General features: G+C 40.8%; 29 protein-coding genes and 1 riboswitch (1 of these 30 cut by a window edge). Of the genes, 15 read left to right on the top strand and 14 right to left on the bottom strand.

Annotated elements, in window-relative coordinates; all coding sequences use genetic code 11:
• The 3 genes from ahpF to LMH66_RS03195 form a co-directional block, all read left to right on the top strand.
• Positions 1–367: the 3' end of an alkyl hydroperoxide reductase subunit F gene (ahpF, locus tag LMH66_RS03185; RefSeq protein WP_229368503.1), read on the top strand. It extends 1,211 nt beyond the left edge of the window; only the last 367 of its 1,578 coding nucleotides appear in the window; its start codon lies beyond the left edge, outside the window; its stop codon occupies positions 365–367.
• Between the two features lie 215 nt (positions 368–582).
• A complete protein-coding gene (locus LMH66_RS03190) occupies positions 583–1,692 on the top strand; it encodes a GGDEF domain-containing protein (protein WP_229368505.1) in 1,110 nt (369 codons plus the stop codon).
• 200 nt (positions 1,693–1,892) lie between these two features.
• Positions 1,893–3,512, top strand: a complete 1,620-nt coding sequence (locus LMH66_RS03195) for a methyl-accepting chemotaxis protein (protein WP_229368507.1) — start codon at positions 1,893–1,895, stop codon at positions 3,510–3,512.
• A gap of 161 nt (positions 3,513–3,673) precedes the next feature.
• Here LMH66_RS03195 and LMH66_RS03200 read toward each other — a convergent pair whose 3' ends face one another.
• Entirely contained in the window at positions 3,674–4,369 is a 696-nt protein-coding gene (locus LMH66_RS03200) for a hypothetical protein (protein WP_229368508.1), read from the bottom strand.
• A 330-nt stretch (positions 4,370–4,699) separates the two neighbouring features.
• Here LMH66_RS03200 and LMH66_RS03205 point away from each other — a divergent pair, with 330 nt between their 5' ends.
• The 5 genes from LMH66_RS03205 to LMH66_RS03225 all read left to right on the top strand — a co-directional run bounded on the left by LMH66_RS03205 (position 4,700) and on the right by LMH66_RS03225 (position 13,004).
• Positions 4,700–8,374 (top strand): ATP-binding protein, encoded by a 3,675-nt coding sequence (locus tag LMH66_RS03205; RefSeq protein WP_229368509.1) that lies wholly within the window; start codon positions 4,700–4,702, stop codon positions 8,372–8,374.
• Positions 8,374–9,063: a condensin complex protein MksE gene (locus LMH66_RS03210; protein WP_229368511.1), complete on the top strand. Its 690-nt coding sequence runs from the start codon at positions 8,374–8,376 to the stop codon at positions 9,061–9,063. Before LMH66_RS03205 ends, LMH66_RS03210 begins: the two co-directional genes overlap by 1 nt.
• Complete coding sequence (locus LMH66_RS03215) at positions 9,060–10,280, top strand: phosphoenolpyruvate carboxylase (RefSeq protein WP_229368512.1); 1,221 nt, start codon at positions 9,060–9,062, stop codon at positions 10,278–10,280. Before LMH66_RS03210 ends, LMH66_RS03215 begins: the two co-directional genes overlap by 4 nt.
• Positions 10,281–10,859: 579 nt before the next feature.
• Entirely contained in the window at positions 10,860–12,104 is a 1,245-nt protein-coding gene (locus LMH66_RS03220) for a dicarboxylate/amino acid:cation symporter (protein WP_102526584.1), read from the top strand.
• Between the two features lie 144 nt (positions 12,105–12,248).
• Positions 12,249–13,004 carry a thioredoxin family protein gene (locus LMH66_RS03225; protein ID WP_229368513.1) on the top strand — a complete coding sequence of 252 codons (756 nt, stop codon included), beginning with the start codon at positions 12,249–12,251 and terminating at the stop codon, positions 13,002–13,004.
• Between the two features lie 91 nt (positions 13,005–13,095).
• Here the strand turns inward: LMH66_RS03225 and LMH66_RS03230 are convergent, their stop codons facing one another.
• Positions 13,096–14,088, bottom strand: coding sequence for a class 1 fructose-bisphosphatase (locus LMH66_RS03230; RefSeq protein ID WP_229368514.1), 993 nt, complete (start codon positions 14,086–14,088; stop codon positions 13,096–13,098).
• On the opposite strand from LMH66_RS03230, the gene LMH66_RS20390 reads away from it, so the two are divergent.
• Entirely contained in the window at positions 14,087–14,221 is a 135-nt protein-coding gene (locus LMH66_RS20390; protein ID WP_267869067.1) for a hypothetical protein, read from the top strand. The genes LMH66_RS03230 and LMH66_RS20390 overlap by 2 nt on opposite strands.
• A 162-nt stretch (positions 14,222–14,383) precedes the next feature.
• Positions 14,384–16,603, top strand: coding sequence for a S9 family peptidase (locus LMH66_RS03235; RefSeq protein WP_420709398.1), 2,220 nt, complete (start codon positions 14,384–14,386; stop codon positions 16,601–16,603).
• A 284-nt stretch (positions 16,604–16,887) separates the two neighbouring features.
• On the opposite strand, the gene arcA is transcribed toward LMH66_RS03235, so the two are convergent.
• Entirely contained in the window at positions 16,888–17,604 is a 717-nt protein-coding gene (gene arcA / locus LMH66_RS03240; protein ID WP_102526580.1) for a two-component system response regulator ArcA, read from the bottom strand.
• A 680-nt stretch (positions 17,605–18,284) separates the two neighbouring features.
• On the opposite strand from arcA, the gene LMH66_RS03245 reads away from it, so the two are divergent.
• The 3 genes from LMH66_RS03245 (at position 18,285) to LMH66_RS03255 (ending at position 22,050) form a co-directional block, all read left to right on the top strand.
• Positions 18,285–18,719 (top strand): DUF3293 domain-containing protein, encoded by a 435-nt coding sequence (locus LMH66_RS03245; protein ID WP_229368516.1) that lies wholly within the window; start codon positions 18,285–18,287, stop codon positions 18,717–18,719.
• A gap of 502 nt (positions 18,720–19,221) precedes the next feature.
• A riboswitch (Lysine riboswitch) is annotated at positions 19,222–19,398 on the top strand.
• 141 nt (positions 19,399–19,539) lie between these two features.
• The gene (lysC, locus tag LMH66_RS03250; RefSeq protein ID WP_229368517.1) at positions 19,540–20,889 is read left to right on the top strand and encodes a lysine-sensitive aspartokinase 3; all 1,350 of its coding nucleotides are present in this window, start codon (positions 19,540–19,542) and stop codon (positions 20,887–20,889) included.
• A gap of 21 nt (positions 20,890–20,910) precedes the next feature.
• Positions 20,911–22,050 (top strand): succinylglutamate desuccinylase/aspartoacylase family protein, encoded by a 1,140-nt coding sequence (locus LMH66_RS03255; protein WP_229368518.1) that lies wholly within the window; start codon positions 20,911–20,913, stop codon positions 22,048–22,050.
• Positions 22,051–22,231: 181 nt separating this feature from the next.
• Here LMH66_RS03255 and LMH66_RS03260 read toward each other — a convergent pair whose 3' ends face one another.
• The 11 genes from LMH66_RS03260 to LMH66_RS03310 form a co-directional block, all read right to left on the bottom strand.
• Positions 22,232–23,362: a site-2 protease family protein gene (locus LMH66_RS03260; RefSeq protein WP_229368519.1), complete on the bottom strand. Its 1,131-nt coding sequence runs from the start codon at positions 23,360–23,362 to the stop codon at positions 22,232–22,234.
• A 125-nt stretch (positions 23,363–23,487) separates the two neighbouring features.
• Entirely contained in the window at positions 23,488–23,868 is a 381-nt protein-coding gene (locus tag LMH66_RS03265; protein WP_229368520.1) for a DUF4144 domain-containing protein, read from the bottom strand.
• Positions 23,869–23,888: 20 nt separating this feature from the next.
• The gene (locus LMH66_RS03270) at positions 23,889–25,556 is read right to left on the bottom strand and encodes a DUF342 domain-containing protein (RefSeq protein WP_229368521.1); all 1,668 of its coding nucleotides are present in this window, start codon (positions 25,554–25,556) and stop codon (positions 23,889–23,891) included.
• Between the two features lie 176 nt (positions 25,557–25,732).
• Positions 25,733–26,767, bottom strand: coding sequence for a methyltransferase (locus tag LMH66_RS03275; protein WP_229368522.1), 1,035 nt, complete (start codon positions 26,765–26,767; stop codon positions 25,733–25,735).
• A gap of 232 nt (positions 26,768–26,999) precedes the next feature.
• Entirely contained in the window at positions 27,000–28,502 is a 1,503-nt protein-coding gene (locus LMH66_RS03280; protein ID WP_229368523.1) for an alkaline phosphatase, read from the bottom strand.
• Positions 28,503–28,578: 76 nt separating this feature from the next.
• Positions 28,579–29,532 carry a glutathione synthase gene (gene gshB / locus LMH66_RS03285; RefSeq protein WP_229368524.1) on the bottom strand — a complete coding sequence of 318 codons (954 nt, stop codon included), beginning with the start codon at positions 29,530–29,532 and terminating at the stop codon, positions 28,579–28,581.
• Positions 29,533–29,569: 37 nt separating this feature from the next.
• Positions 29,570–30,304: a 16S rRNA (uracil(1498)-N(3))-methyltransferase gene (gene rsmE / locus LMH66_RS03290; RefSeq protein ID WP_229368525.1), complete on the bottom strand. Its 735-nt coding sequence runs from the start codon at positions 30,302–30,304 to the stop codon at positions 29,570–29,572.
• Between the two features lie 9 nt (positions 30,305–30,313).
• Entirely contained in the window at positions 30,314–31,024 is a 711-nt protein-coding gene (locus LMH66_RS03295; protein WP_229368575.1) for an endonuclease, read from the bottom strand.
• Positions 31,025–31,191: 167 nt separating this feature from the next.
• Positions 31,192–31,776: a SprT family zinc-dependent metalloprotease gene (locus LMH66_RS03300; protein ID WP_229368526.1), complete on the bottom strand. Its 585-nt coding sequence runs from the start codon at positions 31,774–31,776 to the stop codon at positions 31,192–31,194.
• Between the two features lie 162 nt (positions 31,777–31,938).
• On the bottom strand, positions 31,939–33,108 hold the full coding sequence (locus LMH66_RS03305; RefSeq protein ID WP_229368527.1) for a hypothetical protein: 1,170 nt from the start codon (positions 33,106–33,108) through the stop codon (positions 31,939–31,941).
• A gap of 58 nt (positions 33,109–33,166) precedes the next feature.
• Positions 33,167–34,078, bottom strand: coding sequence for a LysR family transcriptional regulator (locus tag LMH66_RS03310; RefSeq protein ID WP_102526567.1), 912 nt, complete (start codon positions 34,076–34,078; stop codon positions 33,167–33,169).
• A 124-nt stretch (positions 34,079–34,202) separates the two neighbouring features.
• Between LMH66_RS03310 and LMH66_RS03315 the strand changes: the two genes are divergently transcribed.
• Both LMH66_RS03315 and fusA read left to right on the top strand, forming a co-directional pair.
• Entirely contained in the window at positions 34,203–38,759 is a 4,557-nt protein-coding gene (locus LMH66_RS03315; protein WP_102526566.1) for a biotin carboxylase N-terminal domain-containing protein, read from the top strand.
• 453 nt (positions 38,760–39,212) lie between these two features.
• Complete coding sequence (gene fusA / locus LMH66_RS03320) at positions 39,213–41,297, top strand: elongation factor G (protein WP_229368528.1); 2,085 nt, start codon at positions 39,213–39,215, stop codon at positions 41,295–41,297.
• Positions 41,298–41,598: the final 301 nt, after the last annotated feature.

Genomic DNA, 41,598 nt, shown 5'->3' on the forward strand with positions numbered 1-41,598 from the left:
TCAGGCTATGACTACCGAAGTTATAGGTGACGGTAAACGTGTAACGGGTCTTAAATATACCGACCGCAAAACGAATCAATCACATGATGTTGAGCTAGCGGGTATTTTTGTACAAATAGGTTTAGTGCCAAACACTGAATGGCTAACAGATATTGTGGAATTGACTGGTCGCGGAGAAATCATCGTCGATGGCAAGGGTCAAACTTCAATACCTGGTGTGTTTGCTGCTGGTGATGTAACTAACTCAGCGTATAAGCAAATTATTATTGCGATGGGCAGTGGGGCGACAGCTTCACTTGGTGCATTCGATTACCTTATTCGACACAGTGAAGATGAGCAGACTAAAGCAGCTGAAATCGCTGCTTAAATAAATCAAATTTTGGAAATGTTAAAAGCTAACTTAGGTTAGCTTTTTTTATGTCTGTGAGTTAATTCGGCTGATAAAATGCTGCAAGGAGTTGCTGTTTTTGGGTTTGTAAAAACTCTCAATTTAAAATCAGTGTTTAATCTTACACTTAATGTCGCAAGTGATTAAAAAATGGCTATAATCAAATCATAATAACTCAAAAAATAATCAGATACATGCAAACGAAGACACCAACTTTTGAATTCCAGTTGCATATAGAGACGCAACAATACTTAGCAAAAAGTTGCCGATGGCTTAGTGTTTTATCATTCATTCTAACTATTGTGATTTTTGTTTCTATTGTCATCAATAATCCAGATAAAGACATCGTTTTTACTTCACTCAGCCTCATTCCAATTACGTTAATTTCACTGTTCGGCCTTATTCACAATTTCGCATTATCAGAAAACCTTCAAGTAAATAATTACAAAAGATTTTATGCCTTCATTTTCGCCTTGGTTCTCTGTTGGGTATTAGTGTGTAATTTGTTTTTATTTCAAGCATTGTCTCCTCAAACAGCCGTTGAATCATTGATCCACTTGATTTTTATTTCATTTGTGGTGGCGCTATTCCCGTCACGAGGATTACTGATTATCCCAGTTTTAATTATTGGTGCTTATGTAGTGATTGCGAGAGTCTTTTTCTTTTCTTTCGACTTATTTATTCCAGTGATTAATATGCTGAGCTTTTTTACTGTGATTATTTCTGGTCAACAAGTAGTAGAAAAGTGGTTCAGAAAAGCGGTGTTTAAAGATGTTGAGAATCAGCGTTTGGTAAGCGAATTAAATCAGTTGGCACTAACGGATAGCTTAACCAAGCTGAGTAATCGACGCCATTTTGACTCAATGTTGAATAAAGAAATTCAACACTCTGAACGCACGGGCTTACCTCTGTCGATTATCTTAATGGATATCGATTACTTTAAAAAACTCAACGACTATCTAGGTCACCAACGAGGTGACGAATGTTTAGTCGAACTGGCTAAGTTATTGACCAAACAAATTAAAAGACCAAGAGACGTTTGCGCCCGTTATGGTGGCGAAGAGTTTATCGTTTTATTACCTGAAACAGACCTTTCTGGTGCGATAGATGTCGCTAACAATATCAAAATACAATTAAGCCAAATGGCGTTTAAACATCCTGATTCATTAGCAAGTGAGTTTGTGACCCTATCTCAAGGCGTCGTCCAATGGCATTCGGGCATGACACTTGAGCGATTAGTTAAGCATGCCGACGATAAACTGTATGAAGTTAAAGACAGTTCAAGAAATAATATTGCTCATTAGCTTTAGATTTACTCTGTAAAGCCGATATATACAATTGTAACAATTCCATAGTCAACAGTTGCTTGTTTTCTTTATTCTTTGTCGTTACATCACATAATCACTATTACACAATGTACTAATTTAAATTCAATGTGTTGTAGTCAATTTGAATGACTTTGTTAAGTCATAAATTTACTTTTTTAGTGCTTTGGGGGCAATAAATGAATTGGTTTAGCAATATGTCTATTTTTAAAAAAATCGGTTTAATTTTTGTATTATCAGTGATTATTTTCGCTGTTAATTTAACGATCAGTATCGTAGCAATTAATAAAAACAACGATACGATGACCTTCATGCAAGATAAGGTTTCTCAACGAGTTGAACTCGCCAATCAAAACGTAATATATGTGCAAAGACTTGATGAGCTTTATACTCAGGCTGTGTCTTTTGCCGATGAAGACCTGATTGATAATGCTAACAAGACCTTTGAATCATTAAAGAAGAACATTAATAGCTTAACAGGGCTTGATAATGAACAAGCTTCACGATTATCAACACTGAATCGAGAACTCTCCCAATATAATGACATAACTTATGATCTTGCTAAGGGGATGATAGATAACACTCTTGATATGAGTAAAGTCGGCGAAATTATTGCCAATAAAACTCAAGTTTACGACAAGCTTATCAATGGTGTTCAGCAATATAAAACCGATAAAGTGTCTGAATTTAATAACACCATTCAAGAGTCAGTCAGTCGTTCTGAAAGCAGCTTGGCACTGACATTATCAATTGGCTTAGTGCTGTTATTAATTATGGCTATTGCGACAATATCAATTGCAAAATCATTAAGTGGTTCAGCAGGTAATCTAGCTAACTCTTTGGGTGAATTAGCTGACGGTAAAGGTGATTTACGCCATCAGTTAGATGTCACTGGTCGTGATGAACTAGGGCAGGTATCTTCTAACTTCAATCGTTTTTTACGTCTTCTTGCTGATGCGATTCAACAAGTCGTCAGTGTGACAGCGCCATTACTGCAAAGCGCAGAGTCTTTAAAAGAGCGTATGGGAACAGCCACGCAAGCCACAGAAAAACAAAGCTTAGATGCAAAAGCAGTGCAACACTCAATGGAAGAAATGGGTATTTCTGTTAATGAAATTTCCCAAAGCGCTCAACAGGCAGCAGAAGCTGCAGATAGCGCAGAGCAAGAAGCGACAAACGGTTTAGCTGTGGTGGCCAGTACAATTAATATCTCTCAAGAGCTTAATGCTGAAATTGAAGTGGCTTCAGACTCGATAAATGAATTAGCCAAAGATACCGAAAGCGTTAATTCAATTTTGAATGTCATTACCTCAATTGCCGAACAAACTAACCTTTTAGCATTGAACGCTGCTATTGAAGCAGCAAGAGCGGGTGAGCAAGGGCGCGGCTTCGCGGTTGTTGCTGATGAAGTCCGCGCATTAGCGTCGAAAACTGCTGATGCAACTAAAGAGATTCGTGAAGTGCTATCGCGTTTAAAAGTGGCGGCTGAATCTTCGGTTAGCACCATGGATGTCGCTATTGGTAAAGCATCAGATAATGAGAAACATGCCCGTGAAACTGGCGATGTGCTTAAGTCAATTCAAGAACAGATTGTCAGTATTAATACCATGAACACCCATATTGCGGCGGCGACAGAACAGCAATCAGCGGTTGCGGCGCAAGTGAGTAATAACGTGGTTGAAATGAATGCTTCATTTGTTCAAACTTTAGATATCCTTGCTGAAGTACAAGATGTATCAGAAGGCTTATTAGGTTTCTCTGACGAGCTTCAAAGTGCGACCTCTCAGTTTAAGCTCTAACGAAATATAAGCAGTAGGATAAATTCACAGTTACTAAAAATTAGTCATAAAAAACAGCCTTTAAAAATAGTAGCAAAAAACAGTCACTAAAAAGCCACCGTCAGGTGGCTTTTTTGATCATAGGTTTTGAGATAAAAGTAAACAAAACCTCAGAAGACATTTTACTCAAATTGATAAGTATAAGAAATCCCGATTTTATTGGTTTTTCCGTAGTCACTCTCAGAGATAAAGCCATAAAAGTTAAATGATTGCTGCTGATTAATTTTATAACTCGCACCGCCGCCAGCCCAATAGCTAGAATAACTGTCACTACCGGCAGCGCCACCGCCAAATGCCATTAAGGTCCAACTTTCTCCGAGAGGCTTCATAGCAAAAGCGCCAAGATATGCACCATGGCTGGTTTTAGGAACTAAAATAAAGCCGTTATCATCAATGACGTCTTCTTCGGCAATGTCGCCATCGGTATAGTTGTAGCCGGCCATAGGAAATATTTGCCAGCCACCAGGGGTAAAACCGAAATAACTCAATGGAATAAATGTACCCACACTATAACCGTTAGAGCTCGCATCATTGTCGTATTCATTGCGATTAAAGTTAAAGTTCACAATACCAAAATCAAATAACCAAGAACCGCCAATGCGCCATTCACTGCCATCATCATTAATGCGTGCGTTTACCATTCGCGTAGCATCAAGGCCAATAGATCCCGAAAAGGTAAATTGATCGTTATAGCCGACACCCGCTTTAGTGACAATTTTAGTCGGATCTTCATGGTGCTTTTCGTCAGCGGTAGCTAGCAAAGAAGCAGGTAGCGTACACAAAATTGAAAATGATGTGAGTAAATGAGATTTTGCCATACGAAAAGGGAAACCTATTGATTGATGAGCAATGTACAGAGATAAATATCCCCCATTCTATCAAAGCTGGTTGCGCTATTTGGAATATCGCTTATTCCATTAGGAATAAATGAATTAAACATCACTGTTTGCTGCTTTGTTAGGCGCCACTTTTCGTCTTGTTAGCGTATTATCTCAAACATTATAATCGGCGAAATTGCTTCATTCATCGCTTTGATTTAACTTATTACCAATAGGTAAAAAATCATAAGCCAAGCTCATAAGAAAAGCGCTTAAAAAGTGCCTTAAAATCTAGTTTGTAGCTTTAGCTGACTGCGCAAAAGGACTCCAATGCCAAGCTTGATCAGAATCGTGTTAATTAATACTCACCTCCCAGGTGTAGTAGAACTTCAATTAGATGGACACACTAATATTTGTGGTACCAATGCGTCGGGTAAAACCACGTTACAGCGACTGGTTCCCGTGTTTTATGGCGAATACCCAAGCCGCGTTGTTCCTTCTACCCGTGACAGTTTCGAGCGTTGGTACTTACCTCACGATTCAAGCTATATCATTTATGAGTATCAAAAGAGTGATGGCAAGTTGTATCAAGCGGTTATGGCGTCAGCTGGTGACGGCAAAGGCGTTAACTATCGCTTTATTGCTAAAGGCTTCGAGTTAGATGATTACGTTAAAAACCGTAATGGCGATACAATTATTTGTCATACCATGGCTGAACTTGGCCGAGAAATGAAACGTGCTCAAGTCACTCATACTAATCTACTGAACACCCGTGAATATCGTGCGATTATCCAACACGATCGCAGTTTATTAACTACAGGTGGTAATAAAGGTGAGTTACGCACCTATGCGCATCACTTTTCATTGTGTGACAGTGAATATTCATTACGTCATATAGAGAAACTTGCTAAAGCGGTCCATTCCAAAGAAGGAAAAATGGAAACCGTTAAGTCGATGGTTGCGGCTATTTTAGAAGAAGACGGAGTTAATCCGCCAACGTCTCGCCTTAATCCGCAGCGTGTCGAGAATTGGATCCGTGAAAGCCAATTGGTACAAGGCTTTGAACAAATTCGCCCAGAGTTTGAGAAATTAGAACAAGAATTTAACCAGTTACTGAGCGCTGAATTGCGTTTAGGGACATTGGCTAAAGGTTATCGCGCAGATGAAACCTTTGAAGCTGAGAGACAAGATATCAATCAAAATGAATCTAAAGATGCCAGTTTACAGCTGAGATTATTAGATGAAGAGTGGAAAGAAGCACGTGATGAGATCAGTCAGGAGTTATCTTTTGCGCAAGGTGACACACGTAAGTATGAAGCTGAACTGGATGCCATTGAAGATCAATACGAAGGCTTTTTAAATGCCAATATTGAGCAAGCTAAAGCTGATTTAGACAGTTTGGATAATTGGCGCAGTGATTTAGAAAACCTCACAGAGCGCCATAAGCTACAAACTGAAAAGCACCAAGATATTGAAGCAGCTTACAGTTCTCGTCGCAGCAAAATTGCAGAGCAACTGCACCGTGAGCTGGAATCTCTTCATGAAGAGCAAGATGAAGCGCGTGAAAACCGCGATAGTCAGCGTGAAGCGTCGTCAGAAGATTTAGCGGCATTAGAGAATTTATGGCGTGATAAAACCGATGCTGGTAAAGCGGCATTTGCTGAACAAGAGTACCAACTCAAATTAACTCGCGGTGAGTTAAGTCATCAGATTGATGGCGTAACGTATACCGAAGAAGAAAAAATGACGCTGGCGGTATTCGATGAACGAATTAGTCGCGCCGATGAAGAGCAAGAAATTTGTAATCAAAAAGTCGATCGTTTATCGAGTGATGAACGCAAACTCAGAGCAAAGCGCGATCAAGTCAGCGAAGCATTACGTATCGCCAGTGTTCGAGTAAATGAGCGGCTAAGCGATGTGGATGATGTTAAAGAGGTTTTATTTCCTCAGTCACATACTTTACTTGAGTTTCTACGCAAAGAATCACCGGGCTGGGAGCAAAGTTTTGGAAAAGTGATTGCGCCAGAATTACTCCATCGAACAGACTTACATCCAAGTGTTTCAGGAAATAATGACGAGTCGTTATTTGGTATTGGCTTAGATCTTAAAGCGATTGAGGTGCCAGATTATGCCGCCTCTGAACAGGACTTACGTTTAAGGCTCAATAAAGCTGAAGATGCTTTAACCCAAGCTGAAGAGCTTAAAGCTGAGCACGAAGATCAGCTGGTTGCCATCAACGATGAGCTCGATAATCTTAATAAAGAGCTTACCTTTGCCCGCACAGCTTATAAAAATAGTCGTGAAGATGTTAGGCGTTTATTTGATGAAAAACGCAGTACTCAAGAGCAAATCAATCAAGCTTTGGCTGATAGAAAAGCCCATGCAAGCAAGCGTCTTATTCAGTTAGATAACGAACTTAAGCAACAACATAATCACCATTTAGCTTGGTTATCTGAGCAAAAAGAGCAAGCGCTTGAAGCGCGAATGGAAAAAAATGCTTACTGGCAAGATGTGGTTGGCGCACTGGATAACCAACTAGGGCAAATCAAAGCCAATATTGAGACTCGCCGCAGTAACGCCAAACAAGAACAGAAAGCTTGTGATACTTGGTATAAGAATGAGCTTAAATCTCGCGGTGTCGATGAAGCAGCGATTGTTGCGCTTAAAGGAAACATCCGTGAATTAGAAAGCCAAATCAGTAACGCTGAAAAACGTCGAAGTGATGTGTTGCGTTATGACCATTGGTATCAAAATGCATGGATGATCACTAAACCTAAACTGCAAACCGACTTATCTAAAGTCAAACAAGCCGCACTAGAGTTAGAGCAGCAGCTTGCAAATAAAACAGCAGATGTGAAGCAACGTAAACAGCAGCTTGAAACCAAGAAAAAAGCTTCGGATGCTGCGCAAGTCGATGCATCAGAAAACTTAACTAAATTACGTGCAGTGATGCGCAAATTAGCGGAATTGAAACTACCACCTAGTAAAGATGAAGCTGATGGCAGTATTGGCGAACGCTTAAGACAAGGTGAAGAGTTACTTCTGCAACGCGACTATTTATTGGGTTCAGTTAAGCAATATGTTGAACACTTTGACTCGGTGATTGTCAGTAAATCCGGTTCGAGTTTAGCTGAGTTTTGGGAGCGTGCTCGGGATGAGTCGAGCTTTACTAACGATAAAGGGATCCGTTTACTGGATTACCGTAAGTTAGTGCCGCAACTTGAGCAATTACTGAATGTGATGGTGCCGCAATCACTGATGGCTATTCGTGAGCAAGGGCGTATTTTTGGTATCGATTTAACCGCTTATTATGATGTGCTCGCCGATATCGATCGCCGTATTGCCTCACAAAGCGCGCGGATTACTCGCGAAGTCGGCGAAGAGTTATTCCTTGATGGTGTTTCAGAGTCGGCAGTGAGAATTCGTTCACGTATTAGTGAGTTAGAGTTCTGGCCAGAATTAGAAGTGTTCGTGAAAGCCTTTAAACAATGGAAAGCGGATGGTTTTAGCCAATTGCCTGATGAGCATTACACCTCAAGTATGCGCCGAGCATTAGACATCATTGGTCGCTCCGCATTATCTGGTGGTATTGCTAAATTACTGGAAATTGAATTGCGCCTAAAAGAAGGCAATAGCGATTTGATTATCCGCACCGATAGACAGCTTAATGAGTCATCAAGTCATGGTATGGCTTACTTAATCTTGTGTAAGTTCTTATTGGCATTTACGCGCTTATTACGCGGTAAAGCAGATGTCACTATTCATTGGCCAATTGATGAATTAGGCACTTTGCATCACACCAATGTGAAGAAGATTTTTGATGCTTGTGTGAATAACAATATCAGTGTTTTGGGCGCCTTCCCTAACCCAGAATCTGAAGTGCTTAACTTGTTTGCTAACCGCTATATTATCAATAAACAAACCCGAAAACTGCAAGTGGTTAAGCCTAAAAGTAATCCTCTGGCAGAACGATTAAGCCAACGAGCTAACAAGGAGGCTGTGTAATGTCTGAGTCTATAACGTCTATTTCAAACTCATTAAACTCTGTCTCTTCAGACACGCCTTTGGTCGGCACAGGGGTATTGATTGAACAGTTGTTACGCGGCGAGTTTATTTGCCGCACAACCAATGAAGATGGTTGGCGCGCGCTTAAAAATAGCACTACCTTTGAAAAGGTTGAGCAATATCTTAATCAAATTAATCGCACGATTTCATCGGCTGCTGAAGGCGATGTATTTTTTTGTGGTTACCAGCAACTAGGTGATCAAGAAAAGAAGGTTATCTCGAGTCAGTTTAAAGACATTTGTTCAGCGTTAATTCCGCTGGTGGAATGGTTAGTACTGGTGCAAGAGAGCAGTGGCCAAGATGCACCTTTAAGTGAAGGCGCACCAATAAGATTAACTGAGCTGCAGGCCCGTATCGAAGATACGCCAGCCTTTATGGAGCAATTGGCTAAATTAAGCCAGTATCGACTATTTGGCTCAACCAGTAGCAATGTCGATAACCAAATTAAATTGGTATTTAAGCGGTTAGTTGAACTGGGTTACTTGATTAAGCCAAACAGCGAAAAGCAGATTTACATCGCCACGGGTAAGCTTGATTACCTGTATGAGGTTATTCGCTTTATTGATGAAACCGAAGGACTAAGTCTTGAAGCTCAAGCTGAAACGGCCACGCAACGGGATTTAGTATGAGTAATAATTTACATCAAGCCGGGGTTAAGCTGCTCAAACAGCTCAGTCGTCATGCTGATGTGGTTATGGATGCCTATTTAGCAGGCTCGGTCAGTGAATCTACTCATGATGTTGCGGTGATTGAGAAACTGAAAAAGAGCGGTATTTTATGGCGACCAGAACCAGACGAAGAGCTGCGACTAAAACGCTCGGTGCGAGCTTTACTAGAAGAAGCCTTAAGTGATGAACGTAATCGGCAGATTGATTCTAATGTGGGATCCGCATTTAGCACCATCAAGACTTTGGCTGATCATTATAAAGAAGCCCGTCATAATATCGATTACAGTGCCGCTGAAGCGTATTTAGCTGACCTAAGTGAACATGTTTATAGCTTTACCGATAGCCTAAGGTACTCCATCAGGGTGTTATGGGGCCGGATCAATAATGAGTTTGGCTATGTGGGAAGTATTAACGCTAAAATTCGCGAAAATGAATTAGCCCAAAGTCAGGTCTCTGAGCTACTTAACGGTCTGGAGATGTTCCAGTTCAGCGAATTAAGTGAGATTGCCGGTGATATTCGTGAGTTACGACGTTTGCTGGTCACTAACTTGCAAGAAACTTTAAGTCAGTGTACTCAAGAAATAAGTGCGGTGCAGGGCAGGTTATTGGAACTTTTAGGGCGATTTAGACAAATCCAAGGCCGAACTCGATTGTTGAAAGGTTTTTTACTGCACACAGATTTACACCCTGATTATCAACCAGAAAATCATGTTGGACATAAGCATGTTCCTAGGTTGTTTAATTGCGCTGAAGCGATCATCAAGCCTGCCAGTGTTGATGTGCATAACAGTCAGCATGAGTTAACCTTGCTTGATACGGTATCAAAAATTAAAGCCATTAGTCGGGACTTGTTACCAAGCAAAGTGCGTGAGCATAATGTTGAAACCATAATGACTGCAGTGGAAGATTTTGATATCCCAGATAATCCATTGAAGCTAGCTGTCGATGAGTATTTCTGTGAAGTCATTGATTCAGGTCTTCGCCAATCGGCGCTTGAGTATTTACAAGCGAATAAGCTTGAGTGGGAATCCGAAAACTGGCTGTATCAAGTTATTGGTGGCTATGAAGGCTTACCCGACGAGCATAAAGCCTATTTTGAGTTGGAACCAATAGGTGAACCTGATCCTGTTTATAATGGTAACTTTATGATCCACGATGTTGAGCTATGGCTAGCATAAAAAGACGAGCTTTGAATTTGCGTTAAAGGCGCTCAAAACGTAAATAAGCTTGTTAGCGGGTAAAGCAGTTAAGGCAACTTAACTGCTTTTTTATTGGCTGGAATTTAGCCAACTGAAATTACTGTGATGATTTAACAGTAGCGACTCATATGGTTTTATATTGATACATTTATCGACCTTACTGATAACATTATGATTAATTTCATTTAGTAACAAATGTTATTGCTTACGAGTGTTATGGCATCAAGGCAAAAAATATTGCAGTAAGCCAGTGTATCTAACTTAATTTGGTAATTTAACTAACTGATCTCGCTGTTATGGAGTTGTGTTTTGGTTTTGAAAACTGGCATAACAGTCAATTTTATTGAATTTCATGATTTAATTGTTTTAAAACAGTCAATTATACCTCACTGTAAATATCTAGTTTCATTCCTTATAACAACTTATTGATCTCTAACATTGAATTATGTTGCATCTTGTTTCAGTATCCTTGTCGTTAAAAATAATTAAAACAAATTTTATCGTCGTTTTTAGGTGTTTTCTTTCTGAAGTCGGCTTGAACTAGGAATACAGAAAATTATGACCAAATCATTATCGACTCGAATTTTTATCGGGTTATTCTTAGGGGTACTACTGGGTAGTATCGTTCAATTTGCGCTAAATGATGTGGCGTTCTTTTCGGGGACATTAGTCGAAGTCGCTTCTGGCATCGGTAAAATGTTCGTCAATATGATCATGATGCTAGTGGTGCCGCTAGTATTTGTCAGTATTGTTTGCGGCGTGTGTGAACTACAAGACCTAAAAAGCTTCGGCCGTCTTGGTGGCAAAACGTTTGGCTTTTACATTATTAATACCTTAGTGGCGATTACGGCTGCTTTTGCGGTAGCAATGTTAATCGAGCCAGGTAAAGGCGTTGATATGTCTAGTGCTGGTGGTGTGGATATTACCGCCACTGAACTGCCTAATTTGATGACCTTGATTGTCAATATCGTACCGAATAACCCGTTCTCTGCATTTACGTCAGGCAATATGCTGCAAGTCATTTTCATGGCGCTATTGCTAGGCGGCGTGATCAAGTCATTAGGTGAAGTTGCCAAAGGCGCAGTGAAGGGCTTTCAAACCGCTAACGTCATTATGATGCGTTTGATTTCAGTGGTGATGAACCTTGCCCCTATCGGTGTATTTGCATTGATGTTCAAGCTTGGTGCGACGTTAGAGCCTGAAATCTTCTTCAGCGTGGTGCAATATTTATTGTTAATTCTTGGTCTGTTATTACTGTGGATTTTTGTGGTTTATCCATATGCAGTAAGCTTCTTTACCCAAGTAACAGCGAAACAGTTCCGCGAAAAAACCCGCGAACAAATCTTGTTCTCGCTATCAACTGCAAGCTCAAATGCCACCATTCCAGTGACCATGCGTACCTTAACTGATAAGTTAGGTGTTAACCGCGCAGTTGCTGGTTTTGGTGTGCCACTGGGCGCGACCATGAACATGGGCGGTGTATCAATTTACATCACTATTGCAATCTTCTTTGTTGCCAATGCTTTTGGTATGCCTATTAGTGGCGATCAAATTCCAGCCTTATTGTTCAGTGTTTTCTTATTGTCAGTGGGTGCAGGTGGTGTTCCTGGTGGCGGTATGGTGATGATTGGTGTGCTTATTCACCAAATGGGATTACCAGTTGAAGCGTTTGCTATTGTCGCTGCGTTAGACCGTATCATTGATATGGTGCTGACGTCATGTAATGTTGTTGGTGATACAGCGGTATTAACCATTGTCGACCAAACTGAAAAACCGCACCAGATTGAAGCTGAAAAAGCTTAAGTTTGATTGAGTCTTTTGGGGCTCAACGAACGGTTAACCCTATGCTTAACCGTTCGTTGAACATGGGGTTAACAAAAGGTCTGCATTAGCAGACCTTTTTTGTATATGCTTAGTTAACTATCATAAAAATAAAGGGAAGGTTGCGTGAAATTAGGGATTGGATTTATTTTATTATCATTAATGTTATTGATGGGATGTCAGTCAACAACGCATCATGGTGAAGTACTGCCACAATATACGTTTATTGCTCATGATAATGATATGGAGCGAGTAGCATCGGCGCAGTCTACTGCTCAAGCAAATGGTAAATTGTTATTGGTGGTGATGGGCGCACAGTGGTGCCATGACAGCCGTGGTCTTGCTGCTAAGTTTTCGACAAATCAAATGCAAACCATACTATCCGATCGCTTTGAAACTGTGTTTGTTGATGTAGGCTACTTTAATGACATACACTTTTTACCTCAAAAATATGCTTATCCTGCCTACTTTGGCACGCCGACTGTGATGGTGATTAACCCTGAAACCAGTCAACTCCTCAATGAGGTAAACTTATCTAAATGGCAAAGTGCTGACAGTGTTCCCATGGATGACTATCTAGCATTCTTTTCAAGTATTGGTCGCCAACCAGTCGCGCCATTACATAGCTCTGCGGAAATTGATCAATTTACCGAAAAAAATGTGGCGAAAATGAAGCAGGGCTTTGATCATTTAAGACCTATTTGGGCTGCAGTAAGGGAGGGGAATACAGATAAATCAGATGAGTTGCAAGCTGTCGCCACTGAAGTGTGGCAATTTCGCACGCAATTACAAAAGGATATTGTCGCAATGAAACTAAAGTTAGCCGAAGATCCTGCAGCAAAATTGAATTTGCCCGATTATGCTCTTTTTAGCTGGCAGTAATAACTGGGCCAAACACTCGAAATGAAAAAACCGCCAACTGGCGGTTTTTTAGTTAAACCCCACTTAAAAGATGAGGTCTAAAATAATCAGCTTAGCTGATTTCAGGTTCACTACTGTAATCAAGACCGTGATAGCTTAAGCAAGTTTCAACTTCGTTAGCTGACCCTAAAATTACCGCTACACGTTGGTGAATGGCTTCTGGTTCAATATCTAAGATGTCACCATAACCAGTTGAGGCTTTACCACCGGCTTGTTCTACTAATAATGCCATTGGGTTAGCTTCATACATCAAACGTAGCTTGTACGGCTTCTCAGGGTTCTTGTTATCGGTTGGATACATAAAGATACCACCACGACATAACACGCGATGTACATCACCCACCATGGCTGCAATCCAGCGCATATTGAAAGACTTCTCACGAGTGCCAATTTTACCTAGCAACAAATCGCTAATGTAAGTTTGCATTGGCGCTTCCCAAAAACGTTGGTTTGACATATTGATGGCAAACTCAGCAGTATCTTGGCTGATGCTAACACTCGGATCTGTTAGCAAGAATTCGTTTGTATCAGGGTCTAGAGTATAAAGTTGAGTGCCATTACCTGTCGTTAATGCCATCATGGTTGATGGGCCATATAGAACATAACCAGCAGCAACTTGCTGACGACCATTTTGTAAAAAGCTGTTTTCAGTAAACTCACCAGCTTGTGCTGGTAGTACTGAGAAAATAGTGCCTACCAAAGAGTTAATATCAATGTTTGAAGAACCATCTAATGGATCAAAACAAACCAAGTATTCACCTTGCTTATTCACTTCAACCACATAGTCTTCTTCTTCTGATGCTAGACCACGCACATTACCTTCGGCTTTGAGTGCATCTTTGAGCATATCGTTGGTGATAACGTCGAGTTTCTTCTGTGTTTCGCCTTGGACATTCTCTTGTTCAGTTGCACCTAAAACGCCTGCTAGTGCGCCATGGCGAACGGCTTGGCTAATTTCTTTTGAACAGTCAGCTAAGCTCAAAATTAATTGTGAAAGAGATTCTGATACAGCTTGTTTTGTAAGGGTTTGTGTCAAAGTTTGCATGCTTGTTCCTAAGACAGTAGAGGTTAAGGTCGGTAACCAGTGGTTAATGTTCTATTTTATTGCCACAGATAATACCTTAGTTCGGGTGACATTACAGCGTGAAAAAGATGAGCAATATATGACTTCGGACTGATTTGTTATAAACTCACGCAAAATACCTACTTTAGGTTGGTATTTGGTTAAATTGAAAATAATAACAATAAGAAATTTACACCATCATTTTTTGTAAGGAATGACCATGATGACGAAATGGAAATCTACGGCACTTTCAGTGTTATCCGTAATTCCGCTAGTAATGACTAGTTCTCTTTTCTCGACCTACGTATTGGCCTCAACAATGAATATGACAGGTAATAACACTCCGCTTACTATCGAACGAATTCATGCTTCGCCAGCCTTAGCTGGTGCAAGCCCTAGAGGACTTAAGTTGTCTCCAGATGGTAGATTGGTGACATACCTTGCAAGTCGTGAAGATAATCAACACTTCTACGATTTATGGCAAATGGACATTGCAACGGCAAAGCGCAGCATTTTACTCAATGCCGATAAATTAGCTTCGGGTGAATTATCAGATGAAGAAAAAGCACGCCGTGAGCGCCAACGTATTTATGGTCAAGGGATCATGGAGTACTTCTGGGCTGATGACAGCGAAGCATTATTGATCCCAGCTGCTGGCACTTTATATTATTTTACCATTGCTGATAACAAAGCGGTGGAGCTTGATATTGGCGAAGGTTTCGTTACTGATGCGCGACTATCGCCAAAAGGTAAGTATGTATCTTTTGTGCGAGAGCAAAACATTTATGTACTAGAACTCGCTAGCTCAAAACTGACTCAGTTGACCTTTGATGGCAAAGGTCCGATTAAAAATGGTATGGCAGAATTTGTCGCCCAGGAAGAAATGGGCCGTATGACAGGTTATTGGTGGTCGCCAGACGAGTCATCTATCGCGTTTACTCGTATTGATGAGTCAGGCGTTGAATTAGTCACTCGCAATGAAATTTATGCAGATGGGATTAAACTCACCGAGCAGCGTTACCCATATGCGGGTAAAACAAACGTTGAAATAGAGTTAGGCGTGATTACGCTTGCCAAAGAAGGAAAAGAGCAACAAGTTTCATGGATCGATTTAGGTAAAGAAAAAGATATTTATTTGCCGCGAGTCAAATGGCTACCTGATAGTCAGCATTTATCATTTCAGTGGCAAAGCCGCGATCAGCAAGCGCTTGATTTACGCATTGTAGATGTTAAAAGCAATAACCTTGCAAAAACGGTAGTGGCTGAACGAAGCGAAGCATGGGTTAACCTCAATGATGATTTACAGTTTTTAAAACAGCAAAAGTCATTCATTTGGGCCTCGGAGCGAGATGGTTTTAACCACCTTTACTTATTCGATTTAAATGGCAAAGTATTAAAGCAATTAACCCAAGGTGATTGGGCGGTTGATGCGCTTGAGTTAGTTGATGAAAAAGCAGGATGGGTTTATTTCTCTGGTCGTAAAGATTCTGTAGTTGAACGTCATTTATACCGTGTGCCATTAGCTGGTGGCGAAATCGAAAAAATCTCCAGCCGTAACGGCATGCATTCTGCGGTATTTGCAGATAATAAACCTGTTTACTTAGATTACTTTAATAGCCTAAGTCAGCCGCCACAAGTGAGCTTACACGATGAAAAAGGTAAGCAATTAGCTTGGGTTGAGCAAAATGAAGTTAATCAGTCACACCCTTTGTATGACTTTGCGGGTCTTTGGCAAATGCCTGAGTTTGGAGAGCTAAAAGCTGAAGATGGCCAAGCACTGCAATATCGTTTATTCAAACCTGTACCATTTGATGACAGTAAGAAATACCCTGTTGTTGTTCGCGTTTATGGCGGTCCTCACGCGCAATTAGTGGTGAATAGTTGGAGCGAAGCGGATTACTTTACTCAGTATCTACTGCAACAAGGTTTTGCGGTATTTCAATTAGATAATCGTGGCTCTGCGCACCGTGGTACTGAGTTTGAATATGTTATTTACCAAAACATGGGCGATGCAGAAGTCGAAGATCAGAAAGTGGGCGTAGATCATTTACGTAGTCTGCCTTATATCGATGGAAACAATATTGCGATTTATGGTCATAGCTATGGCGGTTACATGGCATTGATGGCGCAATTTAAAGCACCTGATTATTTTAAGGCTGCAATATCTGGCGCACCGGTCACAGATTGGCGTTTATATGATACGCATTACACAGAACGTTACATGGGTCATCCTGAAAGAAATCAAACAGGTTATGATGCCAGTAGTGTTTTACCTTATGTGAAAAATTATCAATCAGGATTGATGATGTATCACGGCATGGCTGACGATAATGTGTTGTTTGAAAACAGCACACGCGTTTATAAAGCCTTGCAGGATGAAGGTAAATTATTTCAGATGATGGATTATCCAGGTTCGAAACATTCAATGCGTGGTGAAAAAGTTAGAAATCACCTTTATAAGTCGTTGGCTGCTTTCTTGGAAAATGAGTTGAAGTAATGACGGTAGCGGTACTAATAGCCCTCAATGTGATAGCGGGGGCTTTGTGTTTAATGAGCTTAATTGAATTGTTTAAAGACAAAAGGCGTAAATAATTCGGTTAGTTAAACTACATTCATAAGAAGTAACGTCTCGGTATTTAAAACGTAGCTTACCCCTTCGTTTCGAGATTGAGCTTTAGTCAAAGAATATTCGTAATATAGTTTGTCCGTTAAGCTGAATTACAGCCAATAAAAAAGCCAAGTCATCGACTTGGCTTTTTTTATTTCCGCAATAAGCGAAAATTAATCTTCTAAGTTACCGCAAAAACGATAGCCTTCACCGTGGATAGTCGCGATGATTTCTGGCGTATCAGGTAAGCTTTCGAAATGCTTACGGATGCGACGAATGGTTACGTCAACAGTACGGTCATGTGGCTTAAGCTCACGGCCAGTCATCTTCATTAACAAGTCAGCACGAGTTAAGATTTTGCCTGGGTTTTCTACAAAGTGAAGCATCGCGCGGAATTCACTGCGTGGAAGCTTATAAGATTCACCTTGTGGGCTTACTAAAGAACGGCTGTTGATTTCTAAGCTCCAACCATTGAAGCGGTAGAATTCTACAGAACCTTTTTCTTCGATTTCTGCACCAGCACTATTAACGCGAGTTAATAAGTTGCGAGCACGGATAGTTAATTCACGTGGGTTGAATGGCTTAGTGATGTAGTCATCAGCGCCAATTTCAAGACCAAGAATTTTGTCAACTTCGTTGTCACGACCAGTTAAGAAGATAAGGCCGATATTGTTAATTTCACGAAGTTCACGAGCTAACAATAAACCGTTTTTACCAGGAAGATTGATATCCATAACAACAAGATTAATCTTATTATCCTGCATGGCTTTATGCATTTCTGCGCCATCGTTTGCTTCAGTTACTACATACCCTTCTGCTTCAAAAATACTACGCAGTGTATTACGGGTTACAGCTTCATCTTCAACAATAAGAATGTGTGGGTTTTGCATGTTATTTACCTAAATTAAAAACAATTGATTCTAGTCATGTTGCACTAGGGCGTTGGCGTGTTTATTAATGAAACGCCGATAATTTATAAATTTCACGATAGGTGTTTATCTATGTCTGCCCTGAACAAAACACGCTTCATGACTAGCTACATTATACACTCAGCTTAATACATTATTAAAAGAGACATACGTGACATAAATGTGATCATAAAAAATCCATATTCTCATTGTATGCTGAGTCTTAACTCACTCACAATCAGTCTAAAGATCTATTAAAACAATGATTCGTTACACTATGAGATTAAATTGCTCATAAAAGTTCCTTGGCAATTTAATAATGTTCTATATTTAATGTTATCTAAAAATGTAGAACAAAATGCTCAAGCTTGATTATTTAATGGTGAAAAAATGTACCGATAAATGTAACAGCTTGTGCCACAACTTATAGTTATGTAGCAAAATCTAGCTAGTGGTGATTATTGTACTCGTTTTAGGCATTTGTTAACAAATGAAATGTTAACAAATTTACGCATTAGAATTGTTACAAAATTGAATTTTTTAATAAGCCTTTGATTTTGCTATTTAATTTAATTATTATTCTTGTGACTTGCATCACATGGACTATGAGCGTGAATAAGGGTTTGCTACACTTAACTGGGATTAACAGAGAATATTAGATAATGGATAATTTAATTGATAGCCTTTGGCACAAGTATCAAGGAACACAATTTTTACTCACGCAGCGCTTATCTAATGATATTCCTTTCGCCATTGTCACCGCACACAATCCTCTTGGTAGTGTGCTCACTCCTTGCCAAAATCGGTTATTAGACCGTCGTTTACAGCGAAAAATTGAACAATATAACAGTCCATATCGTTCACTTATTGGCGCAGCTCCTGATTTATCGCATATGGAAAAAAGCTGGGCAGTCTTTATTGATAAACAGCAGGCGTTAGAATTAGGGCGAGAGTTCAAACAACATGCGATTTATTATGTGAACCAAGGTTTATTGTCTTTAGTGGCTTGCGGAGATGCGCCAGATGATGAAGTGATGATTGGCGACTTTACAACACGTACCCAGCTAGTGAATGAACTACCAGATTTGCACGAGTAATTTTTAGGTATTGTTGTTAATTAGGTATTGTTAATTAGGTATTGTTGATTAAGGTGAGATCTCTGCTCAGAAGCCGTTAATGGTATCTTTATGTAGGTTTTATTCTAGCAAGAGCTGATTAAGGTTGAATATTAGCTTCATTCTGAAAGCGGATTGTAGAGCTAACTATTTATCACCTACTGACGGTTCACAATTGCATTGAAAATACGTATTCATTGGCGAGGTATATAAACCCTTTTAAGACATCATTGAGCAGTAATCGCCATTTTTGTTATTGCATATGTATAATATTTGCTTCAACTATCCATTAGATTGTTTTTTGTATTCTTCTTTGTTGCTGTAATTTAAGTATTTATCTTATCAATTCCTTCAAAAAAGCTCTCCTGTTTGATTAAGCATTTAAATGTCGTATTTTCAGTATTCTGTTATTTAGTAACTTTATTACAAGTCTGAATTGACTTAGATGGTCATTTATTGGTATTTTTCACTTTCTTCCATTGGGAGAAACAGAAGAGGAGCGTTAGCTAGGTAGTGAGTCTGAGGAAAACCTATTCCGATGATGACTTATGAGGGAGATTAGCGCCGAGATATTCGAAGTGATTGGTTTAACTTCATATCGGTCGATTAGGCTGAATCCTAACGATTGTCACCTATTAATTGGTGGAGAGCTTCTGGTGAAAAGATTGCTGTTTCCCTTCTCTAAGGGTGCGTTATCACTGCACCAGGCTCTTCGAACGAAGTAAGTTCGGAGCGTAATCATGTTTTTAAATCTTATTGTTCAATCTGTAAATGCTAGTCAGCCTATTGCTGAGGTGCTGTCATGAGTTTAGTTGTTGCTAAATTTGGAGGCACATCGGTTGCCGATTTTTCTGCAATGAATCGCTGTGCAGATATCATTCTTGCTAATTCTAATACTCGTGTTGTTGTCGTGAGTGCCTCAAGTGGCGTGACTAATTTACTGGTTGAGTTGACTCAAGCCAACGTAAATGACCAACGCCGTATGGCTTTGTTGACTCAAATTGCCCAAGTTCAATATGACATTGTTGATAAGCTAGAGCGCCCACAAGATGTGGCGGCAACAATTGATAAGCTACTCAGTAGAATGTCAGTACTTAGTGATGCGTTAGTGCTAGATAGAAGCAAAGCCATTATTGATGAGTTACTCTCAATGGGTGAGCAATGTTCTTCATTGTTATTTTCAGCAGTTATTCGCCAAAAAGGCACGCCTTCGAGTGCATTTGATGTAAAACAAGTACTGAGAACCGATAGTCACTTTGGCCGTGCAGAGCCGCAGATAGAGAGTATTGCTTCTTTAGCCGCTGAACATTTAGCGCCGCTTTTAAATGAACAGGTCATTGTAACTCAAGGGTTTATTGGTGCAGACAGTGAAGGGCGCACGACAACATTAGGCCGTGGTGGCAGTGATTATTCAGCAGCTTTATTGGCTGAAGCGCTTAAAGCTGATGCGGTAGAGATTTGGACTGATGTTGCTGGTATTTATACTACTGACCCTCGTTTGGCCCCTAATGCTAGACCGATCCCTGAAATCAGCTTTAATGAAGCCGCTGAAATGGCGACTTTTGGCGCCAAAGTATTGCATCCTGCGACTATTCTTCCTGCTGTTCGTCAAAAAATTCAAGTCTTTGTAGGTTCAAGTAAAGCACCTGAGCAGGGCGGAACCTGGATCCGTCATCAAGTTGAAGAGGTCCCTGTTTTTCGCGCCGTTGCTTTAAGACGTGATCAAACATTACTAAATTTACATAGCTTACAAATGCTACATGCTCAGGGCTTTTTAGCGGAAACCTTCGCAACGCTTGCTAAGCACAAAATATCTGTTGATTTAATTACCACATCAGAAGTTAATGTCTCGCTGACACTGGATAAAACCGGTTCAGATTCAAGCGGTCAAGGCTTATTAAGTGAGTCGTTATTGCAAGAGTTATCACAGCATTGCCGAGTTAGAGTAGAAGATAATCTCGCTTTAGTCGCGATTATTGGTAATAAAATCGCTTCAACAGCTGGCATATGTAGTCGTGTATTCTCAGTACTAGAAAACCATAATGTTCGCATGATCTGTCAAGGCGCGAGCCCACACAACTTGTGTGTGTTAGTGGCGGAATCAGAAGCGGCAGATGTAGTAAATTCATTGCATCAAAATCTATTTGAATAAGTAATGCCAATAAGGTTAAAAATGACAGCATCAACCGGTACTTCTAAAGCACTGACTTCGCAAGTTGAGTTGGGAGAATTGGCCACTGGTCAAGCGCTTACAGCGCCTTTGTTTAGTTTTAAAGGAAGCGATAGCGCTGCGCCTTCTGTGTACATTCAAGCAAATGTTCATGGCGCAGAAGTACAAGGTAATGCGGTTATTTATCAGCTAATGACCTTGCTAGAATCATACACTATTTTAGGTGATATTCGCTGTCTTCCACTTGCTAACCCACTAGGTATTAACCAAAAAAGTGGTGAGTTTACCCTGGGGCGGTTTGACCCGATCACTGGGGTCAATTGGAATCGTGAATATTATGAACATGCGGATATTATTAGCAATATTCCTCAATGGTTTGAACTAAACCAAGGATTATCAGATGCTGAGTTAGTTGCGGCTTTTCGTGAATTATTAACTCGTAGCTGTCAGCAACGTATCGCCAATAGTTGGGGCGTAAGTACAGGACACCGCCTTGCTGTTACCTTGCAATCAATGGCCCACGACGCTGATATTGTATTAGATTTACATACTGGTCCGAAATCAGCCAAACATTTATATTGTCCTGAATATGATGTTGAAGCCGCTGGACTCTTCTCTATTCCCTTTTCATTGATAATTCCAAATGAATTTGGCGGTGCGATGGACGAAGCCGCTTTTTATCCATGGTGGCAACTTCAACAATATTGCGCCACGCAACAACGTCATTTTGATGTACCTGTTGCCGCATTTACCTTAGAACTGGCTAGCCAAGAGCGCATTGATATGGCCGACGCTAAAGAAGATGCGCTAGGAATTTTGGCTTATTTGAGTCACCGAGGTGTGATTGAAGAGAAAGTGCTACCAGCTGAGATGTCTCGCTGGGGCTGTTATTTGAAAGACTACAAAAAGTTTCATGCACCAAAAGCGGGATTAGTAGAATATTGTGCAGAAGTGGGCAAGCCGCTGGCAGCAGGTGAGCCGTTAGTTACCCTATTGCGACTTGATCAATATGGATCAGAACAAGCGTTAACGTCAGTGAGTTTACCTTGTGATTGCGTGCCTGTTTTGCACTTTGCTTCGGCATCAGTGCATCAAGGTACAGAGCTGTATAAAGTGATGACGAATGTGTTTGAGATTAAATGATGTATGATTTTTCCTGAGTTTAGAGTTTAGAGTTTAGAGTTTAGAGTTTAGAGTTTAGAGTTTAGAGTTTAGAGCTTAGGACTAGTACTAGAACCTAGCTATCATTTGGGACACTCAATACCAATATAAACTGCGTAAGGTAAGTGGGTTAAACTTTCGAAATAACCCACTTTAATTCTTGTTAACTCTTCAATATTTCAAGTGGCATAGCCAGCATGTCGTCACCAGAGCCTGCAAAGTACCAGATAATTCCAATCAAAATACCCACAGTTAAAAAATACCAAATCGTAGAAAATATCTGGCCGTATCTATCTAACGGTAATAAGTGACTTTGATGGCGGGTTTTCCATTCAAACACAATTTCTAGGCTACCGATTAATAACAAGAAACCAAGTAATGCTAAACCTAAACTGTAACTTATGAACACACCGATTGCTGCGCCAGCCATACAGGCGATAAGCCCGACCATGCTGTTCATCGAAAAAGTAATGCTTTTTAAAATATGACCGCCATCTAAAGGTAAAATTGGTAGTAAATTAAACAGGTTTAGTAAGGCGTTAAAACTAGCGAGGCCAGCGAAGAATATATTGCCAGTGACCCAGTAAGCTATCATGCAACCTATCGACATTATTAAGCCAAATGTGGGCCCCATGATAGATATCACTACATTTTGCCAACGGGTATTAATGCGCTCGTCACTGACCGCTAAACCACCCATGAATGGGATGAGATAGATGCCTTTAGTCTTCATGCCAAAGTGTTTCATTGCCTTGATATGACCGTACTCATGGATAACCAAACAAGCGATTAATGCCAAGGCAAACTCGATTGAAAAAAGCCACGAATAGGCAGCAACACTCGCAGCTGCCAGCATCGCTTTAACCACTTTGGCACTTTTAAGTAATTTAAATCCTAAAGATGCCAATCCCACCATACTGAATTGTTGTTTTTTTACTGGGGCAACTTCAGGAACTTGTTGTTCAATATCCTTGGTATTACGTTGTCCTTCAGCAATGGTGTCTTTATCGACGAGCACTACATAGTTGATGAGAAACGGCTGCCATTGCACATCGGCTTCGAGACGGACTTTTATGATGTTTCTACTGGCTTCTGTAATGACATCATCAGTGCTCGATGTTTGCATGGAAGCGGGCCGTGATAACTCAAACTCATGTATGTTAAAAGCCTGATTATCTACAGATGCTGACTTTTGCGAGACTAATTGATTGTCCCAATATAGTTGTTGCCAGCCCGCCATGGAGCCTTCTAATCGTAGGCGTTTACCAAGGCATTCTATATTCAGCAGTTCCATAAATTTAGCTGTTCCATTGTTATGATGAGAAGTTGATGATTGGTGGTGTGATTTAATTGATACATTGTTCGATGCAATTATTAAAAACGCTAGGCATTCTGCCTGATAGGCAAAGGCGACTCAAGCTAAATAGATTCAAGATAAGCGACAGCTTCAATCCCTTGCTTTATATCACTAAAAACAATTTTAGCGCTACAGCAATGGCCGTTTAATACTGCGTGTTGTCGAACCAAATGGATAAAACTGACAATATCGATAGGGTGTTGGCTTATTTCAAGTTGAGGTAATTCCGCTGTGGGTTGTGGTACCTGCATCAAGCTTGAGTCTATCGTCGGTTCGATAACAATATTAAAGGTTAGCCCTGCAGTGTCTAATAGCTGATCTTGGTGATCATAGATGTGTGGTTGCAAGTAACAAAACTCTAGCCAATCTCTCTCACTGGCTAGATAAATCAGCTCTTCACTTTCTTGTTGCTTGATAATTGCAGGCCAACAAATGTTATCCATAGCATTTATCACCATCAGTTTTAATGGCTACCGTAATCAAAACTGATTTCATTATGAAGGTTTTTAATCTGACAAGGTCCATGCTCTCTTTGGGTTCGATTTTGAGCAGGGCCAATATGGATTTCGACATTGGAGAAAATATGCTGTTCAGCTTGAATAAAGTGCTTGCTGTAATAACCTCCGACCTCTTGTTGTAACTGTTTGCACTCAGACTCTGCTTTAGCACGGTTATTCGCGACTTCTTTCTTTTCATCGAGCATCATTTTCACTTGCTCTATCATGCCAGCGTCAGTTTGCCATTCTGATTTAGGCGGAAGTTTTCTGAGCCGAGCTTCGATATCAAGCCCCATTACAACTAACTTTTTCGCTTTAGCATCGCACTCTTTAACTTCTGCTCTAAGCTCAGTTTGGTGCATAGCGCAATAAAGTTCTGTTTTTGTGCCTGCGGTTGCACCAAAGGCGACAGCTTTTATGCCTTTTTTAGCGGTTGCTCTACCGCCAACTAAATCACCGCGCTTTGCGCTAGGATCGCTGACAGTAATAACGCTATCCGATTGCGAATGACTATGCAGAAGTTGCTTAGTCACTAAAATATCACTGTGGGCAGTTAAATTTGAATATTGTACGAACTGAGCACAAATTTGCCCTTGAGCTGTGATGTTATTACTGAGTTCTTGCTCTTTAATTTGCCTGCCAATAATGCCTTTGCTGACAATAACATCGCCATCGGCTTCTAAGGTTGCTGATTCAACAAAGCCCATGACCGTAATGTCACCACTGCTTTTTACTTTCATACCTTCATGAACGTCACCTGTGATTAAAATACTGCCTTCAAAATCAACATGACCATACTTTACGTCGACATCTTTAATTTGCAGCACGTCGTCGACTTGCATACCTTTTTTGTTTTCAACAGGCTGACCTGCCACCGTAGCAATCAGTTTATATGGATCTTCAGGGTCGATTTCTGTGCCGCTACCAGGCTGCATCGACAGATCTTTTCCTTCAACCTGTAATATGGCTTCACCATGGATGTTATATCCAGCAGTGCCAGAAGTTGCAGGCGTTTTAACCATTAATACATCACCAGGTTTAACCATTATCATGGCGCCTAGGTTACGCATATCTACCGAGCCGTCTTCACGCTCTTGTGGTTGCAATAATCGCTCACGAGCAAGTGGAACTTTTCTAATCAAGCTAGCATTAATACCGTTAGCGGGTAATTTACCGACGGCGATAACACTGTCACAAGACTCACCAGGGGGAAGAATGGCTAATTGCTGAATAAGAGATTGAATTTTCGGCTTACTTAAGCCCATTTTTACTTTGTAAGATTTAAGTCCGTTGAGGATCATTGGCAGTGATGGATCTTTGCCACCCCAAGCTGCTTCTAACGTCATCGAGGCAGACATTTTATCTTCGTTTATATCTATGATGACTTTGCCATCAGCACGCTCAGCAATCACAAAAAATAACTCATGTTGACCGTTATCTTGACCACATAGCGCATTGATTTCGGCAACAGCATTATGAATGTTGTGCTGCATGGGGCGCAGCATGGCAAACTCAGGTTGAGTTAGCAGTTTACTGACATCGTCTTCAGACACTGGCCCATGAGTGTTGGGGATAACACGAAACTCAACTTGAGTTTGGTTTTCATTAAAAACCGCTAAGCTCCAATCCAACATAAAATACCTTTTATTCATAGCCTGAGAAGGTTATCAGGTCAATGCGCCTTAGTGACGTTCTTGTTATTAACTAACAAAATGTAGCGGTTTTTTATGATAAAAACTAGTCAGAACGCAGTTGTTTTTTCACTAAATGATATATTTTTCTTAGAAAACTAAGAACTGTTAAAACTTTGTTACTTATGGAAAAAATATAGTTTGTACTTATTGTTTTCAGCTGGCACGTTCACTTGTCCGAATTCTTCAGCAATTGTGTCTGCATAGGGGAGGTTTCTGTTAGCAACGATTTGCCAAACCCCTTTATTTGACAGGCTGTTAGCGCTTGATTTTACGAAGTCTTTAGCAATTTGTGTGGTTGCCGCTAAACCGTCATGGAAGGGCGGGTTTGAGATGATGCCATCAAATTTACCAGATATTTGTTTAAACCCATCTGAAGCATATACATTGGCTTTCATGTCATTTGCCTCAAGTGTCAGCTCGCAAGCTTTTAATGCCATGGCATTAATATCGATACAATCAATATTAAGACTCGGATTAGCCTTTAGCATCGCCGCACTAATAACGCCAGCGCCACAACCAAAGTCGAGTACTCTGCCTGTGAGCTCGGGTAGGTGTAATAACAATAGCTCTGTGCCTTGATCAAGTTTCTTTTCGCTAAACACGCCCACTAAATTGCAGATTGTGATATTACCTTGAGGTGTGGCCAACTGATATTGACTCACCCAGTCATTAATATTCAGCTTAGGCGCTGCTTGTATAAGTTCAGCGACAAACAATAAACAATGACGAGCATTATCGCGTTTTAATGCGGTTGAATAATAGTATGGTAGTAATTTAGCCAGAGACTTTACGCCGCCTTTGTTTTCCCCAATGACAATGAGTGTACCGCCAACATTAAGGTGCTTGGCAGCCAACTGGAAAAGGTATGGCGCGAGAGCTTTTGCTTTTGGGAAGTAAATCACCACAGTATCAAAAGTTTGTAACTGAGCATCTACAGGGACGTCATGGCCAAAATAACAGTGCAGATTTGCTTTTGTCTGTTTTGCTATTGTTTGATGATGATTAAAATCTAAGGCTAATGCAGTCACTGAGCTAGCAGTATCCAGCAATTCAACAGCTAAGGCATCTGCTTCATGATTTAGAATCAGTACATTCTGGTTTTCGACAAATTGAATGTTTCGTAGCAGAACTTGAGAAGTGTTGGTGAGCACAGAATCGACCTTAATAAATTAACCCAATAGTTATTGGCGAATTATAGCAAATAAGTCGTGCAGTGTTTATCTCTAAACTCACTGAAAATGAGCAACGTCAGTACAACTCAATAGTGTGCTTCTTGATGCAAAACTTGTAAATGGTGAGCAAATAAAAAGAGCAACTCATCGATTTAATGGGTTGCTCTTAATGTCAGTGCTAATTTGATTAAAAGTCTAATTAAGTGCTTGTTTAGTTTGAGGTTTGCGGTAATAAGCTCATCATTTTAGTTGCGATTTCAGTGTTATCTTGATGACCACTGAATAAACGCGAACCAGGCCCTGCAGCAAATACTTGTACATCTGATGCAGTATGTCCCACTGAAGTCCAGCCAGTGTTAGTACGTAAATCAATAATGGTCATGATTGACTTAGTCAGCTGCTTTTGACCTTGCATTCTCGCTGTATCTAAAGTGCTAAGTTCTTGCTCAGAAGCTTCGAAGCCGACAAATTTATTAAAACTGGCTTGCCAATCATCAGTGCCGATAAGCTGCTCTGCAATCTTGTTTGGTGAAGCGTTAATGTTATGCAGTATCTCTGGTTTCCAAGCATATTCACCATTAGCACCAATCGATAAACCCCCGGTATTATGATCGGCTGTAACGACCATTAGGGTATCTTGGCTTTCACGTACAAATTGCTCTACCACTTCAATTGCGTTAGCAAACTCGTCCATCTCGCCCATTGCAGTCGCAATGTCATTGGAGTGTCCTGCCCAATCAATCAGGCTGCCTTCAACAATTAACACAAAGCCTTGTTCATTTTGAGATAATAACTGCAAAGACTTTTTGGTTAATGTACTGAGTTTGTAGCCTTGGTTATCGTCAATGACCCAAGGCAATTGCACTTCAGCAAATAGACCAAGGACTTTAGGTTGATAAATGTTTTCAAGCTCTGAAAATTCAGTAATGTGTTGGTAGCCTTTGTTAGTAAATTGCTTGAGTAAGCTATCAGAGAAATATTTTTGCCCGCCGCCCAATATGACATCTGCATCTGAATCTAAATAAGCTTCAGCTATTTCAACATAGTTTCTGCGGTGCTCGTTATGTGCGAAAAATGCCGCAGGCGTGGCGTGGTTCACTTGGCTAGTGACGGCAAGGCCGGTTGATAAACCGCGCTCTTTTGCCATCTCCATTATCGATTTGAGAGGACGCTTCTCTACATCAACAGAAATCGCGCCATTATAGGTTTTAAAACCAGTGGCAAGTGCTGTGGCCGAAGCCGCTGAGTCGGTGACATAGCCACTTACAGAAGCTGGATAGGTACTTGCCATACCAACCAACAAACGGTCGAAGACTGTTTGTTCTATTTCTTCTGTTTCAGGGTTATCTTTGAAATAACGATAGGCCGTTGTATAAGCGGGTCCCATGCCATCACCAATCATAATAACCATGTTTTTAGGTTTAGATGGTGCTGTTGATACTCTTACTTGTTTGCTGGCGATATTGGTAATAGGCGCCACGATATCAGCAGGTAATGTGGTTGGGTCGACTTCGTTATCTACTTTTTTCGCCGCATTGTCAGATGCTTTGATAATTGAAGTGTCCGATACACTAGAGACGTGCACTTGGATCTGTGATGCAGTTTGTTCAGCTTTAGTATCAGCTTTTGCTAGTAATTGTTCGTTAGCAAATGTGCTATTAGAAAAGCACAGGGTTATCCCGAGTATTAAGCTCAGTGTTGTTCTTATTAACATGGTAAATCCTGAAAAACTATCGTGTTCAAAACTTAAAGCACCAGCCTATCAGCAATGTTAATAGGCTGGATACAGATTAAGCTTGTTTATTAACTCGTACTTCAATGGCATCCATCAACATGCCAGTAATGTCGACATCAAATGCGGCTTCAATTTCTTTAATACAAGTGGGGCTAGTGACGTTAATTTCGGTGAGTTTGTCGCCAATCACGTCTAAACCGACAAAAATAAGCCCACGTTTTTTGAGCTCAGGACCTAATGTACGAGCGATATGGAAATCACTTTCTGATAAAGGTTGTGGTACACCGCTTCCGCCAGCTGCTAAGTTGCCGCGAGTTTCGCCTTTCATTGGAATACGCGCTAATGAATAAGGCACGGGTTCACCATCAACCACTAAAATGCGTTTATCACCTTGTTTAATTTCAGGGATAAAACCTTGCGCCATTGCATAGCGTGTGCCGTGTTCGGTTAAGGTTTCTAAAATCACCCCAATATTCGGATCATCCTGTTTGACGCGAAAAATTGAAGCGCCGCCCATTCCATCAAGCGGCTTAAGAATGATATCGCCTTGTTCAGCTAAGAAATCACGGATACGTTTAGCATCGCGCGTGACAACGGCTTCTGGGGTAAATTCTGGGAACCAAGCAGTAAATAGCTTTTCATTAGCATCGCGAAGGCTTTGCGGCTTATTGACGATCAAAACGCCTTCTTCTTCAGCGCGTTCAAGCATATAAGTGGCATAGATAAATTCAGTATCAAAAGGCGGATCTTTACGCATTAAAATGACGTCTAAATCAGCAAGTGGTGTGTCGATGCTTTCACCTAATTCAAACCACTTGTCGGCGTTATTTTCAACTGTTAACGAACGCATTTTGGCCATTGCCTTACCATTTACCATGGCAAGATCTTGCATTTCCATATAATACAGTTGGTAACCGCGTGACTGAGCAGCCATTAACATGGCAAAGCTAGAGTCTTTTTTAATGTTAATGTCGCTGATTGGATCCATTACTATGCCGAGCTTGATCATACTTTTATCCTTATTTTCTCAATGCTTATATCATTGATTAACCGATATCACCGAATCTTAGTTGCAAAGCGGTAATCGCAGTTAGTGAAGCTGTTTCTGTTCGTAACACTCGTGGGCCAAGTAATACGTCTGTAAAGAGGTGCGTTTCTGTCATGGCGATCTCTTCTTCTGATAGACCGCCTTCTGGGCCAATTAATAACCGCACTTTGTTATTTTTTAATGATAAACCATTAATACCATGTGCTGCCCGAGGGTGCAGGTTCAACTTTACTGCATCTGTTTGCTCTGCACACCATTGGCTTAAAGTCATTGCAGGTCTGACTGTAGGCACAAAACTGCGCCCTGATTGTTCGCAGGCACTGATGACAATTTTTTGCCACTGATTGATTTTCTTTTCTAGGCGCTCGCCACTGAGTTTGACGCCACATCGATCAGAAAACAGCGGTGTAATCGTGGTAACACCTAATTCAACTGATTTTTGAATGGTGAAGTCCATTCTGTCACCTCGAGAAATTACCTGACCTAAATGCAAATTCAGAGGAGATTCAGATTCGTTAGCTGTTTGTTCGATAATCTCAACGGTGACGTTTTTCTTATTCGCGCTGACAATGGTTGCAAGATAATCATAGCCATCACCACAGAACAGGCTAATGTTGTCACCTTCATTCATGCGTAACACTCGGCCGATATGTGCAGCACCATCTTCGTCTAGTTTTACTTGCTGATTAACAGTAAGTTCATTGATAGGTTGATAAATTCTTGGGACGCGCATAGTAGATCCTTAATCAATGAGGCCGAGATTCTGACATTGTTTTAAAACAAAACTATTATGATTGCCTTGGTTTTTTGCAATAAGTTGCTCCCGTAGACATTCTACTTGATCAACTGGATAAGTTTTATTCCATGCTTCAAATAAGCGTTTTTGGCTGGAAGAAATAGATAATCCATAGTCTTGTTGCATATAAAAATATGTTCGAGCAATGGCGCCGCGACTTTGCTTTGGCGGCTGAGCCTTACGACCTTTAAAGTCGACTACCATAGCACACTGGCCGTATTGAGTGGCTTGTCCATTCCATTCGCTAAATCGGTAGTTACTTCTATCGCCGTTCACTTCACCGACAGCAGGGGTTAGGTTGTGCAAGTCAGATTCCATTTTTTTAAATTGGCTACTGGTTCTGCCACAATTCTTACGCCCACCATCTTGCCAACATTGCAGCTGATGACCAAATTCCCACGCCGAGACCACATGTTCCCATTCAATTCTATTGGCTCTTGGGATTTGCTTACGGACTTGATAGCCGCAACTGTCTAAATCTGGTTTCCATTGTTTACCAACGACATTGATATCACAACCACAATAGAAGCTCGTCATAGGCAAAGAAGTACTATAAATTTTTTGAGCGACTTTTTTAGCACTTCTAAAACTAGTGGGGTGCTTTGCTGCTTGCGCGCTATAACTTGTGATAATGACAGCAAGAAAGATAAACAGCAGTGTTGGCAGTTGATATATTTTGTTTGTTTTATGGTACGACACAATAAACCCTAACTTCATTAATACGGCACAATTGATACGGGTTGGTATCAGTTGATATTTGCGAAGGATGGTAAGGGATTGGTACCTGTGATGCAATCAGATTAACTAATCAAATAAGCTATTTATTATGCTTTTGCTGCGAGCACTTGCGAGCAGTTTTTACAGCGATACTGGGTTTGATTGCGCAATACTTTATTGTGGCGTTTAATTGATAACTGCACTGGTCCACATGCACAATAATACTCGAACTGTTTACCTGCCACAGACTGGGTATTAAGTTGATGAGTGGTGTGTGCTGGGACGTTATAAACTTGGTGCATGATGCGCTGCCATTCAACGCCATGGGGCTTTACTCGCCCAAATAATTGATAACTTAACAGATGGCTAATTTCATGTGGCACGACTTGTTCAATAAATTCCGTACTGTTTTCTTCAAGTAACACAGGATTAAAGCGTAATTTATTCAGCTGTAAATGTGCTGTACCTGCACTTTTTCCTCTTAAGGTAAATTGAACAATGGGTCTTGGGAATTGACGCCCGAGAATTGCCTCTGCCTGTTGGTAATCAGCTTCAATCTTTTTAAGTACAGTTTGTTGAACTTCAGTTTTAGGTAGGCAGCTTTTAGCTATAGAGCGGGTATGGGATGAACCCACACTGCTTGCTTTGGTAGAAGAGAGCTTTGTTGGGCGACTAAACAAGGTTTTGAACATAGAAGCTGGCTTGTACCTGACTAAAATAATCGTGGTTCATGAATGTATAATCACAATACATTGTTATGGAGAGTGGTACCCAACAATGGTGATATCAGTGAGTATATCTTGTGGAGCTGGATTGCTGCAATCCGGTTGCAGCAAATCCATTTATAGCATTGATTATTCAGCTGCTGCCAGTTTTACCATTTCAACGATTTGCTCAACGATAGCCCATTCAGTATCTGCATCATAGCCGCTGACTCTCGGGGTATGAATGTGACCTACTGGAATATCACGGTTAAATTGTTGTTTGAGTAAGATACTGCGGTATGAAATCTCATTTGATAAATAACCACCACCTGAACCTTCTACCGAGGTTTCATTTGCCAATTCATAAATTGATTTCGCATTAAACTGTCCACGGCTGATAGTAGTGACTTGATGATTATCATTCACCTGCCATTGGCCTTCTGCTTTTTGCATGGCGCTTACAGGTAAGGAAAACTCAACAAACTCTGGACCATTTAATGTGCCACCATTAAAAAACGGCGCTTTAGGTGCTGCTTTGTTCGCGCCAGTATAAACATTTAAGTTATCTGGGGCTGCTGCACTTCTGCCGCGAGCCGGAAAGCGTTCAATATCAAAGTCATCGCGTCCCATACTCACAGTGAAAATCATATCGATGCTGTTATCGCGATACATTGGTGTGAGTAATGATTCGATAATGCCGTTATCAAAGTCGGCAAATCTGACTGGGATCATCACGGTTTCAATTTGTGCTTGCTGTCCATTAACATCAAACGTCATACCGTCGAGTGCTAATGCTGTTAAGCCTGATGGATTGCTTTGGGTGATGTCTTTATCTAAAAAGAAAGGATCAAAACCTGTCAGTAAAATTTTGATGCGAGTTTCTGGTTTAAAGTGAATATCGCTTAAACCACGAGAAGACTTTTCAAATGCCTTAACAAGGATGTCTCGTTGCCAAGGGACGATGTTATAGCCTGTATCAGCGGTTTTTAAGGTTTGGCGCATTGCCAACCGGCTCCAGTAAAGCGCGCGGTCATCGTAGTTGCCCGCTTTTACATCTGCGACAGCTTGTTGCCATAATTTTGTACCTTGCGAGGCAACCATTTGGGTAATGGCTAACTCATCAGTTGAGGCACTAAGCTGGCTATCTAATTGACTATTTAAATTATCAAAACGGTTCGCCACATCCGCCATAACATCCATCACTTTAGGTAAACGTAATTCTTCAACGTCTAGGTTTGCAGCATCATTTCTGGCATAACTGGCTGCTGACGTTAACAGTGCTGCAGCAACTAAGGTGCTGATGATTAAGGGCTTGAACATGGCTATTCCTTTAGGATGTCTTTTCGTTGTTATGGTTTAATTTACCACGGCTTTCATACTAATTCATTATTGATTGCAAAGACTCTTGGCTACTATATCGTTTGGCAAAAAAGTCTAGAAAGGCACTAATATTATTGGCTAATTGCTTACGGCTTGAATAGACGCCATAAACTTTAAATGATTCCATTGGCCATTCTTGTAATATCGGCACTAGGCTGCCTGCAGCAAGCTCTTGCTTACAACTGTTATTTGATAACATCGCAATGCCAAAGTCATCTTGTGCTAAGCGTTTGACCATACTGGCACTGTTCACTCTCACTTTACGTTGAAAGCTTGCCATGGTCTTGCGACTACCTTTACCCACAGGCCAAATTGGCGCGGATAAACTGGTGCCTAATAATATGCCGCTGTGTTGTGCCAACTCTTGTGGGGTAGCAGGGGTGCCTGATTTTTTGAGATATCCGGGACTTGCGACTAAAATAGGTTGACGTTCAAATAGCAGTTTAGCCACTAAGTCAGAAGATTCTAGTGGACCATATTTAATGGCGATGTCATATCCTTCACCGACTAAGCCAACGTTACTGTCGGTAAATTGAACGTCCAGTTCGATATTAGGGTAAAGGCGCATAAAGCTACTGCATAAGTTAGCGATCACTTCTTGGGAGAATGAGACTGGTATGGCCACTCGTAGTGAACCTGAAATATCACTATGGGTATTTTCAATAATGGCTTTGGCAGCATCGATTTCTTGACTGATAGAATCACAGTGTTGAAAGAATAACGAACCGACTTGAGTGAGACTTAAATTACGGGTGTCACGTTGCAGTAACCGCACGCCTAGCTGCTCTTCTAGCTGAGCAACCTTGCGACTAATGGTTGATTTTGGTTGTCCGATGTCTCGGGCTGCTTGTGAAAAACCTTTTGCTCTAACTACTGCTGCAAACAGCATCATACCGTTTAAATCAGGCACCTTAGCCTCACTGTCTCAAAAATGGAACAAAGCGTCTCCGATAGTTTAATGGTAATTTGACAGGGAACAAAGTTATATTTACCGTCTAAAAATTTTAGAGGCTATATAAGCAGAGGATCTTTTGATGACTAGCAAAAAGCAGCCCGTAAACAAGACAACAGCTCAAGCGGCTGATCCGCTATTTTTACAAGCGGAACATTTAGCTAAAGATTTTTCATTATTTCCTGCTCATAGCAAGCAATCTTTGGCCGAAGAAATTAAAGGATTGTTATCTGAAGATGCAATTCAATCAAACTTAAAAGAGTTAGCGACATTAGATGTCGATACCTACGTGACGAAAGTCATTCAGCCAACTCAAGACAAGAATCGTCCAAGCGCAAAGCGTGTTATTGCTGATCTTAAAGGTAAGATGATTAGCGAAACTCACCTTGGGGCATTCTACAGTGCTGAAATCGAATTAAATTTTGGTTCTCGTACTCGCCGTGTTGGTTTTATTGCTCAAGAAAGAACCACAGGTAATGGCGCGTGGATGCCTGAGCATCACTTAGCTGCGTGTAAAGCTATTCGTCACTTCTCTGAACTATCAATGCCAATCGTTTACTTAATTGATACTCCTGGTGCCGATGCGGGCGAAGTGGCTAACAGTCAAAACCAAGCACATACCATTTCTAAAGCGATTGCTGAAAGTGCCAACGTTGACGTACCTACTGTGGGTATCGTTATCGGTGCTGGTTACTCAGGTGGCGCAATTCCATTAGCTGCTGCGAATATCTTACTTTCATTACGCGATGGTATTTTCAATACTATTCAGCCTCAAGGTTTGCAATCAATTGCACGTAAGTACAACTTATCTTGGCAAGAATGTGCCAAATCAGTAGGTGTTTCGCCTGAAGAGTTACTTACTGCTGGTTGTATTGATGGCATCGTAGATTTCTCTCCTTACGATAAAGATGAGCGTCAGCATAATCTTCGCCGCGCTATTATCAGTAGTATTGAAGCTGTTGAGACTGCTGCAATTAATTTTGTACGTGAATCAGCCGATTTACGTGAACATTACGACCGTAGTTTGTCGCGTTACTTAGACCCATCTAAGAATCTTGTAGCGCTTGAAAACAACCAAGGTTTAGCTGTCGCTAGTAGCCCAACAATGCACCACAATCTATTTGGTAGTGCATACCGTTATTTACGTTACCTGACACTGCGTAGCCGTATTCACTCAATTTCTGTTGAACAGTACGGTCGCTTGTCTAAAGTGAGTGTGCCAGAAGGGGACTTACTTGAACGTATCCAGCAAGAGCAAGACAGTGTCTTCCAAGCTTGGTTATCAACACCTGATAAGCTGGTTTACGATGAAGAACTGAATAAGCTTTGGGGCACGTTCGATAGTAAGCGTAATGAAATCTCTACTGAGCGTAACGTGATTACACGTTTCATTTTAGGTGAACCAAAAGAGAACTATAAAAAAGCCCGTAAGGCATTATTGTTCAACATTGGTTGGTCTTTATACCATCGCTGGAAGAGTAACGCAGCCAACAACTTTAAGGGGTTAATTAAACACCTTGAGTCATTACCTGCATCTAAAACGCAAGCACCTTGGCCAGAATTAAACCAGTTAACAGTACTGGATATTGTGGTTAACGATGAGCTGCGTGAAGATTTCATTTGGCAATGTCATAACGTACTTATCTTTAATGCGTTATACGACAATGTGGTTCAGAACTTAGCGTCGATTTCGAAAGAAGCGATGATGTCTAAGAGTCTTTCTCGTGAGTCAGTTGATAAGCTACTACATACCTCTATCGATATTGCACTTTCAAAAAATGATGACGCAAACGATAAAGCTAAGTTCTATAAATGGCTTAAATTCTTCATGGACCAATCTAACCGTGCAGAATTACTGACCCGTGTAGAGCAATGGAAGAGCGTTGGTAATCCACAATTAAACGACAGCTTATTCGTTATCTTGACGTATTTCTTTGAGCGTTTATTACCTGAATACTTTGACAGTGAAGAAGACCAAAGCAAATACACAGGTGCAATTAACCCTGTGCGTATTGGTCGTCGTAAAGATTTCTGGAACCGCCTCACCATGGGCTACCAAGATCTATTAATCCAAAAAGTACTTCGCGACGAAAAGCGCCAAGGAAAAATGGGTTGGGAGAATGTTATTGGTAAGTTCTTCACTGAATTTGAAGAGTTAAATGGCGACAAAATGTCGGCTAACTTACTTAACTTCCCAGGTTTCCGTTTATCAATTGAAGATGCATTAGACAAAGGCATTCGCCCATGTGGTTTGATTACCGGTGTCGCTGACTTTGAGCATGGTGATAACAAACATCGCGTTGGTGTTGCTGTATCAAATATTGCTTTCCAAGCGGGTGCATTCGATATGGCCAGTGCTGAAAAATTCAGCGCGCTATTGATTGAATGTGCTAAACGTAAATTGCCAGTGGTGTGTTTCATCAGTTCTGGTGGTATGCAAACCAAAGAAGGTGCAGCTGCACTATTCTCAATGGCTGTGGTTAATGACCGTATCACTCGTTTTGTTCGTGATAACGAGTTACCAGTGTTGATGTTCGGTTTTGGTGATTGTACCGGTGGTGCACAAGCAAGTTTTGTTACCCATCCATTAGTGCAAACTTATTACCTATCTGGCACCAACATGCCATTTGCTGGCCAAATGGTAGTACCTGCTTACTTACCGTCTACAGCAACGCTATCGAACTACTTGTCGAAAGTACCTGGTGCAATGACTGGTTTGGTTCACAATCCGTTCAGCGATACGTTAGATAGCCATTTATCAAGCATTGACCCATTAATGCCGCTACCTAATTTACATGCCAATGAAATCATTGCTAAAGCACTATCAAGCTTAGTGCCTGAAGTGAAAGCAATAGAAGAAAAGATTGTTCAAGACGACCCTCGTGAGCTAATGAAGCCAATCGATAAAGTCTTAGTACATGCTCGTGGTTGTACAGCGGTTAAATTGATCCGTAAAGCACACGATAACAAGATTAATGTTGTGTTAGTGGCATCAGATCCTGATATGACTTCAGTCCCTGCTGACATGCTTAAAGTAAACGATAAGCTAGTCTGTATTGGTGGTAATACATCTGACGAAAGTTACTTGAATGCCTACTCTGTATTGAAAGTCGCTGACTACGAAAACGTTGATGCGCTTCACCCTGGTATTGGTTTCTTATCAGAAAGCCCACAGTTTGCGGCTCTATGTGTTAACAATGGCGTTAACTTTGTTGGCCCAAGCGTGCATTCAATGACGACGATGGGTAACAAATCAAATGCGATTAAGACTTCACAGGACCAAAATGTACCGGTAGTACCTGGTTCACACGGTATTTTGACTAACGCTGAGCAAGCGGTGAACGTTGCACTTGAAATTGGTTACCCAGTGTTGCTTAAAGCGGTACAAGGTGGTGGCGGTAAAGGTATTCAGGTTGTCACTAAGCCTGAAGACATGATTGGTTTATTCCAAAAGACCTCTACAGAAGCCGCAGCAGCCTTTGGTAATGGCGATTTATACTTAGAGAAGTATGTAACGTCTCTGCGTCACATCGAAGTACAGTTATTACGTGATAAATTTGGTAACACCAAAGTATTGGGTATTCGTGACTGTTCAGTGCAACGTAACAACCAGAAAGTGATTGAAGAGTCTGGTTCTACAATGTTGCCTGAAGAGCTTAAGCAGCGTGTACTTGAGTATACTCGTGCTTTAGGCGATGCGACTGATTACATGGGTGCAGGTACGGTTGAATTTATTTACAACCTTGATGCTAACGAAGTGTACTTCATGGAAATGAACACACGTCTTCAAGTAGAGCATCCAGTAACGGAAGCGACATCAGGAATCGATATTGTAAGTGCGCAGTTTGATATTGCTGCGGGCCGTTCAATTGAAGACCTACAACCTGTTGATCAAGGTTACGCCATGGAAGTGCGCGTAACAGCTGAAAAAGCAGCACTTGATAGTGAAGGTGTACTGCAGTTATTACCTAACCCAGGAATGATCACTGAATGTGTTATGCCTGAACGTGATGACATTGAAATCATTTCTATTGCTGAGACTGGCAAAGAAGTATCGCCTTACTACGATAGCTTAATTGCACAAATCATTATTCGCGGCGAATCACGTGAAGATGTTGTCACTAAGATGTCTGAGTATCTTGATAATGTCGTGATTAAAGGTATCGCAACCAATATTCCATTATTGAAGCTGATTCTTAAAGATGCGACGTTCAATGAAGGTGTATACGATACTAACTACTTGCCGCGCTTAATGGCTGAGTTAGATGTGCCTGCACTAGTTGCTGAAATGGAAGCCGCTGCTGAAACGGTCGGTTTAGATACTGAATCACTGCGTGTTGCTGAAAGTAATGAGCTTAAAGTATTAGCACAAGGTGCGGGTATCTTCTATACCTCACCAGCACCAGGTGAGCCAGACTTTGTTAAAGAAGGTGACATTGTTACTGTGGATCAGAATTTAGCGCTTACAGAAGCGATGAAGATGTTCTCGCAAGTAACTCTAGCTGGATTTAACCGTCAAAACGCTGTGCTGTACCCTGAAAATCAGAAATACCGAATTGAGCGTATTCTGAATGGTAATGGCCAGCAGGTTTCTCAAGGCGATTTATTGTTTGTTATTTTACCTATTGATGGTGAGTAACAATCAATTTGCGTGATAGCAATGCTATTACGCTAACAAAATTGCTTAACTAAATCCTCAGTTGAAAAACTGGGGATTTTTTATCGCTATGCAAGATTGAACACGACACAAATTAACGCAATTAAGATTGAATGAATTGATACAAATTCGCTTTTTTGTTGCCGATTGCAGAAAAAATGTCTTGCTCAACCTAATCGTCATAAAAAATACACGATTTGGGACGGAAAAATTAAGTTGTTTGAAAAATAAACAATAACTTTTATTTTATTGTTTTATTTAGGAATAATGAAATTAAAGGCAATTTTTTTTTGCAAAATGTGATAAATTTTGCAAGTCCTATTTGCGCATTTGAAGGTTCCCACTTACAATATGCGCCTAAAATAACCAGATGTGCGGTGTGTTAAGCTTTTTTCATACTCCGTGTACCTCTTAACTAATCATTAAAGTTGAATCATGACCGAATTATCCAAATACAGAAACATTGGTATCTTCGCTCACGTTGACGCGGGTAAAACCACGACCACCGAGCGTATCCTTAAGCTAACCGGTAAGATCCACAAGATCGGTGAAGTGCATGATGGTGAATCTACTACTGACTTCATGGAACAGGAAGCTGAGCGCGGTATTACCATTCAGTCAGCAGCAGTAAGCTGTTTCTGGAATGACCACCGTTTTAACGTTATCGACACTCCAGGCCACGTTGACTTCACTGTTGAAGTATATCGTTCGCTTAAAGTTCTTGATGGTGGTGTTGGTGTATTCTGTGGTTCTGGTGGTGTTGAGCCTCAGTCAGAAACTAACTGGCGCTATGCTAACGAATCAGAAGTAGCTCGTATCATCTTCGTAAACAAATTAGACCGTATGGGTGCTGATTTCTTACGCGTTGTTAAGCAAACTCAAGATGTTCTTGCAGCTAACCCATTAGTTATGGTTTTACCGATTGGTATCGAAGATGAGTTTACAGGTGTTGTTGACCTATTAACTCGTAAAGCTTGGATATGGGATGAAACTGGTGAAGCTGAAAACTACAAGATCGAAGACGTTCCAGCTGACATGGTTGACATGGTAGAAGAATACCGTGAAATGTTAATCGAAACTGCTGTTGAGCAAGACGACGATCTAATGGAAGCTTACATGGAAGGCGAAGAGCCATCTATGGAAGACATCAAGCGTTGTATCCGCACGGGTACTCGTGATATGTCATTCTTCCCTACATACTGTGGTTCTGCTTTCAAAAACAAAGGTATGCAGCTTCTTCTTGATGCTGTTGTTGACTACCTACCTAACCCAGTTGAAGTTGATCCTCAGCCTCTTACTGATGAAGAAGGTAACGAAACAGGCGAGCACGCTTTAGTTTCTGTTGACGAGCCATTCAAAGCTTTAGCATTCAAAATCATGGATGACCGTTTCGGTGCACTTACTTTCGTACGTATTTACTCAGGTAAAATCAAGAAAGGTGACACCATCCTTAACTCGTTTACAGGTAAAACTGAACGTGTTGGTCGTATGGTTGAGATGCAAGCTGATGAGCGTAACGAATTAGATTCAGCGCAAGCTGGTGATATTATCGCTATCGTTGGTATGAAGAATGTTCAAACTGGTCACACTTTATGTGATGTTAAACATCCTTGTACTCTTGAAGCAATGGTATTCCCAGAGCCAGTTATCTCTATCGCTGTAGCACCTAAAGATAAAGGTGGTTCAGAGAAAATGGGTATCGCTATCGGTAAAATGATTGCAGAAGATCCATCTTTCCGCGTAGAAACTGATGAAGATTCAGGCGAAACCATCCTTAAAGGTATGGGTGAGCTTCACTTAGACATTAAAGTAGACATCCTTAAGCGTACTTACGGTGTTGACTTAATCGTTGGTGAACCTCAAGTTGCTTACCGTGAAACTATTACTCGTGAAATCGAAGATAGCTACACGCATAAGAAACAGTCTGGTGGTTCTGGTCAGTTTGGTAAAATTGACTACATCATCCGTCCAGGTGAGCAAAACACTGGTTTCACTTTCAGCTCTAAAGTTGTTGGTGGTAACGTACCGAAAGAATTCTGGCCTGCAGTTGAGAAAGGTTTCGCATCATTGATGGGAACTGGTACTGTTGCTGGTTTCCCAGTATTAGATGTTGAATTAGAACTTTTAGATGGTGCTTTCCACGCAGTTGATTCGTCAGCTATCGCGTTCGAAATTGCTGCTAAAGGCGCATTCCGTCAGTCTATGCCTAAAGCCGGTGCACAACTTCTTGAGCCTATCATGAACGTTGATGTATTCAGCCCAGATGATAACGTCGGTGACGTTATTGGTGACCTTAACCGTCGCCGTGGTATGATCAAAGACCAAATGGCTGGTGTTACTGGTGTTCGTATTAAAGCTGACGTACCGTTATCAGAAATGTTCGGTTACATCGGTTCACTACGTACTATGACATCAGGTCGTGGCCAATTCTCTATGGAATTCGCTCACTACTCACCATGTCCAAACAGTGTTTCTGAAAAAGTAATTGCTGAAGTTAAAGAACGTGAAGCTAATAAGTAATTATTAACTAAACTCTTTAATTAAAAAACCGCTGCCTTTGCAGCGGTTTTTTTATGGGGCATTTTCAAACTTAGGTTCAAATAAGTACTTAACTTTGTATTAAATAAGAAGGTGAGAGAATAAATTAACTTCATTTATATATTCTTTAGAATCATGCCTTTCGACAAAAGTCATTAATAGACAATGTCAGCATTTAGTAGAAAACTGCGGTTGCTAGCTTGAATCGTCTATTCTGAAATCAGTTGTTGCAAGCTGTAGTTTAAGAGCATTGAGATAAGGCTTTAATCACTGGTTGACTGTG

Origin of the sequence: Shewanella sp. 10N.7, from assembly GCF_020806285.1 — a bacterium.
GTDB lineage: Bacteria > Pseudomonadota > Gammaproteobacteria > Enterobacterales > Shewanellaceae > Shewanella > Shewanella electrodiphila.

Coding starts and splice junctions, on each gene's coding strand:
- LMH66_RS03190 (WP_229368505.1), top strand. CDS start 583: ATGCAAACGAAGACACCAACTTTTGAATTCCAGTTGCATATAGAGACG.
- LMH66_RS03195 (WP_229368507.1), top strand. CDS start 1,893: ATGAATTGGTTTAGCAATATGTCTATTTTTAAAAAAATCGGTTTAATT.
- LMH66_RS03200 (WP_229368508.1), bottom strand. CDS start 4,369: ATGGCAAAATCTCATTTACTCACATCATTTTCAATTTTGTGTACGCTA.
- LMH66_RS03205 (WP_229368509.1), top strand. CDS start 4,700: ATGCCAAGCTTGATCAGAATCGTGTTAATTAATACTCACCTCCCAGGT.
- LMH66_RS03210 (WP_229368511.1), top strand. CDS start 8,374: ATGTCTGAGTCTATAACGTCTATTTCAAACTCATTAAACTCTGTCTCT.
- LMH66_RS03215 (WP_229368512.1), top strand. CDS start 9,060: ATGAGTAATAATTTACATCAAGCCGGGGTTAAGCTGCTCAAACAGCTC.
- LMH66_RS03220 (WP_102526584.1), top strand. CDS start 10,860: ATGACCAAATCATTATCGACTCGAATTTTTATCGGGTTATTCTTAGGG.
- LMH66_RS20390 (WP_267869067.1), top strand. CDS start 14,087: ATGCTTGTTCCTAAGACAGTAGAGGTTAAGGTCGGTAACCAGTGGTTA.
- LMH66_RS03230 (WP_229368514.1), bottom strand. CDS start 14,088: ATGCAAACTTTGACACAAACCCTTACAAAACAAGCTGTATCAGAATCT.
- LMH66_RS03235 (WP_420709398.1), top strand. CDS start 14,384: ATGACTAGTTCTCTTTTCTCGACCTACGTATTGGCCTCAACAATGAAT.
- arcA (WP_102526580.1), bottom strand. CDS start 17,604: ATGCAAAACCCACACATTCTTATTGTTGAAGATGAAGCTGTAACCCGT.
- LMH66_RS03245 (WP_229368516.1), top strand. CDS start 18,285: ATGGATAATTTAATTGATAGCCTTTGGCACAAGTATCAAGGAACACAA.
- lysC (WP_229368517.1), top strand. CDS start 19,540: ATGAGTTTAGTTGTTGCTAAATTTGGAGGCACATCGGTTGCCGATTTT.
- LMH66_RS03255 (WP_229368518.1), top strand. CDS start 20,911: ATGACAGCATCAACCGGTACTTCTAAAGCACTGACTTCGCAAGTTGAG.
- LMH66_RS03260 (WP_229368519.1), bottom strand. CDS start 23,362: ATGGAACTGCTGAATATAGAATGCCTTGGTAAACGCCTACGATTAGAA.
- LMH66_RS03265 (WP_229368520.1), bottom strand. CDS start 23,868: ATGGATAACATTTGTTGGCCTGCAATTATCAAGCAACAAGAAAGTGAA.
- LMH66_RS03270 (WP_229368521.1), bottom strand. CDS start 25,556: ATGTTGGATTGGAGCTTAGCGGTTTTTAATGAAAACCAAACTCAAGTT.
- LMH66_RS03280 (WP_229368523.1), bottom strand. CDS start 28,502: ATGTTAATAAGAACAACACTGAGCTTAATACTCGGGATAACCCTGTGC.
- gshB (WP_229368524.1), bottom strand. CDS start 29,532: ATGATCAAGCTCGGCATAGTAATGGATCCAATCAGCGACATTAACATT.
- rsmE (WP_229368525.1), bottom strand. CDS start 30,304: ATGCGCGTCCCAAGAATTTATCAACCTATCAATGAACTTACTGTTAAT.
- LMH66_RS03300 (WP_229368526.1), bottom strand. CDS start 31,776: ATGTTCAAAACCTTGTTTAGTCGCCCAACAAAGCTCTCTTCTACCAAA.
- LMH66_RS03305 (WP_229368527.1), bottom strand. CDS start 33,108: ATGTTCAAGCCCTTAATCATCAGCACCTTAGTTGCTGCAGCACTGTTA.
- LMH66_RS03315 (WP_102526566.1), top strand. CDS start 34,203: ATGACTAGCAAAAAGCAGCCCGTAAACAAGACAACAGCTCAAGCGGCT.
- fusA (WP_229368528.1), top strand. CDS start 39,213: ATGACCGAATTATCCAAATACAGAAACATTGGTATCTTCGCTCACGTT.